Source organism: Flavobacterium sp. KACC 22763 (assembly GCF_028736155.1).
Taxonomy (GTDB): Bacteria; Bacteroidota; Bacteroidia; order Flavobacteriales; family Flavobacteriaceae; genus Flavobacterium.
The window spans coordinates 1,960,833-2,018,503 of sequence record NZ_CP117879.1 but is presented as its reverse complement, the minus strand read 5'-3'; the positions used below and the strand labels follow the sequence as shown (position 1 = coordinate 2,018,503).

The 57,671-nt window shown below is 36.8% G+C and carries 32 protein-coding genes (1 of these 32 only partly in view); 16 read left to right on the top strand and 16 right to left on the bottom strand.

Annotated elements, in window-relative coordinates:
- Window positions 1-111 precede the first annotated feature (111 nt).
- Together PQ463_RS08405 and PQ463_RS08400 are read left to right on the top strand one after the other, a co-directional pair.
- On the top strand, window positions 112-564 hold the full coding sequence (locus PQ463_RS08405) for an Hsp20/alpha crystallin family protein (RefSeq protein ID WP_111375738.1): 453 nt from the start codon (window positions 112-114) through the stop codon (window positions 562-564).
- A gap of 81 nt (window positions 565-645) precedes the next feature.
- Window positions 646-1,812 carry a cation:proton antiporter domain-containing protein gene (locus PQ463_RS08400; protein ID WP_274257224.1) on the top strand — a complete coding sequence of 389 codons (1,167 nt, stop codon included), beginning with the start codon at window positions 646-648 and terminating at the stop codon, window positions 1,810-1,812.
- A 703-nt stretch (window positions 1,813-2,515) separates the two neighbouring features.
- Here the strand turns inward: PQ463_RS08400 and PQ463_RS08395 are convergent.
- From PQ463_RS08395 to PQ463_RS08370, 6 genes are all read right to left on the bottom strand, one after another.
- On the bottom strand, window positions 2,516-2,815 hold the full coding sequence (locus tag PQ463_RS08395) for a hypothetical protein (RefSeq protein ID WP_274257223.1): 300 nt from the start codon (window positions 2,813-2,815) through the stop codon (window positions 2,516-2,518).
- Window positions 2,816-3,888: 1,073 nt separating this feature from the next.
- Window positions 3,889-5,115: a chloride channel protein gene (locus tag PQ463_RS08390; RefSeq protein WP_337992884.1), complete on the bottom strand. Its 1,227-nt coding sequence runs from the start codon at window positions 5,113-5,115 to the stop codon at window positions 3,889-3,891.
- A gap of 752 nt (window positions 5,116-5,867) precedes the next feature.
- Window positions 5,868-7,304, bottom strand: coding sequence for a TolC family protein (locus tag PQ463_RS08385; RefSeq protein ID WP_026729725.1), 1,437 nt, complete (start codon window positions 7,302-7,304; stop codon window positions 5,868-5,870).
- Window positions 7,294-10,500: an efflux RND transporter permease subunit gene (locus PQ463_RS08380; RefSeq protein ID WP_026729726.1), complete on the bottom strand. Its 3,207-nt coding sequence runs from the start codon at window positions 10,498-10,500 to the stop codon at window positions 7,294-7,296. The genes PQ463_RS08385 and PQ463_RS08380 overlap by 11 nt, the downstream gene beginning before the upstream one ends.
- Before the next feature lie 21 nt (window positions 10,501-10,521).
- Window positions 10,522-11,604, bottom strand: a complete 1,083-nt coding sequence (locus tag PQ463_RS08375) for an efflux RND transporter periplasmic adaptor subunit (RefSeq protein ID WP_026729727.1) — start codon at window positions 11,602-11,604, stop codon at window positions 10,522-10,524.
- 604 nt (window positions 11,605-12,208) lie between these two features.
- A complete protein-coding gene (locus PQ463_RS08370; RefSeq protein ID WP_274257220.1) occupies window positions 12,209-12,739 on the bottom strand; it encodes a TraB/GumN family protein in 531 nt (176 codons plus the stop codon).
- 373 nt (window positions 12,740-13,112) lie between these two features.
- Here PQ463_RS08370 and PQ463_RS08365 point away from each other — a divergent pair, with 373 nt between their 5' ends.
- Window positions 13,113-13,364: a hypothetical protein gene (locus tag PQ463_RS08365; RefSeq protein ID WP_129746996.1), complete on the top strand. Its 252-nt coding sequence runs from the start codon at window positions 13,113-13,115 to the stop codon at window positions 13,362-13,364.
- A 1,006-nt stretch (window positions 13,365-14,370) separates the two neighbouring features.
- Entirely contained in the window at window positions 14,371-15,588 is a 1,218-nt protein-coding gene (locus PQ463_RS08360; protein ID WP_274257218.1) for a BCCT family transporter, read from the top strand.
- A 61-nt stretch (window positions 15,589-15,649) separates the two neighbouring features.
- Here PQ463_RS08360 and PQ463_RS08355 read toward each other — a convergent pair whose 3' ends face one another.
- Window positions 15,650-16,375, bottom strand: a complete 726-nt coding sequence (locus PQ463_RS08355) for a LytR/AlgR family response regulator transcription factor (protein ID WP_111376076.1) — start codon at window positions 16,373-16,375, stop codon at window positions 15,650-15,652.
- Window positions 16,362-17,426, bottom strand: a complete 1,065-nt coding sequence (locus tag PQ463_RS08350) for a sensor histidine kinase (RefSeq protein ID WP_274257215.1) — start codon at window positions 17,424-17,426, stop codon at window positions 16,362-16,364. The genes PQ463_RS08355 and PQ463_RS08350 overlap by 14 nt, the downstream gene beginning before the upstream one ends.
- A gap of 154 nt (window positions 17,427-17,580) precedes the next feature.
- Here PQ463_RS08350 and PQ463_RS08345 point away from each other — a divergent pair, with 154 nt between their 5' ends.
- From PQ463_RS08345 to PQ463_RS08330, 4 genes are all read left to right on the top strand, one after another.
- Complete coding sequence (locus PQ463_RS08345; RefSeq protein WP_239457777.1) at window positions 17,581-19,047, top strand: outer membrane protein assembly factor BamB; 1,467 nt, start codon at window positions 17,581-17,583, stop codon at window positions 19,045-19,047.
- Window positions 19,048-19,624: 577 nt separating this feature from the next.
- Complete coding sequence (locus PQ463_RS08340; RefSeq protein ID WP_111376078.1) at window positions 19,625-20,032, top strand: hypothetical protein; 408 nt, start codon at window positions 19,625-19,627, stop codon at window positions 20,030-20,032.
- A 125-nt stretch (window positions 20,033-20,157) separates the two neighbouring features.
- Window positions 20,158-21,792, top strand: coding sequence for a SusR family glycan utilization regulator (susR, locus tag PQ463_RS08335; RefSeq protein WP_274257211.1), 1,635 nt, complete (start codon window positions 20,158-20,160; stop codon window positions 21,790-21,792).
- A 246-nt stretch (window positions 21,793-22,038) separates the two neighbouring features.
- Entirely contained in the window at window positions 22,039-24,150 is a 2,112-nt protein-coding gene (locus PQ463_RS08330) for a glycoside hydrolase family 97 protein (RefSeq protein WP_026729735.1), read from the top strand.
- Between the two features lie 287 nt (window positions 24,151-24,437).
- On the opposite strand, the gene PQ463_RS08325 is transcribed toward PQ463_RS08330, so the two are convergent.
- Window positions 24,438-24,635 (bottom strand): hypothetical protein, encoded by a 198-nt coding sequence (locus tag PQ463_RS08325; RefSeq protein WP_111376080.1) that lies wholly within the window; start codon window positions 24,633-24,635, stop codon window positions 24,438-24,440.
- A gap of 528 nt (window positions 24,636-25,163) precedes the next feature.
- Between PQ463_RS08325 and PQ463_RS08320 the strand changes: the two genes are divergently transcribed.
- Genes PQ463_RS08320 through PQ463_RS08310 form a run of 3 tightly spaced genes read left to right on the top strand, consistent with a single transcriptional unit; the run spans window position 25,164 to window position 30,571 of the window.
- Window positions 25,164-28,142: a SusC/RagA family TonB-linked outer membrane protein gene (locus tag PQ463_RS08320; RefSeq protein ID WP_274257207.1), complete on the top strand. Its 2,979-nt coding sequence runs from the start codon at window positions 25,164-25,166 to the stop codon at window positions 28,140-28,142.
- Window positions 28,143-28,177: 35 nt separating this feature from the next.
- The gene (locus tag PQ463_RS08315) at window positions 28,178-29,785 is read left to right on the top strand and encodes a RagB/SusD family nutrient uptake outer membrane protein (protein WP_026729737.1); all 1,608 of its coding nucleotides are present in this window, start codon (window positions 28,178-28,180) and stop codon (window positions 29,783-29,785) included.
- 18 nt (window positions 29,786-29,803) lie between these two features.
- The gene (locus tag PQ463_RS08310) at window positions 29,804-30,571 is read left to right on the top strand and encodes a SusE domain-containing protein (RefSeq protein WP_274257206.1); all 768 of its coding nucleotides are present in this window, start codon (window positions 29,804-29,806) and stop codon (window positions 30,569-30,571) included.
- A gap of 751 nt (window positions 30,572-31,322) precedes the next feature.
- On the opposite strand, the gene PQ463_RS08305 is transcribed toward PQ463_RS08310, so the two are convergent.
- The 7 genes from PQ463_RS08305 to PQ463_RS08275 form a co-directional block, all read right to left on the bottom strand.
- Complete coding sequence (locus PQ463_RS08305; protein WP_204251866.1) at window positions 31,323-31,481, bottom strand: hypothetical protein; 159 nt, start codon at window positions 31,479-31,481, stop codon at window positions 31,323-31,325.
- An 805-nt stretch (window positions 31,482-32,286) separates the two neighbouring features.
- On the bottom strand, window positions 32,287-33,432 hold the full coding sequence (locus PQ463_RS08300) for a ChaN family lipoprotein (RefSeq protein WP_051234440.1): 1,146 nt from the start codon (window positions 33,430-33,432) through the stop codon (window positions 32,287-32,289).
- A 29-nt stretch (window positions 33,433-33,461) separates the two neighbouring features.
- Window positions 33,462-36,095 (bottom strand): DUF5916 domain-containing protein, encoded by a 2,634-nt coding sequence (locus tag PQ463_RS08295; RefSeq protein ID WP_274257203.1) that lies wholly within the window; start codon window positions 36,093-36,095, stop codon window positions 33,462-33,464.
- 23 nt (window positions 36,096-36,118) lie between these two features.
- Complete coding sequence (locus PQ463_RS08290; protein WP_026729741.1) at window positions 36,119-37,972, bottom strand: alpha-amylase family glycosyl hydrolase; 1,854 nt, start codon at window positions 37,970-37,972, stop codon at window positions 36,119-36,121.
- Window positions 37,973-39,201: 1,229 nt separating this feature from the next.
- Window positions 39,202-39,630: a hypothetical protein gene (locus PQ463_RS08285; protein WP_204251867.1), complete on the bottom strand. Its 429-nt coding sequence runs from the start codon at window positions 39,628-39,630 to the stop codon at window positions 39,202-39,204.
- Between the two features lie 393 nt (window positions 39,631-40,023).
- Window positions 40,024-40,311 carry a DUF6965 family protein gene (locus PQ463_RS08280; protein WP_111376081.1) on the bottom strand — a complete coding sequence of 96 codons (288 nt, stop codon included), beginning with the start codon at window positions 40,309-40,311 and terminating at the stop codon, window positions 40,024-40,026.
- Between the two features lie 803 nt (window positions 40,312-41,114).
- A complete protein-coding gene (locus PQ463_RS08275; protein ID WP_274257198.1) occupies window positions 41,115-42,005 on the bottom strand; it encodes a Fic family protein in 891 nt (296 codons plus the stop codon).
- A 216-nt stretch (window positions 42,006-42,221) separates the two neighbouring features.
- Here PQ463_RS08275 and PQ463_RS08270 point away from each other — a divergent pair, with 216 nt between their 5' ends.
- The 5 genes from PQ463_RS08270 to PQ463_RS08250 all read left to right on the top strand — a co-directional run.
- Window positions 42,222-43,223 (top strand): phosphotransferase, encoded by a 1,002-nt coding sequence (locus PQ463_RS08270; RefSeq protein ID WP_274257197.1) that lies wholly within the window; start codon window positions 42,222-42,224, stop codon window positions 43,221-43,223.
- A 1,644-nt stretch (window positions 43,224-44,867) separates the two neighbouring features.
- Window positions 44,868-45,779, top strand: a complete 912-nt coding sequence (locus PQ463_RS08265) for a PorP/SprF family type IX secretion system membrane protein (RefSeq protein WP_274257195.1) — start codon at window positions 44,868-44,870, stop codon at window positions 45,777-45,779.
- Between the two features lie 11 nt (window positions 45,780-45,790).
- The gene (locus PQ463_RS08260) at window positions 45,791-47,725 is read left to right on the top strand and encodes an OmpA family protein (RefSeq protein WP_274257194.1); all 1,935 of its coding nucleotides are present in this window, start codon (window positions 45,791-45,793) and stop codon (window positions 47,723-47,725) included.
- A gap of 54 nt (window positions 47,726-47,779) precedes the next feature.
- Complete coding sequence (locus tag PQ463_RS08255; RefSeq protein WP_274257193.1) at window positions 47,780-55,918, top strand: Ig-like domain-containing protein; 8,139 nt, start codon at window positions 47,780-47,782, stop codon at window positions 55,916-55,918.
- Between the two features lie 608 nt (window positions 55,919-56,526).
- On the top strand, window positions 56,527-57,671 hold the 5' portion of the coding sequence (locus PQ463_RS08250) for a DUF1214 domain-containing protein (protein WP_274257192.1). 310 nt of this gene lie beyond the right edge of the window; only the first 1,145 of its 1,455 coding nucleotides appear in the window; it begins with the start codon at window positions 56,527-56,529; its stop codon lies off the right edge, out of view.

Genomic DNA, 57,671 nt, shown 5'->3' with positions numbered 1-57,671 from the left:
CTGAAAAAATGTCATTTTTTTTCTCTGGCATAATTTTGGTTTTTTTGTGACTGGCACTGCAAAGGCAGTGTATGTTCAAAAATATTGTATAACAATTAAAAGTAAAATGTTATGAATCTTATCAAAAGAAATGCAAACCAGCATCGTGGCTTGCCGCATACGTTTTTTGATGACGTTTTTGGCCGCGAGCTTTTCAATTGGGAAAACAAAAATTTTTCTACAACAAGCACCACCCTGCCATCGGTAAACATCAGAGAGACTGCAGAACATTTTGAAGTCGAAGTGGCCGCTCCCGGCCTGGAGAAAGCCGATTTCAAAGTTACCCTTGACGGAAACCTGCTGACTATTTCTTCGGAAAAGGAAAATAAGCAGACCATCGGGCAGGAGAATTTTACCCGCAGGGAATTCAGCTACCAGTCGTTCCAGAGAAGTTTTGAGCTGCCTAAAAATGTGGTCGACGAAGAAAAGATAAGCGCCCGCTATGTGAATGGCCTGCTTCATCTGTCCATACCCAAAAAAGAGCAAGCGAAGCAGAAGCCGCCTAGAATGATTGAAATCGCCTAATTTCTAATCGATTATTTTACCTTTTTTTTATTTTAAAGCTGCCCTACGGGGCAGCTTTAATCATTGCAAAAAGCTATAATCATGTTTTCGGACTTATTTTCTGCCCTGGCTGTGCTCTGCTTTGCTGTGCTGTTCCTGATACTGGTGCTGCGCCGCTTCAGACAGCCGTATTTTATTGCCTATATAGCTGCGGGCGTGCTTTTGGGGCCAAAACTGCTGAATACAATTCCTGATACGGCAGTGGTCGCGGAATTGGGCGAAATCGGCATTGTTCTTCTGATGTTTTCCATTGGTACCGAGATAGACCTGCACCATTTAAGCCAGCATTTCTGCAGGCCCTTTGCAATAGCGCTGGTCCAGATCCTCTTAAGCGCCTTATGCATGTATGCCTTGGGAATGCAGTTGGGATGGCCAGCCAGTAGGATTATGTTATTATCTTTTATCATAAGCCTCAGCAGTTCGGCTATTGTATTTCAGTATTTGCAGAGAACCGGTGAGATTAAAAGCCAATTGGGGATTATAACATGCGGTGTGCTGCTGATGCAGGACATACTGGTTGTGCCAATGGTTTTATCGCTAAATTTTATTTCAGGCAGCAATACATCTTTTTTTGAGCTTGTCAAGGTCTGCATAGGCGGCATGCTCATACTGCTTTTTTTGCGGTCAGCCATCAAGAGAAGGATTTTTAATATTCCCATGAGAAGAGAGCTTATTGCCGACCATGATCTGCAGGTATTCATCGGCTTCTGCATATGTTTTGGGATGGCTTGGGTTAGTTTCTGGTTTGGGCTCTCGCCAGCCTTTGGAGCCTTTGCGGCAGGAATTGTGATCGGGCAAGATAAGGCAACGCGCTGGCTTGGAAAATCGCTGATTCCATTTAGGGTCTTTTTTATGGCATTTTTTTTTCTGGCCATAGGACTGCAGCTTGACGTTGTTTTTTTTTCAGCCAATGCCGGCACAATTGTCTTGGTGACTGTAAGCGTTTTGATTATCAATAGCTTGGCCAATAGCCTGCTTTTTAAGCTAAGCGGAAACAGCTGGAGGGACAGCATATATGCCGGTGCGCTATTGTCGCAGATTGGCGAATTCAGCTTTGTGCTGCTTACGCTTGCCGCTTCTCTTGGGCTGGTTGGAGATTATATGCATCAGATTACTCATGCAGTGATTACCTCCACCATGCTTTTGTCAAGCGTCTGGCTAGCCATCATACAGAAGCTGATCTATAAGCTGCCGGCCCAAGAGGACTGAACTGGTCCGCTGATTAATGGCTCAAACCTCTTTAGGATTTCAGGACAGCATTGCGATAAAGCCTGAAAGCTCTCAGAAATGAGGGCTTTTTTTATTTTTAGTTAGTTATCTTTTTTTTTGATTTGGTTTAATTGTTTTCAAATTTGTTTGTTTGCTTTTGGCTGGCGAAAGAGAATTGGTTTGGAGCGGCTTGTAACTTTAATAAAATCTAATAGAATTAATGGCATTATCTTGAGACGGGAATTTTGAAAGACTTTCTAAGCTTTCGGCCAGAGTCTTATTGGCTTGCGATCGTAGGTTCGAAAGAGATTAATGATTTTTATAACAATTTTGATGTAGTAATGTTTCGAACTTAAGGCTTCAAGTGGTTGTTTAACAGTTTTTTAAATTTGTTCGTAAAAATGATGCACCGATTCTGCACCCAGATTCAAATATATCTTTTTTCAATATTTTATCTGCTTAAAAATATGTAATTCACATTTGAAAATGAGCTTATTAAATATTGGTTTTTTTAAGGTTTTTCTTTTTCTAAATAAGTTGTACTAAGATTTTACCACAAAATTTGTATGGCTTACTATCTTTAAAAAACGCTTTTTCTTTTTGGCGAAATTGTAGGCAACCCGAAATAAAACTTGTGCTATAAATTGCTCTATTTAACTAATCTGGCATTTTAATTTACCAATACTGAAAGTTAAATCTTTGCTTAAAAATTATTATTTAGAAAATTACAAGTGCTGCAATAAATTACTCCTTCAGGAGAGACATTTTTTTTCTGCTTAATTTTAGTTGGAGTGTCATTTTTTTTATCTAATATACTATCTTCTTCATTTTCATCATTTTCTGAGTCTTTTAGAAATTTCTTCACTGTACCTTCTGCCAAAAATCTTAAAAAAGTCAATATTTCAGCAGCTTCGTCTAGAGTGACTTTCATGCCTTCGTCGGTTAGCATTTTATGTGCCTTCTCAGGAGTTATTTTCCATTTGTCATTTTTGTTATTCATCATCTGTTGGGTTTTGTAACTCAAAGATAATCATTTGTTTATAGAGTTTAATAATGGTTTGTTTTGTATCGTACAGTGACGGGGACGGGACAAATTACAACATCATTTTTGGATGATTTGAAGAAATTGGCTTACTATATTTAGTGTCTGTCTTTCATTGGCTTTGTAAATTTGGTTTAGATGTCCTGTTGGGGATTGATGTAAAAAAATATAAAAACTCAATTGGTTTATGGCATACAATTCTACAAATATTTATGGAGGATTTGAAAATATTGTTATCGTTAAGGTAGGATTGTCTTTCTTTAGCTTTATGAATTACTTTATGCGATTTAAGTTTTGTGGTACAAAAGTAATCCCTTTCATAGTATCAAGTCCAAAAAAAGTTTGGCACCAATGATACTCTTGAAATTCGTGGTTTTATAAACCTATGTACGTGTAAAAAAAATAGAGCATAGTTGAAATACTTCTAGTAAATACTAAAACCTAACTTTGGTTGATTAAAAGCCTTTAATTCGATTAAAGGCTTTTTTATATAGCCAATCCAAATTTTTTACTGAGAGCTGTAATTGAATCGAAAAATGAAACAGCATGTTTTCAATAAAATACTTCGAAGGTTATTTTAGTAGTTCCTCAATTCTATTTTTATTTGATAGCCAACAGGTGTAAAATAATGCAGACAGATTATTTCTCCTTCTTAAGTGTGCCAACAAAAAGAATGCATGGCAAAACAGTATTTAGTTTTTATTTATTTGGAGCTTAAAGTGCAATGTTTTTTAAATTTATTGTTTTTTCCGATAGATTTGAACTTTCAATTACCCATCATGTATAATATGATGTTCCCGGACAGCACTATTTACAGTATAGCTACAAGTTTTGCCAATGTATTCGAATATTATTAAAGCGAAGCGACAAACCATAATTAGAAGGAGGGATTAATACCTAATGTGCCAGCCATAAAAATCCCTCCGATTCTGATTGCTTCGCGGCAAAAAACTGATGTTTTTTTGAGCTGGCATAAAAAAACTAATTTTAAATAAAGCGGTTCAGGCTAAATTTCATTCCCTGTACTTAATCGGCTATTGCTTTGCTGTTAGATAAAAGTCATATGAATATACATTATAAGGAAGCAGTTTTTTTGAAAAAAAATACGAAATTACAGTTCCAAGCGCAATAGGGACAAACAATAAATATCCGTTTGGAAGCAGATTACAGATCAGAACCAAAGAAGTTAAGGGAGCGGAAAGAGAAGCCGATAAAGCAGCCGCCGCCCCTACCAAGGCAAAGTTTAAAGGGATTAAATCTGCTGAAAAATAAGCATTGCCAATAGAGGCGACAAGCAGCCCTAGAAATGCTCCTGAAACAATGCTGGGCGCAAATACGCCTCCGTCTCCGCCTGCTCCAAGTGTAAGGGATGCCGCCAGGGGTTTTAGCATTGTAATGATTAATAAGAAAAAAAATGAAACGCCTGGTGCCTTTATGGATTCATGCAGCACCTCATGAAGGGCATCATAACTATCGCCGTATAAGCCTGGGTACAAGTAAATTAATGCACCAACAGTTAAAGCCCCTAAATTAACGCGTATGAAATTGTTCGAAATAGTCCCGAAAAGGCCTTTAATCCGGGTAACTAAAAGTGTGAAATAAACTGCCAATAACCCTGAAAGAAGGCTTAAAATAATAAAAAACGGAAAAGCTGTCCAATTCCAATCTGCAATGGTATATAAGAGCAAAGGCTTATTATCAAACAAAGAAATAAACAGCCAACTTGCCAATGCTGAACAGGTACAGGCGATAACCAGTGTTCTGTTTATTTTCCTTGCAATAACCTCCATTGCGAATAGCCAGCCGGCTAGAGGGCTGCAAAATAAAACAGCAACTCCCGCGGTCACTCCCGCGCAGATTAATTCCGTTTTATATATTTTTGCAGACAGATCCTTTTTGTAGGCAAAGTTCCCAATAGTGGCCGCAGCCACTACAGTGGATACTTCTATACCTGTTGACCCTCCAAATATTATTGTTAGAAATCCATTGATGTAATGCGAGGGGATTTTAAATAGCGGCAAATGGTCTTTGCGCTGATCAAGTGTTTTATATATTTCGGTTATTCCTTTGTTTTTCCTATTCTTGAATGCATATTTTCTCAAAAAATAAATCGCGGTAATTCCAATGGTAGGAAATAAAATTATTCCTATTGAATAATTGCTGGCAATATTAAACAGGAAGCGTTCAAAAAATTCTGTCAGCTTTTTTAGTGAAAATGCGAGCAATGCCCCACAGAGCCCAACAAAAATAGATATAAGCATAAGTTTAAAGTAATTTCGATGAATTATCTTGTGTCTTTCCATTGAGCGGGTAAATATTTTTTGTTTAAAAAAAACAAGGTTATGTATTAAAATATGTTATTTATAATTTCTATTTTTTACGTAGAAATTTAGTAGTAGATTGTTAAAAGATTTTTTTAAAGCCAAAAGAGGTCTTCACATTCTTTATTATTTTATTTGTAAAAAAAACTTTCGTGTTTACTGTAATTTGATTAGATGCCATATTGTTTCTGATTAAAACAAATATATTTTTCTCTTCGAAACGTATCAATATTTCAAGATCTTCCTCAATGCGGCTTAATGATTTTTCAATTTCAAGATTTTTTTTAAAATGTTTTTTTATTCTTCTGGCAGAGATAATGCTTTTTTTATGAGTTCATTTTCCATTCCTAATATAGGAAAAATAAATTCTTTCTCTATCTCAAAATGCTGGGCCAATTCATTGCTGTAATGCCAGTCGGCGTAATTTTTAATTCTTTAAGGGGCAATTTTCTGCCACGGATTGCCCAGCATAATTCTAACGACTGCTGGTGGTCTATATGCAAAGAACTAAGCAGATGCCGTAAATCTCTTGGGGCACCTGCATTAATTATAACTTCTTTAAAACTCATTTTTTTATCAATTTAATTAAAGGGTTTAATATCTCTAATATAATGCAGCAATTTCCATTCCGAATTAAAATAGACCTTCACAAAAGAAGGCCTATTTTCTGATGGAAATATTTATGAAAACTACTAATTCCAGCCACCTCCTAATGCTCTGTAAACATTAACAAAGGCGTTCATCTGCTGTTTTTTGGTTTCGATAAGTTCAAATTTAGATTCTAAAGCATCTTTTTGAGTCAATAAAACTTCCATATAATCTGCTCTGGCAGAACTAAACAAATTGTTAGATATCTGAACAGATTCGTTTAAAGCATCAACTTGCTGTGACTTCAAGTCATAGCTTTTTGCCGTATTTTGAATTTTAGACAATTGGTTGGCAACTTCAACATAAGCATTTACCAATGTTCTTTCATAATTGTATACAGCCTGAATTTGCTTAGCTCCAGCGGTAAGATATTCTGCTTTTATTGCATTTCTATTAATTAGAGGAGCAACCAAATCGCCTGCTATAGAATACAACAAAGATTCTGGAGAAGTCAGTAAATATTTGGTATTAAAAGCTTCATATCCAATCCCTGCTGAAATGCCTAGCGAAGGGTAAAATTTCGCTTTAGCAGCTTTAATATCCAGTTTTGCGGCAATTAGTTCCATTTCTGCTTTTTTAATATCTGGACGATTTTCTAAAAGCTGGGAAGGTACTCCTGCGTGAATATCTGCCGGAGTAATAGTGCTGAAAGTATTGCTGCTTCTAGCAATTTTTTGAGGAAAACGCCCTAATAAGAAATTGATTTTATTCTCCGTTTCGGTAATTTGCTGCTGAATATCAAACTGAAGACTTTGCGTACTCAAAATCTGCGCTTCAAATCTACGTACAGCCAGTTCGTTCACTCTTGCAGCTTCTTTCTGTATTTTAACCACTTTTAAAGCATTGGTTTGAATGTCAATGTTTTGTTTGGTGATTTCTAGTTGATTATCTAATGCTAAAAGTTCATAATACGAATCGGCTATTTCTGCAATCAAATTGGTAATCACAAAATTCTTTCCTTCAATAGAACCTAAATAACGGTTTAAAGCGGCTTTTTTTGCATTATGAAGTTTGTTCCAAATATCTATTTCCCAACTTGAAGTCAGTGCAAAACGATAATTAGGAAGCGGATCAGGTGTTTCTTTGCCAGGCATAATATCTGTTGTTGCTTCGCCAGAACCTGTGCTGGTGTATCTTCCAGATTTGGTTAAATCGGCACCAGCGCTAAAACCAACAAAAGGCAAATATTCTCCTTTTCGTGCTTTTACTTCGCTTTTAGCAATTTCAATTTCTTGAAGCGTAATATTCAATTCCTGATTGTTTTTCAATGCAATATCAATCAGATTCTCCAAATTTTCATCTGTAAAATAGCTTCTCCATTTAACTTTTCCGGTATTTAGAGTGTCTAAACCATTATCAGCATAGTTTTCGGGTACCGTTTTATTTTCTGTTTTTTCTACAATAGAAGTTGTTTTACAACCCGCTATAGAGAGTAATACGCAGATAAGACCTGCGTATTTTATATTTCTGTTATTCTTCATTTTCCTCCGTTTGATTGTTTTTTGAAAAATCATCTACATGATGTATGAAATCATCAGATAAAGAGCTTTCTTCTTCTCCTTTAATTAGTTTTCGGCCTTGTGCCAATGAACCAAAAATGTAATATAGTCCAGGAACTATGATTACTCCGAAAATGGTTCCGAAAAGCATTCCGCCAAGCGCAGATCCTCCAATAGTTCTGTTTCCAATTGCGCCCGCTCCAGAAGCAAAAATTAACGGTATCAAACCAGCAATAAAGGCAAATGATGTCATTAAGATGGGTCTAAAACGAACTTTGGCGCCTTCAATTGCAGCTTCGAGAATTGTCGCGCCTTGCGAATGTTTTAATACAGCAAATTCGACGATCAGTACGGCATTTTTACCAAGCAATCCGACCAGCATAATCAATCCGATTTGAGCGTAAATATCGTTTTGCAAGCCCATTATTTGTAGAATGACAAACGAACCTAAAATTCCAACAGGAATAGATAAAATTACAGACAACGGAATAATAAAACTCTCATATTGTGCAGCCAATACGAAGTAAACGAAAGCCAATACCACTAAAAAGATATAAAGCGATTCGTTGCCTCTTCCAGCTTCATCATAAGAAAGACCTTCCCATGCAATATCATACCCTTTAGGAAGTGTTTTAAGAGCGGTTTCCTGTACCGCTTTAATGGCATCTGCAGTAGTGTATCCTTTTGCAGGCTGACCCTGAATAGCAGCAGAATTATACATGTTGTAACGCGTGATCTCATTAGGTCCCTGTGTTTTTTTAAGAGTCATAAAAGCAGAATAAGGCACCATTTCTCCATGATCATTTTTTACAAAGAGATTCAATACATCTGATGGGAGTCTTCTAAATTTCGGGTCAGATTGCACATATAATTTAAAGAAACGTCCAAATTTGATAAAACCTTGTTCGTAGGTACTTCCAATTAAAATATTTAAGTTTTCCATTGCCTTACCAATAGAAACGCCTTTTTGCATTGCTAAATCATTATTGATCTCCAATTCATACTGCGGATAATTGGCGGCAAAGAAAGTAAACAAACCAGAAAGCTCTTTACGTTTGCCTAGTTCTGCCATAAACTGCTTGTTGATTTTATCAAATTCCTGATAATTGGTGCTGGTAGTTTTGTCTAGTAAACGCATAGAAAAACCGCCAGAAGAACCAAATCCTGGAATTGCAGGCGGTTCAAAAAACTCTACGACAGCACCTAGATCTTTAGATTTCTTTTCTAATTCTTCCATGATTTCTGTTACAGAATGTTTTCTGTCAGACCATGATTTTAAGTTAATCAAACAGGTTCCAGCATTAGAACCACGACCTTCTGTCATGATTTCATAACCTGCCAAAGAAGAAACAGATTCAACGCCTTCGACTTTTTCACAGATTTTCTGCAATTTTTGAGCAACCTGATTGGTTCTTTCTAAAGTAGCGCCAGGAGGCGTTTGAATGATTCCGTAAATGGTTCCCTGATCTTCACTCGGAATAAATCCAGAAGGAAGTACTTTATTTTCTATAAAAATAAAAGCACAGAAGGCAATTAGAATTCCGAAAGTTAAAACTCTTCTGCTTACAATTGTTTTTAAAACCACAACATAGCGGCCTGTAAGTCTTTCAAACCATCTGTTAAAAGCATCTAGAGATTTTGTCAGGATATTTCCTTTTTTCTGTTTTCCATGATTGTTTTTCAAAAGAATGGCACAGAGAACAGGAGTAAGGGTCAAAGCTACAATGGCAGAAATAATAATTGAGCTCGACATCGTAACCGAAAATTGTCTGTAGAAAGTTCCCACGGGACCAGACATAAACGAAACAGGAATAAATACAGAAACCATAACGGCTGTAATAGCAATAATGGCACCTCCAATTTCGCCCAATACTAATTTAACGGCATGATAAGGTGTAATATGCGGAAATTCTTCAAATTTGGCATGGACGGCCTCGACGACGACAATAGCGTTATCGACTACAATTCCGATTGCTAATACCAATGAAAAGAGAGTAACCAAGTTGATTGACATTCCAAACAGCTGAATCACAAAGAAAGCGCCAATTAAAGATACTGGAACGGCAATAATTGGAATTAAAGTAGAACGCCAATCTCCTAAAAATATAAATACAACCAAAGCAACCAAAATGAAAGCATCTCTCAAAGTATGAACAACTTGGTCGATAGAAGCATCTAAGAATTGAGAAACGTCATAACTAATTTTATAATCCATTCCTGGAGGAAAACTCGCTTTCATTTCTTCGAGCTTTGCTTTAACATCATTAATTACGTCACTCGCGTTACTTCCGTAGTTTTGTTTTAATACAATTGCTGCAGAAGGATGACCGTCTAGATTCGAATAAATATCAAAGAATTCGCTTCCTAATTCAACTTTTGCAATGTCTTTTAATCGAATGCTTTCACCTTCAGAATTGGCACGTACAATTACATTTTCATATTGTTTAGGTTCATCATATCTTCCTTTATACGTCAGCACATATTCTAAAGATTGTGCAGCAATACCAGAACTTTGTCCTAATCGCCCAGGACGACCAATAATGCTTTGTTCTTGAAGTGCTTGCATAACTTCTTCAACAGAAATTTTATAAGCTCTCATTCTATCAGGATTCAACCAAACGCGCATGGCGTATTTACGGCTTCCAAGAATCTGAGTTCTCGCAACACCTTTAACACGGCTAATTTCTGGAATCATTTTTACATCGGCATAGTTGTAGAGAAACTTCTCATCCATGCTTCTGCTCTTCGAGTAAAGGTTGATATACATTAACATACTCGGTTGAATAGGAGTAATAACGACTCCTTCACGCTGAACCAGTTCAGGTAATAATGGCATTACCTGATCTACCCTTGTTTTAACTCTAATTACAGCTTCATTAGGATCGGTTCCTGGTTCAAAAATTATTCTAAGTGTTGCTTCTCCGGCACTCGTTGCATCTGTAGCCATGTAACGAACACCTTGTGTACCATTAAGCGAATTCTCTAAGGTAATTAAGGTAGATTTTACCAGTACATCGGCACTTGCACCTGGATAAGCGATAAAGATATTTACGGTTGTGGGCGCAATTTGTGGAAATTGCGATATAGGAAGCTGTTTGATGGACAGCGTACCTATAAAGACAATTATAATCGAAATTATAATTGCAAAAACGGGTCTATGTATAAATTTATTAAACATGTGTTCTTTTTTTAGATTCGGTTATTCTGCATACAATTCTAAATTGGACATAACCGATTGCGGTTTTACCACTTCGTAGTCTATTTTTTGATTTTCTTTTACAAGACGAAGCCCTTCTAAAAGTATTTTATCATGAAGAGACAAACCTTCCTTTATTACAAATAGGTGAGGCATTTCGGCAGCAATAACAACCTCTCTAGATTTTACAGCATTATTTTTATCAATTACATACACATATTTTTTGTCTAAAACTTCAAATGTCGCTTTTTGAGGTATTAGCATAGCATTTTTAAGTTCGATAGGCATTTGAATGCTTCCTGTTTCTCCGTGTCTTAATAATCTTTTTGGATTAGGAAAAGTGGCTCTAAAAGGAATATTTCCGGTTTCATTATCAAAGTCGGCTTCAATGGTTTCTACAACTCCAGGATATTGGAATTTTTTGTTGTTAGCCATCAAAAGATTAACTTTCATTTTACCGCTTTTTCCGGTCTTTTCCTGATAATCTAAATATTCAGATTCTGGAACGTTATAATATACCCACATTGAGCTGTTATCTGCCAATTCTGTAAGCAATTCTCCTTCATCAACTAAACTTCCCTGACGTACGTGAAACTTGTCAATGATTCCATCAAAAGGCGCTCTGATTTCTGTAAACTGAAGATGAACTTTGCTTAAAGCCATTTCAGCATTTGCTTTTTCTAATTTAGCTTTTGCCATTGCCAGTTCATTTAGAGAAACCACCTTTTCATCAGCTAACTTTTTAGCGTTTTGATATTCAATTGAACTGAAACTTACTTCAGCTTTTGATTTTTTTAATTCGGCTTCATAAAGAGCAGGCATGATTTTAAATAAGAGCTGACCTTTTTTTACCATTTGTCCTTCGTCTACATATATTTTTTCAAGATAACCGCGCTCTTGAGCTCTTATCTCAATATGTTGAATAGAATGTATTTGTGATACGTAATCTTTTGTAATGGTAGTATCTTTTTCGATTGGATTTGTAACCAGAAATTTGGTTTTTTCTTCTTTTTCTTCTTCTTTTTTAGAATTGCAGCCCGCAAAAACTAAGGCGCATAAAGTCATGATCATGAAAATTCTCTTCATAATTATTTCAGCATTAAAACGTAATTTATTTTTGATTTTAGATAAAAAGGTCTTTGGGAATAGACTATAGAAGTTCATATCCGTCTATTATCTAACTAAAGAACACAGAGGATAAAACTATAAAGTGATTGGCTATTGGCAAGCAATAGCGTTAAAAATCAAATTCTAAAAACCTGAAATAACAGATATACTTTATTGTCAAGTAAACTGAAAATTTTGCAGTTATTTACTTTTTGGGTAAAAGCAGTCGCAGAAACGACAAAATGATTACTTGTATGAAAAATTAAAAAGTAGTTGTTTTTTACAAGCTGTTTTTGGGTAGCCGAAAAATTATCCTCGTTTTCTTCATTATCGAAAAGGCATATTTTTCTTTTAAAAGATTCAAATGAACGTCCTCGATTTAATTTGGATTCACTTTGAGTATGATCTGCAAGAGTACAGAACGAAAACTTTTTATATAAAACAATGTTATTGTGTGCATAAACATTCCCATATCCATTTAAGAGAATGACTATTGAAAGTAAAAATTTAGTGCACCAATTTTTCATAAGAGTCACAAATTTAAACAAACGATGCCATAAAAGCAATGGTTTGACTTTATTTATTAGAAAATTTTATTTGATATCTCCCGATTATCATGATTGAGAAGGATGGACAAAACAATTTTTGACTGCAGCTGGGCTGCAATAAATGTGTGGAAATAGGTGGCGGTAAATGAGGTTATAAAGCTTAAATCTTTTTTGTTGCGATCAAAATAATTGATGAAATTTTGAAATTCTTTTCGTTTAGCCCAAATTGTAAACAATGACTTTTTTAGGGCTTCTTTAGTAATAACTCCTTTATTAATGTTTTTTTGCGCTTTCCAAACATCATAAATACCAGACTCAAATGAGATGGTATTAAAACCCATTTCTTGATGCAAGGACTCAACAATCTTGGTTTTCATTTCAAAAACATTTCCGTCAAAATGTATTTTTTCGCCAAGCATTACCACTTGAGCTTCTTTTATTTCTTCCTTTAAAAAAGAGAAATCTTCTACCGAAGTGTTTTCAGGTAAAACAATAACTTTCTGATTTAAACTCTGCGCTTTACCAATCTGGCAAATTAAAATAACCAGTAGTAGAGTATTTTTCATTTAAATAAATTGAAATTATGTTGAATGTAGACAAAGAGAGTTATAAAGATCGTTAAAAACAAAAAAAAGCTTCAGGTTTCTTTTAAGCTTTTTGCCTTAGCGGGAAAAGGACTCGAACTCGTTCGTAAAAAAATATTTCGGATTTATTGGATGGACCGTTTCGAACCTAAATCTGTCACTACCGTATTTTTCTGAGCTTCTACTTTTTGATAACATGACGCGGCCAGATCATCCGGAAATGAATGCGGAGTAATCAAGAGCTGTTTTTATTGGGAAAACTACAATTTTTAACATACTTCACTATCTCGGAAAAAGATTAAATTTTATATTTGGGATGAGAATACAAAAAGTTTCAAACAACAGATCTTTTGCTATGGAAAAAGCTATACGATTAAAAGTGAGAAAAGATTTGGACCCCCGCCAGCAGCTCACCTTTATCAGATTAAAGGGCAGCCTTATATCAAAGGGCTATACAGAAATTATCCACATTATGGACCAGGACGATGAGTTTCATATTAACAGCTTTGAAACGCTACCCGAGCATCGCAGGGAAGTGGAGGAATATATTTCGGGATTCATCAGCTCGGAGAATCTTGCCGATACTATTTCCATAAACAGCTATTAAATTTAAAGCTGAGAAGAGTTAAACTGCCAGACAGGGAGAGATGAGCCTGCTGTCTGATGATGTGGTATGTTTTTTTATTGCAACGGAATTTTTTAAACCAAAATTTTAAGCACTAGGCGAGATTTGGCCTGCAAGCAGGGGTTGTCTTTTATTGGCATTATGAGTTTGGTGTGGGTGTACTGTTTGGGATTGATTTAAAAATCAATATGATTTCTTAAATTATTCCCGAGAAAATAATATGGGATAATTTGTTAAGTAAAATAGGTATTGTGAATTCTGTATTCTGAATAATAGAGTTTAAGGTAATTTAATGAATTCTATATTCCGGGCTCTGGACAGGCTCACTTTCATTGAGCTAATTTTATTTTTTTGTCTTTTAAAAAATAAAGACTTCCACCATAATCCATAATATTATAAGCATTTTGGCAAGTTGAAACTAATTGATATTCGTTCTATGGCTTTAATTGAAAAAAATAGTTTCCCTTCTTTTTGAAAGATCATTAGAGAAGCAAACCAAATTTTAGCTTCAGTAGAACAGTAGATTAATAAGTAGTTCAGTAAAAAAAAAGCAATCTGCCTATTCATTGAATGGTTTACATGATTTCTGATTTTTTAAAAAAGACGCTCTGCCATTCAAATCTCAGCGGTGAAGAGCTTGATTTTAAGGAACTAGGTGCAAGGTAAAGGCTTAAGGGCAGGATTCTGCCATAAAATTTGAAATGGAAAATTCTTTGCAAATCCGCCTAAACTTTTTGTGGTACTTTTGAAGGCAACTCCATATTTGATTTAATTCCTGTTTTTTATTTATTTTCTTTATATTTGTTAGGTAGGTCTGTTATCTTCTCTGTCAAAACTTCATTTGTAACAGCTTGTATTTAGTTTTATATTTCTTTGGAATTTAAAGTTAATATCGGATTTTTTCTGATTATTTTTCATTTAACCTAATTATTAGAAATTATATGCAGCAATTTCACAAAAAAAAACAACACTTAGTATAGGTGTTACGGTGCCCAGTTTGGTTTTTATTATAGGAATTTGTGTGCTGTCGGCTATTTCTCCAGGCTTTACTGAAGATCTTCTGAATGTCATGAAAAATTTCATTTTTGTTAATCTGAACTGGGTATACGTTTGGTCAGTTACCATTTTTGTTTTGTTCTTGATTTATCTAATGATAAGCAAATACGGAAATATCCGGCTTGGAAGGAATAATAGCAAACCAGATTATTCTTTTTTCTCGTGGATTTCAATGCTTTTTGCTGCAGGAATGGGAATTGGTTTGATGTATTTTAGCGTTGCGGAACCGATGCAGCATTATTCCAATGAAATTTTTGCTGGAAAAACTCTTGTTCAAAGAACTCAGAATGCCCAGCTTTATACCTTTTTTCATTGGGGAATCCATGCTTGGGCAATTTATGGAGTGGTCGGGCTTTCCTTAGCTTATTTTACATACCGATACAGATTGCCGCTCTCGCTTAGGAGTTGCTTTTATCCTTTATTGAAAGATAAAATTAAAGGCAGGTGGGGAAATATAATTGATGTTTTTGCGCTTTGCAGTACATTTTTTGGAATTACTACAACGCTGGGCTTTGGTGTGGTGCAGATCAATTCAGGGTTACAGATGTTGAATGTTGTGCCTGAAAACAGTTTTGTTTATCAGGTTATGATTGTTGCCGTATTGGTTTCTTTGTCCATTTTTTCAGCGATGAGTGGCTTGGATAAAGGAGTTAAAATTCTCAGCGGAATCAATATTGCAAGTGTAATACTTTTGCTTCTTTTTGTATTGATTCTGGGTCCGACGGTCTATCTTATTGGTAGTTTTACAGAAGGAATCGGGACTTATATCAATAGTTTTTTCAGCCTTACTTTTAATACGCACATTTATGAAGAAAATACCCAGCCTTGGTTTTATAACTGGACCATTCTTTACTGGGCTTGGTGGATTTCGTGGTCGCCTTATGTTGGACTTTTTATTGCTAGAATTTCTAAGGGCAGAACTATTAGAGAGTTTGTTGGCGCTGTTTTGATATTGCCGACCTTGTTTAATTTTATCTGGATGTCTGTTTTTGGCGGAAGCGCCATTTGGTTTGATTTGCATACAGCCAACGGCGCACTGAGTTCATTAGCGGGTAATCCTGATGCTTTGATGTTTAGTTTTTTGGAATATCTTCCTCTGACAAGAGCGTTGAGTTTCATTGTAATTTCGATCAATATAGCACTTTTATAACATACCCCTGTAATAGTAATGGATATTACATCCATAAGAAGTGGAGTGGAATCGACAGAAATCAGTGGTAATTATGTAAAGAATTTAAGATACGAGATACGTATGCATGATAAAATCTTCCGATAGGCAATTGCTTATTTTTGATATTGACAATACTAGTGCTGAAGCCTGTTATTTTATTTGTTGCTACTAAAAATGAACGATGAATTCTACAGAACAAACCTTCAGGCAGTTTCTCTTGCATTTCAGTAATGGATTGGTAGGTCTTATAACATTCTGTAGTGGTAAAAATCAACAAATAATTGCCTTGAGATTCAAAATAGCTTATTTCTTCCAGAAAAAGTTTCACCATCTTTCTTTCACATTTCACAAAAATAAACGGATTTTCTTTCTCTTGTTTTTTAGAATGTAATATCGTTTCATTGAACTCTCTGGCTTTACTGTATTTATTTATAGCTTTCGTAAAACGTTCTAGAGAAATTGGTTTTAAAATATAATCGAGAGCATCAATCTCAAATCCTTGGACAGCATATTCTGTATAAGCAGTTGTGAAAATTACAGCGGTTTCTGCATGCAGACTTTTGGCAAATTCTATTCCTGATTTTCCCGGTAAATTTATATCTAAAAAAATAAGATCAATTTTGTGCGATTTTAAAATATTCTGCGCATTGGAAACACTGGTAAATTTTCCTTTCAAATCCAGAAAATCAAACTTCGCAATATGAAGTTCCAGTAAAATAGAGGCCGGTAATTCATCTTCAATTATAATACAATTAATTGCTGACATCTTTTATCTTTATTTTTAAGGAAACAAAAAAACTTAACATCTCATTTTTTATGGTCAAAGTATGTTTTGCAGGATATAGCAGCTCTAATCTCCTTTTTACATTTGCAATTCCAATTCCGCTGCGCACATTATCTCCTGTAGTATTATAATGCTCAGGCAGGCTATTTTCAATTTTAACCACAAGCCATTCATCGCTTGCATTAATAGCAATTGTAATCCAGCCCTGATTGTTCTCATCTAAACAATGCTTATAGCTGTTTTCGATAAATGGAAGTATCAAAAAAGGCTCAATAAAATGATTCTCAACATTTCCATAAAGGCTAAAACTCAATTGAAGCTGATTTTCAAAACGCAGCTGTTGTAACGAAATATAATTTTTGAGATAATCTATTTCGTTTTGCAGAGAGATACTTTTATTGTTCAAATCGTAAATCGAAAACCGAAGCAGATCCGATATTTTAATCACAATTTCAGCAGAATCATCTGATTTGTTCAAAATTTTAGAGTATAAGCTATTCAGGACATTGAATAGAAAATGTGGATGGAACTGGTTTCGGAGCGAGGATAATTCTGCTTGAAGCTTTTCGGATAAAATCGTCTGGACCTTATTTTTTTCTTCTGCTAAATAATATAAAAGTTTAAATGCAATTGGCGTTGTAACTACAAATTGTAATTTACTCACATTGTACAAAAAGACTGGTGCCGACAAAAGAGGTTCTCTCTTCCAGAAAGTCATATAATAACGTAATATTATATAATTGTCAATTAGCCGCTGCAAGAATGCAAAAACTAGAATCAGAAGAACATAGCAACCGATAAAAATGGCAGTTTTTTTCTTAAATAACAAATTAGGCATTAAAAACTCAACAATAATAGTCACGAACAGTATCTTAGGCAAAACGCTGTACCATTCGTTTCGCCAAGCCATAATGAAATCGTCTTCGGGAAGTCCCTGGATCATACTAAACAGTAAAATATAACCCAACCAGTACAAGGTATAGAGTTTTATCTTTTGAGATTTGTTTTCGGGATTGTAGCTGATTTGCCCCAATTGGTCAAGTTTTATATTAATGCAAAAATAAGGCTTTATTTCAAATCAAAATTGTTGTCTGCAATGCAAATCATGTTGTTTAAATAAATTCTTTTTTTGGAATGAAAAAGAAAAATAACTTTCGTTCAAAAACTAACTTAAAAAATAACCAAAGATGAAAAAAAAAATCTTTTTTTTCTTGATTTTAATGTCTTTAGCATTTATTGCAAATGCTAGAAATTCTACAAGTCATAAAAAAAAACTAACCAAACCGAGCATGAAGCCAATGTATTTAATTGCAGTAATAGGAATTCTTTTTGGAATAAGCAGTTTACCAGTTTTTGGACAGCAGAAAAAAAACACAACTGTAAGTGTATTTCAAAATCGCGTTTTTAACGGAGATAAACACATGCTATTAGGCGATTTAAAATGGGCTTTTAAAACAAGTGGAAAAATATTTTCTTCACCTATTGTTTATAATGGTATTGTTTATATAGGTAGTGAGGATGGCAATCTTTATGCTATCAATCAGAAAACGGGCAAAACACATTGGAAATTTAAAACGGGAGGTGCGGTACACAGCTCTCCGGCAGTTTTCAAAAACACTGTCTATATTGGAAGTTTTGATGGCTACTATTATGCTCTTGATATCCACACAGGTCATATGAAATGGAAATTCAAAACAGGTGGAGAAAAGTGGTTTGACGAAATAGGTTTTCTGAGTTTTAAGCCTGTGGACAAATGCATGGATGATTTGTGGGATTTCTTTTTGTCCTCTCCTGTTATAAAACCCGACGATAAAAATCCAAGAATTTTCTTTGGCAGCAGTGATGGGAATGTATATGCACTCAATGCAAATACAGGAGAGTTGGAATGGAAATTTGCGGCAAAAGGATCGATTCACTGCAGTCCTGTCCTGTATAAGAACACACTCTATATTGGTAGTTGGGATGCTAATCTGTATGCCGTAGATACAGAGACTGGAAAAATGCAATGGAAATTTGCAACAGGAATGCAATTGGGCTTTAAAGGAATTGAATCTAGCGTAGCAGTTGCTAATGATATGGTTTATTTTGGCGCTCGTGATCCTTTTTTATTTGCGCTCAATGCCAAAACCGGAAAATTGGTTTGGAAGTATGACGCGGCTTATTCCTGGATTATCAGTTCGCCAGTTGTAGCGAATGACGTTCTGTATGTCGGCACATCCGACACTTTTGCACTGTTGGCCCTGGATGCAAAAAGTGGAAAAGAATTATATAAGTTTAAAGCAAACGGTTATGTATATTCTTCTCCGGCGATTGCTGGTGATACGGCTTACTTTGGAGATTTTACCGGTAATTTCTTTGCAGTAAACGTTCAATCTTCGGGCAAGCAATGGAACTGTTTCAGCACAGATAGCAGAATGTTATATGCCTCTGAAATATTAAATAATGGCTTCCTTGACTTTTCTTATGCTGCCAAAGGGGCTGATTTTTCTTTTTACGATGTCAATAAAACCGTGATGGATCAATTTTATAAATTGGGCTCCATTGTTTCTTCTCCTTTTATTTCCAATAACACTGTTTATTTTGGAAGCGCTGACGGGAATTGTTACGCAATTGGGCTAAAATCAAGAAATAATTCATACCCAAAATTCAAATAATTTAAACCCAAATAAAATTGTACGGCTATACAATGAAATGCGGTTTTTTTTCTGGCATTCCTATTCTCTTTTTATTTGTTTAGGATAGGATATTTCCAAAATCGAAAAGAAAGTTAATGCCATAAAATCATTAGGAACACGATGCCTGTTTGGATATTGAGGGGGCAAACAGATTTTATAGGAAATCTTTATGATGAGAATACACCGCCAACAGAGCAGACGAAATCTAAAATACTCTGTGATTCCAAATTCCTGTACTTTGCTTTTAGATAATATGGTAATGAACCGGATAATCATAAAACGTTTGTCGAGAAGTGATGGCTTTGATGGCGGTCGGTTGACGTTAATACTGACAGCTACCATGATAAAAGACCGGGGTTCTCATTTGCCATAAATATCGAGAGTAAAGAGTGATTAATTTAAAGAACGGTTGGTCTCTCGGTATTCTGGAAAGTGTAATGACAGACTAATATGTCAAAATCGATAGTGGTCAAGAACGACAAGAAGTGCATATAGAACCGCTTACCAATAATCTTGTTGGTTATGTTAAAAGGATTTTAACGGCCGAAATAGTTTTTTGGGAGCAATTGTAACGGCAACCAGCAGAAATACGGATGAACCGCAATTTCTGCTTTTGCGAAAAGCAGCGTATTCCGGCGGATTGGATTTCAAGCACAATTGGAAAAACAGGAAATATTTTATTGGTGGAAATGCAATCTCCAGCCATGTCTTAGGTTCAAGAGAATCGATTACGAACACGCAGAGAGAAATTTCACATTTGTTTCAAAGAGTAGATGCTGATTATATTTCTGTTGATAAAAGCAGAACGTCACTTACGGGGACGGGAGGAAAGATTGAAGCAGGAAAGGCCGCTGAAGGACACTGGCGATATAATGCGACACTAACCTCGCCTTCGCCGGAATTGGAGCTCAACGATATTGGCTTCTGTGTCAGGGGGATGAAATCAAGCAGATTTTTTATGTAGTGATCAATCCTTAAAATCTTTTCATGATGATGCGTTTTGAGCCACGACTTTTGATTTTGGTGGATTTCATAATGCAAGATAATAATATTAAACTATAAACTTAATCTAAACAAAATAAACACAGAATGAATAAATTTTGGACTTTATTCCTTATTATCTGCCTTCCTGTACAACTATATTCTCAAGATGAAATTAATTCATTGTTAGATGAATTAGATGCTGCTATTGATAAAAGAGAAATCTATCATAATAAAAAGGAAACTGAAATAAGTAAACTTGTCAGTTTGAAGAAATTAACTTCTACGAACGTTCAGAAATATGAGATATTTGAAAAGTTATATAATGAATACAGGGCTTATCAGTCAGATTCAGCTTTAAATTATGCCCGTAGAAGTTTAATAGCGGCTAACATCTTAAAGGATTTAACCAAAATTAATACTGCAAAATTGAATTTAGCATCTATTATGGGAACTTTGGGGATGTATAAAGAAGCAACCGATATTTTGCAAGGGATCGATATACATTCTACGCCTGAAATTAAGAGCTTCTACTACGGCGTACAGAGTTCCCTGTATCTGTATATGTCCATATATGCCGCCTCCAAACAGGAAAAAAAAAGCTACGAACAATTGAGCGAACAGTTTCGGGATTCCGTTTTTAAGTACGAGTCAAAATCGAATGTTATTACTCAAGCGAATATTTTGTTTGAAAAAAGGCAATATGACAAGACCCTTCAAATGTTACACGATTATTTTTATAAAATGGATAAAAATGATCCTGATAGAGCAATCGTAGCCTATATTATATCTAGAACCTACCAAAAGAAGAAAAATTTCCATCAGGAGAAAAAGTGGTTAATCAAATCGGCAATTTCAGATTTGAAATTAGATAAAAGGGAATACATTTCACTTCGATCTTTGGCTTTTATCATGTATAAAGAAGATGATGTAGACCGGGCCTATAAATATATCCAACGCTCTTTGGAAGATGCGCTTTTTTGCAATGCCCGTTTGAGGACCTACGAAATTTCTAGAATGCTGTCTATCATCGATCTAGCTTATCAAGAACAGAATGAAACCAACCGTTGGCAATTGATAATGTTTTTAATAAGTGTGAGTATTTTATCTCTATTGTTAATGGTTGCTTTGGTTTTGCTATTTAAAGAGATGAAAAAAAAATCCGTAGCCAAAAGGGAAATTAGTTTGGCCAACAGTAAGCTCGTTGAATTAAATAAAGAGTTGAACAGTTTTAATGAAAGATTAAATTATGCCAACTCAACGCTTATAGAGGCTAATTTGGTTAAGGAAATTTACATTGGGCGTTATATGGATCAGTGCTCGCTATATATTAGCAAGTTAGAGGAATATCAGCGTAGATTGAATGTTATTCTTTCCAGTGGAAAAACAGCCGAATTAGTCAAAGCCGTGAAATCTAAAGAATTCATTGAAGTGGAATTAAAAGAATTTTACAAAAATTTTGACAAGACTTTTTTGTCTCTTTTTCCAAATTTCATTGAAGAATTTAATGAATTGCTTATTGATAATGAGTGTATTAAATTAAAACCCGGAGAGTTGATGAATACTGAATTGCGAATATATGCCTTAATCCGACTAGGAATTTCAGATAGTGTAAAAATTGCGGATTTTTTGCGCTATTCTTTATCTACGATTTATAATTACAGAACCAAACTAAGAAATAAAGCTTTAGGTCCTCGGGATAAATTTGAAGCAAATGTGATGCGAATAGAGACTAATATATAGTTTTTTTTAAAATTTGCCGCCTTTTTACTCTTCTTATAGTAAAAAGGCTTTTATTATTCTACCAAATTACTACTTTTTCGTAGGATTAAGTATCGTTAAGTTATTTAAAATAAATTCATTATGCTTTTTAGGGCTGACTTTTTGCTACCAAACCATCATAGCAAGAATTGTGGCCGAAAAAACGCTTTAAATTTGATGGAACTAAAAAAGCTAAAACAAACCATTAATTTTATTAACTCAATTCAAATGAAACATTTCTTACTATTGACCTTGCTGTGCCTGGCATCTAATAGCTTGTTGGCGCAGCAATTAAAATCTCCCAATCAAAAATTTCAAATGAAGTTTTCTTTACAAAGTGATGGCACACCCATTTATAGCTTGAATTATAAGGACAAGGTAGTTATTAAGCCGAGCAAACTGGGATTGGAGCTGAAAAATGATTCAAAATCATTACTGAATGATTTCACAGTTATTGATTCTGCCAAGAGTACTTTTGACGAAAACTGGAAGCCAGTTTGGGGAGAAGTAGCCAGCATTCGTAACCATTATAATGAATTGGCGGTAACCCTAAACCAAAAAGGAACCGATAGACAGCTGGTTATCCGTTTCCGATTGTTTGACGAAGGTTTAGGCTTTCGCTATGAATTTCCTTTGCAAAAAAATCTAACTTATTTTATTATTAAAGAAGAAAAAAGCCAGTTTGCAATGAATGGAGACCATACCGCTTTCTGGATTCCAGGAGATTATGATACTCAGGAATACGATTATACGACTTCTAAATTGTCTGAAATAAGAGGTTTGACTAAAAAAGCCACTACCGAAAATGTTTCGCAGCAATCTTTTTCGCCGACAGGAGTCCAGACGGCCCTGATGATGAAAACAGCAGATGGGCTTTTTATCAATCTGCATGAAGCCGCCTTAATTAATTATTCATGTATGCATTTGAATTTGGATGACAAGAATATGGTTTTTGAATCGTGGTTAACGCCAGACGCCAAAGGTGATAAAGGCTATATGCAGGCACCTTGCCAATCGCCTTGGAGAACTATTATGGCAAGTGATGATGCCACGGAAATTTTGGCTTCAAAAATGATTTTGAACTTAAATGATCCTTGTAAAATCGAGGATACTTCTTGGATTAAACCAATGAAATACGTTGGGGTTTGGTGGGAAATGATTACAGGGAAAAGCACTTGGGCCTATACCGATGAATATCCAACAGTGCAATTAGGGCTTACCGATTATGCAAAAGCTAAACCCAACGGAAAACATGGCGCCAATACGGCTAATGTAAAAAAATACATTGATTTCGCAGCTGCAAATGGGTTTAGTGCGGTATTGGTAGAGGGTTGGAACGAAGGCTGGGAAGATTGGTTTGGCCAGTCTAAAGATTATGTTTTTGATTTTGTAACCCCTTATCCTGATTTTGATGTAAAAGGAATTCAGGAGTATGCCAAATCGAAAGGGATTAAAATAATCATGCATCACGAAACTTCCGGCTCTACACGCAATTATGAACGTCATATGGACAAAGCTTATCGTTTTATGAAAGACAATGGTTATGATGCTGTAAAGAGCGGCTATGTGGGGCCAATCCTTCCGCGCGGTGAAAATCATTATAATCAATGGCTTGTCAATCATTATCAGTTTGCAATTGAAAAAGCGGCAGACTATAAAATCATGGTCAACGCACATGAAGCGATTCGTCCAACAGGGATTTGCAGAACTTATCCAAATTTAATTGGAAATGAATCGGCTAGAGGAACAGAATACCAGGCTTTTGGGGGATCCAAGCCTAATCACGTTACAATTTTGCCATTTACCAGATTAATTGGCGGCCCAATGGATTATACTCCTGGAATTTTTGAAATGAATATCAGCAAAATTAATCCAGAAAACAATTCGCATTTAAACAGCACCTTGGCAAATCAATTAGGATTGTACGTAACAATGTACAGCCCATTGCAAATGGCTGCTGACTTGCCGGAAAATTACGAGCGTTTTCCAGATGCTTTCCAATTTATTAAAGATGTTGCTGTAGACTGGAGTGAGAGTAAATATTTAGAAGCTGACCCTGGAGAATTCATCACAGTTGCAAGAAAAGCGAAAGGAACGGAGGATTGGTTTATAGGTAACGTAAATGGTGAAAAATCAAGAACTTCATCTATTACTTTGGATTTCCTAAAAAAAGGTAAAAATTACCAAGCAACCATTTATGCAGATGCAAAAGAAGCGCATTACAAAACCAATCCGCAGGCTTATATTATTCGAAAGATAAAAGTTGATAGTAAATCTAAATTAGCGCAATATACTGCTCCGGGAGGCGGTTATGCTATAAGTATTATTGAATTGAAATAGAGACTAATGACTTTGGAAATTAATTTTACCTATTTAATTGTTTAAATAAAATAAAAGCTGTTTTATTATCCCTAAACCCCTCAAAGCAATTTGAGGGGTTTTTATCTTCATTGTGCAAACAGTCCTATTCATATTCTTTTTACTTCAACTCGGAAAATTTCAATTCCAAGATGCATCCCCATAAGTACTTCCTAGAGTGCTTTCTTTCAGTTGAGCGTCCAACGATTATGGTGCTGAATATTCCTATAAGTTTAGTCTCCTTCAAGTTTTTAATGATAGATGGCTTTTTAGCCATCAGCATTCAAAAGCGGATCATATTCACAATTAAAAGATATATTCGGTATATCAGCCTCAAAAGATCCCGCCATTTCGGCAAGGATGCTACTCTGAAAATTCAATTTCTGATCTGTAATTGCGTATTTAGGCTGATAACTTAAAGTTTCTCCTTCCTGTTTTGTGACTTTTTTTTTGGAGATTCCTAGCAAGAAAAAACTATTGAAACAAACCTTTGGCGGTGGGCAGAATTAAAAATCTTCCTGCATATTCTGCATTATCAACACTTAAGGATCAAATCAGAAAATCTTCTACAAAATATATTAGATTTTGTGCCTTCAGGATTATTGAGAGAGATCAAACCAATTAGTTTTTTTAAGGCATTTTAATTTAAAATATTTCGATTGAAGCGCAGAGCATTAAAGAATTAACAATTTTTACTAGCGTAATAAATCTAATGTTAAACTAACTTTTTTGCAAATGCGATTTGCCTAGCTCAAATCTGATTTTTTACTACATAGGCACTACTTTTTACAGGTGTTAAATGGTGTTAATTGTTTGTTTTTAAGGTGTTTGCGCGTATGTAACAACTCGTTTAGCTACATTTTTTTTATTGTCAAAATTAAGACTTTAAACGCTTCATAATTTTGTGTCAGCGAAATCGAAATAATCTCTCCTTAGATCATAGCGATTTTGCAAAAACAGTATTACTAACAACCAAACTTATTTAAACCAAACTTATGAAAACAATTTACAGAAAGTTGTTATTTTTATTCCTATTGGTGCCTTTTACAGTATTAGCCCAGAACACGTTAAGCGGTACTGTTGCTGACAAAAGGACGGGTCAGCCAATACCGGGAGTAAATTTAAATGTACAAGGTGCTCCAAACGGTGCATCTACGGGATTTGACGGTAATTTCCAACTGTCAAATGTTAGAAGCGGAAACAAAATTGTTGTTTCTTTCATTGGATACAAAACCCAGACCATTGATTACACAGGACAAAAAACATTAAATGTTTTTTTAGAAGAAGATGCAAACCAGCTCAAAGAAGTTCTAGTTCAGGTAGGTTACGGAACTGTTAAGAAAAAAGATGCAACAGGTTCTGTTTCACAAATTGCAGCAAAAGACTTTAATAAAGGGATTAACGTTACTTCTGAGAGTTTAATTAAGGGCCGTATTTCAGGCGTGAATATAACAGGCGGAGGAGCGCCTGGAGCAAAAGCGGACATTAGAATTAGAGGAGGCTCATCGTTAAATGCTTCAAACGAACCTTTAATTGTAATAGACGGACTTCCCACTAGTAATGCGGTACCGAACGGGGCTACAAGTATTTTGGCTACAATAGATCCTAATGATATTGAGTCGTTTACAGTTTTAAAAGATGCATCTGCGGCTGCAATTTATGGATCTAGGGCTGCAAATGGTGTAATTGTAATTACAACAAAGAAAGGCTCTAAGGCTGGAATGAAGGTTTCATTCAATTCTCAAACCGGCGTGGATACTGTTGCTGATACAGTCGATGTATTGAGTGCTGATCAATTTCGGAATTTAGTAAATGAAAAAGGTTCAGCAGCTCAGAAGGCATTGTTAGGCACTGCCAATACAAATTGGCAAGATGAAATTTTTCATACTGTACTGACAACCAACAATAATGTATCCGCAAGCGGTGCGCTATTTGGCAAGCTTCCTGTTAGGCTTTCTTTAGGCAACATTAACAACCCTGGAATATTAAAAAATACAAGCTTTGAGAGGACTACTGCTTCATTGACTATGAATCCTGTTTTATTTGATAACCATTTAAAAGTTGATATTAGCGGTAATTTGTCTTTTGGTAAAAATAGATTTCAAAATCAAGGCGCTGTAATTGGCAATGCAATAGGATTTGATCCTACGCAGCCAGTATACCAGACGGGATCTCGTTATGGCGGATATTTCGAATGGTTAGAAGCAAATGGCAATTTACCCTTATTGCCAGGAAGGAACCCTGTGGCTTTATTAGATCAGACGAACAACAGTTCAACCTCTACTAGAAAATGGGGAAATGTAAGGTTAGATTATAATTTGCATTTCTTTGAAGATTTAAGGGCTGTGCTTGAATTGGGCATTGATAAATTTGATAGCAACGGATTTATAGATATAAGCACTGAAAGTGCCACTGGATATCAGCCTAATGTTTTTAGCTCAGGAAATTGGGTGAATAAAGGAGGAAATACGCATTATACGGACTCGCGCCAAAATAAAAACTTAAATGCCTATTTTAATTATAGCAAAGATTTAGGAAAGTTTAAAACTGATGTTACGGCAGGCTATAACTATCAAATGTTTCAAAGAGAAGGATTTACAACTAATAATGTAAGAGTTCCCGGTACTGAGCCTGATGTTCAAACGGATCCAGATATTAATTTGCAGTCTTACTTTGGTCGTGTAAATCTAGGATATGATGGCAGGTATTTATTAACATTGAATTATAGAAGAGACGGTACTTCGCGTTTTTCTGAAAAAAACAGATGGGGTAATTTTTCAGGCGCTGCTTTCGCATGGAACATTTCAAGTGAGTCGTTTTTGAAAGATAATAGTGCTTTATCAAATCTTAAATTACGATTAGGGTATGGTGAGACTGGACAGCAGGATATTAGTGCTTCGTACGATTATCTAAAAAGAGTGACTTTGGGCACGGTGAACTCTCAGTATATTTTTGGAAACACTATCTACAGGGTAGCAAGAACTGAAGGTTATAATCCAGACATTAAATGGGAAGAATTAGCTGAAGCCAATATAGGTTTAGATTATGGATTATTCAATAATAGAATAACAGGATCCATCAACTATTTTAATAAAAAGTCAAATGATCTTTTAGCTTTTATTGCTTATCCTGATGGCGCGAATATGAGAAATCAGGGTTTTTCTAACGTAGGCAGCGTAAAGACAGATGGTGTTGAATTTAGCATCGAATCAGACATTATAAAAAATGATAATTTAAACTGGAATTTAGCTTTTAATGCAACTTATATTAAACAGGAAATAACCAATTTAGGCTTTACTGTTCCGGGTTTTCAAGGATATACCACTGGAGGTATTGCAGGTGGTAATGGTAATCAGATACAAATTAACTCTGTAGGATTTGCTCCCAATACCTTTTATGTTTATGAGCAGCTATATGATGCAAATAAAAGACCGATCCAAGGAGCTTACGCAGATAGAAATAAAGACGGGCAAATTAACACCGAGGACCGTTACAGGCTTCACAAAGCGGCACCGGATTATACGTTTGGCTTTGTCAGCACATTGAATTACAAAAATTTTGATTTTACAATGAATTGGAGAGCTAGTTTAGGAAATTATGTTTTTGACAATATAAGCTCTGATAAAGGATACCTGCAGGCAGGCTTAAGAAGAGAAACTGATTTGGCCAATGTTACTATAGATTATTATAACACGGGTTTTGATGCTGAAACTAATTCAAATGGAACCCAACGCAACTATTCTGATTATTTCATAAAAGATGCATCTTTCATAAAATTAGATAACCTGACAATAGGCTATGCATTAGGGAAAAAGATATTAAAGTCTGCCGCATTGAGATTTTCTGCAGGAGTTCAAAATGTTTTGACTTTCACAAAATACGACGGTTTGGATCCTGAACAGTTTAATGGCATTGATGGTAATGTTTATCCAAGAGCCAGAACTTACTTCTTTGGAGTTAATGCCAATTTGTAATAGTACATTCATGAACAAATTTTAAAAAAATAAAAATGAAAATATCATTTAAATATATAGCTTATTTTCTTCTATTCATTTTTGGATTAAATATGGTGCTTACTTCGTGTACAAGCGACCTAGAAGTGACCCCAAAAGACGATGATGAATTTTTATCAGATTCCTTTTTTAAAGACCCCTCATCCTATAAACAAGGATTGGCTAAGCTGTATGCAGGTTTATATGTCGGAGGAAATGATGGTGATGGAATTGCTGATATTGCTGGAATTGGAGGAGATTTTAGCAGCTATTTGAGGTTATTGTTTGCAATGCAAGAGTTTACAACGGACGAAGCTATTGTATCGTGGGGAGATGATGGTCTGCCAGCATTAAATTTTCAGACGTGGAGCACCAATAATCAATTCTTATATGGATTGTATTCCAGAGCTTTTTACCATATTAGTATTGCTAATGAATTTTTAAGGCAAACCACAGATGAAAAATTAGCAGAAAGAGGTGTTGATGCCAGCCTGAAAAGTGAAATTACCACCTTTAGGGCAGAGGCCCGCTTCTTAAGAGCATTTTCATACTATAATTTGATGGATCTCTTTGGTAATGTGCCTATTATCACGGAGAAGGACCCAGTTGGTTTTTTCTATCCCGAACAAAAAGCAAGAGCAGAAGTTTTTGCATTCATTGAATCCGAATTGAAAGATTTAGACAAAAGCCTTGCCGCTTCAAGAGCAAATGAATACGGAAGAATAGATAAAACAGCTGCTAAATTTTTATTGGCGCAAATTTATCTTAATGCAAAAGTATATAGCGGAACGGCAAAGAATGATGAGGCAATAGCGGCCTGCAATGATGTTATTAATTCAGCTTACAGTTTTGCAGATGTGCCATACCGATATTTATTTGCAGCTGACAATAATGTCAATGGAGCGCAAAATGAATTTATTTTCCCGGTGATCAATGACGGTAATGCTATTAGAGCTACAGGCGGAGGTATGAGCTTCATTTTGCACGCTTCTATAGGAGGAACAATGGATGCCGCGACCCAAGGGATGGATGGGGGCTGGTCAGGCATCAGAACAAGAAAAGAATTTGTTCAATTGTTTCCCGATGAAAATGCTACTGGAGATGTCAGAGGCACTTTCTATACCAATGGACAAACCTTAGATATTGCTAACGTAGGCGCTTTTTCAAACGGTTACGCAGTTACCAAGTACACTAATGTAAATTCTGATGGAAGCGCAGCGCAAAGAAATGATATTCCAGATACAGATTTTCCGATGTTTAGATTATCAGATGCATATTTAATGTATGCTGAAGCAACTTTAAGAGGTGCATCAAACGGCAATATCGAAACAGCTTTAGGTTACGTGAATAAAATCAGAAAAAGAGCTAATGCAACTAGTATTTCAACTTCCGATTTAACATTAGATTTTATTCTTGCAGAAAGGGCAAGAGAATTGTTTTGGGAATGCCACAGGCGAACTGATTTAATTCGATTTGACAAATTTACCGGTTCAAGTAAACTATGGCAATGGAAGGGAGGCATTCAAAATGGGACTTCTACACAATCCTACAGAGATATTATGCCAATTCCCAGCACAACCATTCAAGCTAACCCGACTTTAAAACAAAACCCTGGATATAACTAACATATAAAAGATAATAAAATGAAAAATATATATAAAATTCTGGCTGCATTAATTGCCATATTAATAGTGTCATGTAATGCTGATGATGTTGAAAACAGACCGGTAATCACTGAGGGGATTGCGCCAGTACTGCTCACTCCGCAATCTAATTTTAATATTGTGCTCGAAAATGCCAATGCTACAAGCTTAGCGACTACTTTTGTTTGGAATGAAGCACATTATGAGGGAACTGAAACAGTTATTAATTATACAATTGAAGTGGCAAAAGCTGGTACCGATTTTAAAAATCCTACTATAGCGAGTGTAACCACCGCTACATTTAAAAGCTTTACAGTTGAAGAATTAAATGCCGTCGCTTTAAATGCTGGGCTTACATCTTTTGTCGAAGGAAAGCTGGATGTACGAATTAGATCTACAGTCGGTGCAGTTAACGCACTGCCGCAAACATCTAATTTTTACACTATCACCGTAACGCCATACCCTGCATGGCCAAACTGGGGCATAATTGGCAGCGCGACGGCAGCAACAACAGGTGGTGACGGTTGGACAGCCGATGCTGACTTAAATTATAATTCAGCTTCTAAAAAATATTCCATCACGATGGATTTAGCCGCGGGGGAAATCAAATTTAGATTAGATGATGACTGGGCAACAAATTACGGCGATAATGGAAGTGATGGAACTTTAGATGCAGGCGGCACGAATATTCCAATTGTAACAGCAGGAAACTATACTATTGTAGTTGACTTCACTGCAAAAACTTACACTGTTACAAAAAATTATTAATTTTCCATTGTGATAAAAGGCCATCTTAGGATGGCCTTTTTTTAATAATGCTATCGGGACAAATCGAAATTACTGCCAATCAATAGTTTGTTCGTAGTTAGGTTATATTCTTTTTTTTTTTGATAGCCCTCACTGCTGTAGCTACAATATTTTGAATCATAATGCTCACTTCTCGATCGGCTTCGCTGATTCTTTTTGTCATGTTATTTTCAGAATCAGGCAAGAAATTATTTTAACAATTTTTCTATTTCTTGATAGTAAATTTTATCAAGGGATAAGTGTAATTATTCTTTAATTGCATATCCTTTCTTATAAAAATCTTTGCCTTTTAAAAAAATCTTTGAACAAACTTATATTGCTCTCTTTTTTGTATGCTAATGCTAAATAGTAATATGTTTCCGCTAAATAGTCATCTATTATAAGTTATTTTTTTTCTGCTTTCAATCCGCAGAATTTTATCGAAATCTTCGAGGTCAAAATTTGGCTGTATGTCCTGTAAGTTTGAATTAAGAACAGATTTAATTTTATTGATCGGTGTCTTTTTTTGACTAATGTTCTAAAAGCGTGTATCATGGTTCTGTAATTTTCTTCTGTAAGGATAAACCGCAAAATTAGCAAATCACTAGACAGACTATCGATAACAATTGTTTTAAAAAAAAGTTTTTATTGCCTGTTGAGAACCCTGATGAGCGATATAGATGTGATGCCTAAAATAGGAAGCAATGTAATGTTGTGGGATGACTTGTATGATTTAGGTACAGGTCCTAAGACATCCTTTTTCAATGAAAAACATTGTTTTTGAAACACTGCCTTCTTCCAGCAGTATGGTTCTGGCAGGAATCTCTATTGGAGCAAAAATCGGTATTAGAATACACCATCTGTCGGTATTGGTTTGTGTTTTTTCTGGCATGGCTGCATCTTTACTTGACCGAAAAGGTTATATTATATAACTGATGTTGATTTTTACTAAATTTATTGAAAACAGAATGATTATCTGCAGGGTTAAATGTACTTGTAATCTTCTGAGGTGCTATACCCGTGAGCTGCAATAGTTATATGGATGAGCTACTGACGTATTTGGACTATTGGTTTTCCGTACCCAAGGGTGGGCTTTCAAAAACTATGGCAAGGTTTATGTGCTTATGCATGGATGGTCAATAACTCGATTTATTATATATACAAAAAAATCAAGATGGATTTGTAAGAACCTCTTGTTTTTATTTTTAAAATTCTTGCCATCATGGCCGACGTTTTCCGGTAGATCTGTGTTGTCATTTTATTTTTTTAATTATTTCTACTATTGTTTTTTGGAGGAAGGTTTGGACCAGTTATGCGGGTAACGCTTAAAATAGCTATCAGATAATCTGGCCGGTAAATTAATTAGTATCAGCAATGGTCAGCGGAATCTAATTTGGGTGATCAGTATCGTCATTGTATTTAATGTTTTTTTAGGTTTAATATTGTTTTTCATGAGCTTTTCCAACTGTGCGTTCACAAAGGGATTTCCACTGCACATTAGCAAAACGAACTGGCGAAGCAATCGAGGAATAGCTGGTGGCATAGATGGTTTTGCGTCAATTAGCGGTGCATTCTCATGTACCGCTATTTGTAAAGGCCGCATTTATGCAGTATGACTTCGGTTAGATAATGTATGGTTTCTTGCAAAGCGGTGGCCTGCTATGAAATAGGGATTTTTAATTTGAATGCGTTTAACCTCAATACTTGTCTACCTCACCATATTTCTTTGCAATATCTCCATATTCCCGAATCTGTTTCCAATATTCCTCCATGTTTTTTGGCCTTGGCCTCCAATCAGGATCTGCTACATTTTCCTGGGCTTCATTCCAATTGCTCGCAGTTAAAAATTTCGGATCAATATCGCAACCAGAAAGTTTATTTATTGGTGCCAGAAATATATAGCCATCATAAAAATTTTCCAAAGTAAAGTCCTGATATCCCATTGAATAATAACTATTATCCTTAAGCTTTCCAAGTGGAGTATCAGCCAAATCGAAACCAACTGGTGTATTATTGATTTTCTCCATTATAATTTCGATTTTTCCATCTGCCGGAGAAATCAAATTCGGTTTTGTATCAGGACGATTACTGAAAGGTTTATGCAATAAAACAGAATAAACTAATCGTGGATATTTAGCATAAAGCTGATTCCCAAAATAGCCATCTTCAAATCTTATAAAATCAGTACCCAAAAAATCATAAACTGGAAATTTATACTTTGTAAATGCATGGACATCTCCGGTGAGAATCAAAATTTTCTCTCTCTTAGTAACAATTTCTTTCTCTACAATAGAGAATCGATATGTTTCAGTGTTTCCTTTGTAAAAAACTTTCTTCATTTTTTCAGAAGTTCGTTGTCCAGAAAAGGAAGACCAATCGTAACGATAGCTTAAATTTAAAATACGAAATTTTTTCGAAGATTTAGGAAGGGATCTATTAAATGACCATGCAGCCTCATACAAATCGGTATACCCCTTAAAAGCCCACCCTGAATTGTAGTTAAACATTAATTTTCGAGCTAAATCCTTGTTATATTCAGGAGCAGAAATTAAAGAATCTAATTGCGCTTGATTTTCACTTGCGCCAAATTCCATTCCTAAATTATATACTTTATTTTGATATAAAACAGGAATCAAACTCTTTACAAATTGAAGATTTTCCTTAACCCGATGCTCTTCTGACAGAAGGATTATATCCTTTTGAGCAAATTTTGAAGCAATATATTCCTCTGGCGTATTTTTGTTATTGGATAAATATTGGACTGATTTTTCAATCTCATCCGATTGCGAAAAGATACAAAGAGGAAAAAGAATCAGAAGTAAGAGTATATTTTTTTTAAACATTTTTTATTTTTTAGAGATTAGTTTTTTCTTCATAGCAAAAAGCGATAGGTCATTTTGAAAATAAATGTATTCTGCGGTTGTTTGCCTAAAATTTGTGTGTCCAGATTAACAAATAAATCGTCCATAGGATTTCCCGAACCATTTGTTCCTTGCGACCAAACCAAATAAATTTCTGAGCCTGGTATATATTCCCATCTTAAAACCAAATTGGAGCGGAACTGAACAAATGAAAAGTCAGGATTACGAAAGGAATAGTCTTTGGTCCCATTTTGATTTTCGTCAACATTATAAATATTTGTTGCACTATCAAATGAAATCTGCTTTTGATTGTATGTTACAACTCTATCTGCAAAATAGGCTGCACGGGGGTTGGTAACGTAATTAAAATCTGAATATTTTCCAGTTGACACAAATGGCTGTCCATAATACTGAATAGTAAAATTGGGATTTATGCTATAATTGAGCCGCAATGAAGCGCTTAATGTCTGCTGTTCCAAATGCGAAGTTATATATCGAATTCCGTTTTCATAATTTGATTGCGTTACATATTGTGTTTTACTCTGATTAACATTGAAATTTGGATTCAAACTAATCGACAACGCATTTGTTGGCTGATACGTCACACTAGGATCTATTGCCTTATACGAGAAAGAATTGTTTTTTCCTTGGGCGAAAAACACTCCAGCTTGAAAACGAAGCTTTTTTCGCGGATCCGAACCAAAAGTATTATAGCTTACAAATTCTTCTGAAAATCTAAATTTTGGCCCGCCCTGCAAATAGGCATTATTATAGATTCTAGGTTTATAAGAAAAACCGATATTCGCCCACCAATAGTTCTTAAATTCTGATTTCCCCAAAAGATCATAATAAGTCCGATTGTGAAAACCTCCAAAATCGTAGGTTACAAAAGGTTCTAAACGCACCATTCCGCTTCTGAAAATCCCAAAAGGTTTTAAAGATTGATAGCTTACATAGAAAGTCTGCTTGATTTCATCCGCCTGACGCAGAAAGCCAATGTCATTGAGCTCCAATTCCGGCGAACGCCAGGTTAGTGTCGCATTATATCGCCAGTGTCCCTCAGCTGCTTTTCCTGCTTCAATCTTTCCTCCCGTCCCCGTAAGTGACGTTCTGCTTTCATCAACAGAAACATAATCAGCATCTGCTCTTTGAAACAAATGTGAAATTTCTTTCTGCGTGTTCGTAATCGATTCTCTTGAACCTAAGACATGACTTAAAATTACATTTCCACCTATAAAATATTTCCGATTTTTCCAATTGTGCTTGAAATCCAATCCGCCGGTATATGCTGCTTTTCGCAAAAGTAGAAATTGCGGTTCATCTGTATTTCTGTTGGTTGCCGTTAAGATTGCTCCCAGAAAACTATTTCGGTCATTAAAATCTTTTTGAACACGGCCTACAAAATAATTGGTAAGCGGTTCTACATGAACTTCTTGTCGTTCTTGACCGTTATCGATTTTGACATATTCGTCTGCCGTAACGCTTTCCATAATTCCTAATGACCAACCATTTTTTGTTTTCCCGCTAAATTTTGCGGCACCCAAAATGGTTGTATTTTGAGGACGTTTGATAAAATCTTCTTTTTGAGTTGTAATTATCCCTTGCGGACTTCGACCGATACGTCTGGAATAAAAAAGATTGTCTTCATTGTTTCCAAAATTGCAATCGAAAATGTTTTTGTTTTCGATAAAAAAAGGACGTCTCTCTTGAAGAAATATCTGAAATCCATCCAAAGCAATTACAGCAGGATCGGCCTCAACCTGACCAAAATCAGGGTTTATAGTCAAATCCAGCGTCAAATCATTTGTAACTCCAATTTTAGCATCAAGTCCCGCATTTAATGTGAGATCTTCCCCGTCTCTAAATGGATTTCCGTTTTCTTGTTCATATGTATCAAGCTGCGTTAAAAAGTAAGGCTGAATTTCCAATTGTTTTTGGGGTTTAAGATTGGCTAAACCCTCTAAATTTCCAAATTCACTTACCCAGCCCGGCGCATCAGCCGGGATACGTTGCCAAACCGATCGCTCCTGTTTTCGAAAATACCTGCGCGTAGCTTGAAAACCCCAAATTTGATCTTTGCCCGCACTGAATTTTAACTGACTGAGCGGAATTTTCATTTCAGCAGTCCAGCCTTCTGAGTCAATATTTGTTTTTACATACCAAATCGGATTCCAGCTTGCATCCCAGTTATTCCCATTATCTGCAATAAATTCATCGCTTTTAACTCCCGATGCCGAAATAGTAAACGAAAATCCAGTACGCTTGTCGTGATAACTATCAATATTCACTTCGACAAAATCGCCGTCAAAACCATCTCGTCTTGACAAACGTTTTACAATTTTTTCGGGCTCTTTATCATAACACTTGAAAGCAACATATAAAAATTTAGCATCGTAAAGAATTTTAAACTTAGTCTGCTCTGTTGGAGCTGTATTTTCATCGGGAAGATTCTCTATAAAATCGGTTTGCCAATCTACGATATCCCAGCTTGAATCGGTTAAAATTCCATCAATTATTGGAGCTTTATTATTTTCTAATGATTTTGTGGTATAACTTCTTTTTTCAATTTTAGACTGTTCCTGTGCTAAACAATATTGAATTGAAAAGAAGACTGTCAGCAAAATCTTTATTCGCTGTAAAGCCATATTGGTTATTTTTGCCGATTTTTTTATTTACTTAATTCCAGAACCCACATTTTTGTTGCTGGAATAACTGTTTTTTGAGAAGTCGAAATTTTTTCTTCTGTAATAACATTTTTAGCAGAAGCAAAACCGGCTGTCCTTTCATTATATTTTTGAAAATCAATTTCTTTTTCAGAATTGCTTGTATTCATCACACACATTATTGTTTGGCTGTCATCATATCTAAAATAAACATATAAGCCATCTACAGGCGTATAGTGCATCATTTTTCCCGTTTTGATTGCTGATGCATTTTTTCTAAAATTAGCCAGCTTGCGAACCAATTCCTGTGTCGATTTTTCGTCATCAGTCATTCCTTTTCCTGTAAAAGCATTTTTCTCATCTTCTTTCCATCCTCCTGGAAAATCAGCTCTTAGTAAGCCATCTGGATTTTTAAATCCCTTCATCAAAACTTCAGAACCATAATATAGCTGTGGAATTCCTCTGCAGGTCAGCAGCCACTGAAACCCAATTTTTTGCTTTTCTGCATTTTCTCCCATTAATGAAAAAAATCGAGCCTCGTCATGATTGTCCAAAAGCAATACTTTCTGCATTGGATTTTTACTCAAAAAATCACTGCTCAAAGTATAATACAATTGATTGACTCCGCCTTTCCACCCAAAAGGTTCTGTCAAAGCTGGAATGATTCCGTAATACAGACTCTGAAAATCTACAACTGAAGGCAAATTGCTTTTGAACGGTGTATCTATATTATTCTGCTCAAAATAAGCCTGATTTGCTACCCCGTGCACCATGATTTCGCCAAAAATGGAAATCTTAGGAAACTCATCCATTATAGCTTTGTTGCAGCGGTTGGCAAAATTCAGGTCATTATAGGTATAAGTATCAAGGCGAACTCCATCAATACCAAACTTTTCAATATGCCAAATGCAATTTTGGATAATGAAATTGGCCATAAACGGATTATCTTGATTAATGTCTGGCATTATTTTATCAAACCAGCCATCGCTCATTTTCTTTTTGTCAGATTTTGTTCCGTAAGGATCAAAAAGCGGGATTTCTCTATAATTGGTTTGAGTATATTCTGGCCAGCGGTGAACCCAGTCATTTGCAGGAGGATCTAATTCTAGAAAATGAAACGATCCGATGTGATTATAAACTGCATCAAAAATAAGCTTCATTCCTCTTGAGTGAAGCTGATTGCTCAATTTTTCATACATCGCATCTCCTCCATATCTTCGATCAATTTTGTAATGATTTGTAATTGCGTAACCATGCTCAGTTCTTTTCTCCATATCATTTTCCATAACCGGAGTAAACCACAATGCTGTAACTCCAAGCCCCTGAATATAGTCCAGATTATTAATCACACCTTGCAAATCTCCTCCATGACGATCATACATTTCTTTTCGATTAAGGGACTGGTCACGCATTCCTTTGATTTTATCATTGGCAGTATCTCCATTACTAAAGCGATCAACCATAATCAATTCGATAAAGTCGCTGGAAGTCACTCCCTGAGCATATTGTATTCCGTTACCAGCTCTTCGGTTGTATATAGGCCATTTTATTTTCTGTTTCCCAGATTTTTGATTCAATTCAATAATTACATCACCAGCAGCAGTTTCGGGTGAAATAGTAATATCTACCGCAATGTATTTTGAATTTGGAAAGGAATAAGTTTTGTTTATCGCTATTCCCGGATAATTGATGTTGATTTTATCTGTAGTAAAAGAGTCATCAGTACTTCGAATTAATAATTGAATGGAATTGGTCTTCATTCCTACCCACCAATTTGTTGGATAAACTTCTGTATTTTTAGCATTAATTGCTAAAGAAAAGCAGCATAGCAACATTAAAATAAAAGAGGTATTCTTCATAATATTTTTTTTAAAGTTAGAATAGTCGGCGAAGATATTATGCTTTTTAGCAATCAAAAAGGCAATTATTTAAACAGCATGATTTGTGTTGCAGACAGCAATCCAGAATCAATTATGCCATTTACAGAAGAAAACTGTTTTCTGGCTCAGTCCAGTTTTTATTTTAAAACAAAAACATTAACTTTAAAATAAATGACAAGTTAAAACCAGCTTACTTATATCAAGAGGATGTTCGAGAATATTTTATATAAGCCGAATTCATAGAGAATCTTTGCACATTTAGAGTATAATTATACAGTGCGCAATTTGAAAATATTTTTTTTTTCAATAAACATGTAAAGCTGCATGTCCCAAAGAAATAAACAACAAAAATTTTTGTCTTTGCCCTATATTATATTTCTATAAACTGCAGCATTGATGCTGCATTCAAATATGGTCAAAGCCATTACGGCTTCATGACGGAGTGATGTTTCTATTGCTTCAAATCAGGTTTTTCGCATCGAAAGGATTGATATTGTTATTTCTAAATAACTGATATGCAAAATGCTGCAATACACAATTCATTTTGGATCTTGTAGCAAAACAGACGATTGCTTTAACTGATTAAATGCGAATTATCTCAAAAGACAAATGCATATATTAGACCTTATCACTTTTAACTACATTGTTAGTTTTGGCTACAATAAAACTATTTTTGGATACATTTAGCGGTATAAGAATCCACTTTTGTCCCTTGACATTTAAGGCTGCGGCACCTGAGATAATGTAGGGTGCCCAATGGAATGCTATTTGCGAGTGTTTATGTTTACTTTTTTAGCCATCAGATGCCTGAGGTTCATAAATATGATAGGCTGCCGGCTTCTGCAATAGAGTTTTTATTTTAGATGCAGTAATTTATGGACTTCTTTTAGAATAATAAGACCGGCGTCTCATTTCCCATTGTCAGCCGTTTATTTTCTCCTTATGATGCTGGTTGAGCCATTTTTCCATCCCGAGCAGCAGCGAACCGGTGAAGCAATCCGGGCTAAATTCATTTTTTATGTTTCGGCTTTTAGTTTTTAAATACTAATTTCTTAGCCGTTGAGAAAACTTTTATCTTTAATCCTTGTTCCTACAGGGTACAGGCGAGGCGACCAGGTAGATCATCCCAGATACTGCGCTGATTTTCTATTAAACCAATTGCAAAAACCCGCTGCAGCGGCTGCAAGAAGTGCTTTCCTGCGAGCAGTTTAGTTGTCAGCTGCTTTTTTTTTATTTCTTTTTGCCGCATTGAGTTCGATATAACTAAGTCCGCAGATAATTACTATTTCAATCAAAAAATAGGCCGTCCCAATTATTGTCAGCAAATGGCAGTATTTAATCAGCAGTCCGATTGCCAGCACGCAATAAAGCAGGTTTGCAAAGCCGATAAGGCTTATGAAAAGTGCCCAGCGTCTTTTTAAAAACAAAAAACAGGCACTCGAATAAAAACAGAAACAAACTGCTATTACCGCAAGGTAAGCCAATGCAGTTTTTGGAATTCCAAAATATTCATTAAAGTGCCGCATTATTGTAAACAGGAAAAATGCTGTCAAAACTGCCCCTAAAGAGTCAATAAGGAAAAGTTTCCTTGGGTTCTCTGCCAAATGGCTTATTAGATTGTTTAGTATTTTATTCACTTGAAATGTTGTTGTTGTTGTTGTTGTTGTTGTTGTTGTTGTTGTTGTTGTTGTTGTTGTTGTTGTTGTTGTTGTTGTTGTCTGGCTCTTTAGATTGTGTATTATATTGTTTTTCGGAAGCTTTTTCCCGCTATGCGTTTTACCCGATCGAAAGCGAACTGGCGAAGCAATCGGGGCTAGTAGGGCAGGACATCAATGTTTTTGCGCTTTAATCCAAGTATACGCTGTCGGTCTAATTTTTAATTCAAACAATGTTCCAATACGGCATCCGCTGTAAGCGCTCTTTCATGGATATCTGCAATTCTGCCCGGATGGATTGCTCCATATTGCCGGATTCTGTCCCGATTGGCCGCAAAGCAGCCTTTTGACCGGCCGGACTTTAGATGATGACGGCTATTGGTCTGTCTGCGGGCTGCTGTTCTGCTGGGTGATATTTTCTTCCCCTATCGGATTCTCTTCTGTTGCAGCCGGCTGCTGCTGCGCTTTTTTCATTAGAAGATAGAAATCCCTCAGGTGCCAGAAGGCGGGGCATCTCTCCACAGGGCCGCTGAAGTTTCTGATGGTGGAATAGCAGCTCCTTAGAAACACCTGGGTATCTGTGATATTGGCCCAAGGAGTCAATCTTACTTCCTTGGGCGGGGGATTATGCTCAAAATAGCGTTTTATCTCTTCATGGTTCATAGGGCAAAATTAGGCAAAAATCCCTGTCCTGTCAAGGGATGCGGGGGAACGTCTCGGGATTTTTTGGGGTATTACTGCGCATTTTTTCAAGGGGTCTGACACTCACTGGACTGGCTGGCTGTCTGTTTCTTTCTTTCTTTCTTTCTTTCTTTCTTTCTTTCTTTCTTTCTTTCTTTCTTTCTTTCTTTCTAAAGATTTTTTAAATGCGATTTTGGCCGGCGATGCTAAAATTGATTCGGTTAGCGAATTTGTTTAAATGGATAGACTTTTTTAAAGTTAGTTAGTTAGTTAGTTAGTTAGTTAGTTAGTTAGTTAGTTAGTTAGTTAGTTAGTTAGTTAGTTAGTTATGCGTTTTCTTTTCTTTTCTTTTCTTTTAGTTTTTTTTATTGTTGTTTTTGTTTTTGTTTTTGTTGTTTTTGTTTTTGTTTTTGTTTTGGCCGGCGAAGGGGATCGTGGTTTGGAACGGCTTGTAACTTTAATGAATATCTAATAGAATTAGGGGCATTATCTTGAGACGGGAATTTTGAAAGTCTTTCTAAGCTTTCGGCGATAGTCTTATTGGCTTGTGATCGTAGGTTCGAAAGGGAGCAGGATTCGAACTTGAAGCTTGAAACCCGTATGTATCCTACGTTTATAATTTTTGCCAATTTGAATGCCACGATTTTGCCATGAAGATAAAATCATTAAAATTTAATGTTTAACTTATTGTTTTTTCAAGTGTTTGGCTTGCTTTTTTGCTGTTTTTCTTTATGATGTAGCTATAAGTGTTTTATTTGTTAAATTGATTGATTTGCCCTGTTCTTTTACTTGTATGGTATTTCAAAATAGTCGAGAACCGATTTGTAATTATCTTGCGCAGTAAGGCAGGTATCCATCAGATATTCTTTTACATTAGTCCATTCCTGGAGCCCTCTGTAATAGAAAAGCTTAAGCTGTTCATCTATTATGAATGGCACTATACTGTTGGCTAGGCACTCCTTGAAAATAATTAGCCTTCCCACACGGCCATTCCCATCCTGAAAAGGATGTATGATTTCGAATTTATAATGGAAATCAATGATGTCCTCGATATTTTTATCTTTAATCGCATGGTAATCCGTCAGCAGTTCTTTCATCTTTTGAGAAACTTCTTTAGGGGGACAGGTTTCATTGCCTCCAACTTCATTGGGCATTCTTTTATATTCCCCAACATTAAACCAATCTTTTCCGCTATCGGAAGTTCCGGACTTTAATAAAAAATGGAGTTCTTTTATAATGGATTCGGTAAGCTTATTATTTGCTTTTTCAATAATAAAATCGATGCATCGAAAGTGATTGGAAGTTTCAATAATGTCATCTACATTGACGCTTTCTTTAGATGCTCCAATTGTATTGGTTTCAAAAATATATCTTGTCTGGTCATGAGTTAGCCGACTTCCTTCAATTTTATTTGAATTATAGGTTAAATCAATTTGTGTCCGGTGATAGATGCCGCCTTTCAGCTTCATATTCTTTTGTTCTTTTAGAATGTCCAATAAAATATTTGCACCTGCTTTTCTATTTTCTTTTTTAGGGATTACTGCATCTTCAGGAATATTCCAAGTTTTACCGGTTAGGAACGCCCCTTTTAATTTCCCTGTAGAGCAATAATTGCGAACTGTCCTTTCAGACAGATTCAGTTTTTTTGCAAATTCTACTACTGAAAGATATTTCATGTTTTTGTATGATTCCGTTATCGGCAAATATAAGACGAAAAACCAATGTAAAAATGTTTTTTTTTGCCGATAAAAGAAATGTATTCCTATTCATCAATCGAAATTTACGCTTTTATATAATTTATGAGCTTATTAATATATATTTGAATACTCTATGAAGTTTAACTAGCTAACCTTCATTATAAAGCGACCCAAATCAAAGAAACGAAGAATTAGATGACAGATAAATTTCCAACAATAAATAGCACACTATCACCGAATGAACTTGGAAAACTTATTCAGCAAAAATATGAGCTAAGCGACAACACTGAATGCAGCATATTTCGACTTGCAATGAACCATTTATACATTATTCATGACAACGAAATGAAATACGTTTTTAGAGTTTACACATGTAATTGGCGTACAAAATTAGAAATTGAAGAAGAATTGAAACTTTTGCTTCACTTAAAGGAAACCAACCGACAAGTTGCTTATCCGATTGCAGATAAATTCAGCGAATACATTCAAGAAATTGAAGCACCTGAAGGAAAAAGATTTGGTGTTTTATTTTCATATGCCAAAGGAGCAAAGACAGCAAAATTTTCACATCAAACAAGTTTTCTAATTGGACAAGCATTAGCAAAAGTTCATCTATCTACAGAAAAGTTCGAACTAAATAGAATATCTTATAATAATGATAACTTGCTTGCGATACCTGTTCTTAGAATAAAAAAATTCTTTAATAAAAACATTAGTGAAATTCAATTTTTAGAAAAACTATCTGCATTTTTAATGCTAAAAATTGGCAGTATTGATAAACAAAAAACGAGATATGGAAGTGTTCATCTTGACGTTTGGTTTGACAATTTACACATTGATGACGAAAAAGAAATAACATTTTTTGACTTTGACTTTTGTGGCAACGGTTATCTATGTTTTGACATTTCTTATTTCCTTTTTCAGCTACTTTCAACTAATTTGAACGAAGAAGAGTATCAGATAAAAGCAGAAAGCTTTTTAAAAGGTTACGAAACTGTAACAGAAATTTGTGCCGAAGAAAAAAAGCTTCTGCCTTTTGCTTGTTTAGCAATTATGGCCTACTACATTAGTATTCAATGTGACAGATTTGAATATTGGACAAATATATTCTTGAATGAAGACCATTTGAAAAGAATGGTTGGAAATATGAAACGATGGATTGCTTACAACAAAATTGAAATAGATAGTGATTGTTAAAACAATGATCAGCTAACAGCCACCACAACAGATTTGAGCAATTAGCTTAATGGTAAAAGGGATGGCTGATGGTTTGGCAAATCCGAAAAATGAGCTTAATTTAGTCAAAATCCGCTGTAGCGCCAGAAGCTTAAAAAAGCCTGCAAAAATATGTACTTTACAGGCTTTCATTTTTTATAGTGACCTTGGCGGATTTTGAACCAGTACTTTTCGCTGGAGATTTGAACCTCCTGCTATAAAAATTTCTTTCTTTTTAAAGATGTTTCCTAATTATGATTTTGGCCGATTACGGCAAAACTGATTAAGTTAGGGAATTTGTTTAAATGGATAGACTGTTTAAAGTTAGTTAGTTAGTTAGTTAGTTAGTTAGTTAGTTAGTTAGTTAGTTAGTTAGTTAGTTTCTTTTCTTTTAGATTGATTTCTTTTTTTATTTTGATTTTGATTTTGGCCGGCGAAAGGGAGTTGGGAAAAGAGTGCGGTTGATTTTACCGGCAGATGTATTTGATAGTTATTCGATTGCTGATGGTTTAGTAAGATTGGTAAGGTAATGGTTCGGGTCCTGTTTTCGTATCAGGAAAAATATAAAGCCTGAGAAGTGCCAATTTCTCAAGTTTCTCATTTTTTTATAGTGACGGGGACAGGACAAATTACAGCATCATTTTTGGATGATTTGAAGAAATTGGCGTACTATATGTAATGTCTGTCTTCCATTGGCTTTGTAAATTTGGTTTAGATGTCCTGTTGGGGATTGATGTAAAAAAACATAAAAACTAAAAAAGTTTATGGCAATAAACTAATATACAATTTTACAAATAATATGGAGAATTTGAAAAGATTTTTATGCTTAAGGTAGAGTTGTCTTTCTTTGGCTTTATGAATTACGTGAATGTTGTTCTAACGGAGTTAAACATTGGTTTATTTCTTTAGAGCTATCTCCAGGAAAAGTAAAAGTTAAAAAGCTATATTGAGAGTTATTTATGTTAAAGTGTAAAATTAAATAATATAAAATACTGATTATCAATATATTTTTTTTTAGATTTGTAAGAGGTTTAATACTATTATTGAGTTTTTAAACTTTAGTAAACAGAAATTTTATATAATAGTATGATTGAGCGAGTAGATTAACTACTCAAATTTTGAATCTTTAGAGATCTTAAAATTATTTTGTTTGATTTTTTTTAATGCAGGCTGTTAACCAGTTCTCATTGTAAAAGAAATGATATGAGAACTAGATTTCCTTATTTTATCTGATCAATAAAATGAGTGTATTATTAATTGAATTTCTGCCCTCAAATTTTTTGCCTACCCCATCATAAATCAATTCATGATAAACTCATTCGGTTTGTCATCAATTTTTGGCCCCACCTTTTTTTTGTCATTAAGTATTTATTAGAATTTAAAATTCATTATCAGCCAAACCAATTGAAGCCTTTTGATAAAGTGTTGATTCACTTTATATTTTCCAAACCGGATATTGCACTCCTAAAATTTTATCATTTCACTTTGGTCTAGTCTGTAAGATTCCAATAAAGCTATTGGAACTGATTTGACTAATCAGACATGTATTCTATTGATTTTGTTGAAGAGCGCTAGTTCTTATGACTAATCCGTCATGCCTTAATGTTAAATTTAAAAATTTGAAAGATGAGGAAAAAATTACTTTTTTACATATTTCTATTTGGATATTGCGGCAGTTATGCACAGCAGGATGCGCAGTTTACGCAATATATGTATAACACAATAAACATAAATCCTGCCTATGCTGGTTCTCGCGGCGTGCTGAGCATTTTTGCTTTGCATCGTGACCAATGGGTAGGATTGGATGGTGCACCAAAAACAAATACAATTTCTGTAAACACTCCGATAAACAATAGCAATATTGGGCTTGGCGTATCTTTAGTCAACGACAAAATCGGGCCTACAAATGAGAATGAGTTTTCTGTAGATTTATCTTATACTATTCCCACCTCAGAAATATGGAAACTCTCTTTCGGGATAAAAGGTTCAGTAGACGTCTTTAATCTTGATGCAAGCAAACTAAACCCAGAAAATCAAGGCGATCCTCAATTTCAAAACTTAGACAGCGATGTATCTCCCAATGTAGGAGCCGGAATTTATTGGCATTCAGATCGAGCTTATATTGGTTTGTCTGTCCCCAACTTTATTCAAACCAACAGATATGACGACAATGATGTAGCAATTTATAAAGACAAAATAAATTACTACTTGATAGGCGGTTACGTTTTCAATTTTTCTCAGGAAATAAAATTTAAACCGGCATTGTTGACAAAAATGGTGGAAGGAGCACCGCTTCAAGTCGATGTATCCGCTAATTTTTTATTCTTTGAAAAATTGACTTTAGGAGTTGCCTATCGTTGGGACGCCGCCGTGAGTGCTATGGCAGGTTTTCAGATTACAGATGGGTTATATATTGGTTATGGTTATGATCAGGAAACAACTAAATTAAAAAATTATAATTCGGGATCGCATGAAATATTTCTGCGCTATGAATTCTTCATAAATAATGGAAAAATCACAACTCCTCGTTTCTTCTAAAAAAAAGTATCATGAAAAATTATACATTACTTTTCCTTACCATAGTAAGTACTTTTTCCTTTGCACAGCAAGCTAAGGTAAATTCAGGAGATAAAAAATACGATAATTACGCTTACATCGATGCGATAAAAACGTATGAAAAAGTGGCTGAGAAGGGATACAAGTCTGAGGATATGTTCAAAAAGCTAGGAAACTCTTATTATTTTAATTCCGATTTCGCAGGTGCTGCAAAATGGTATGGCGAGTTATTTGCAATGAATACAACTGTTGAACCCGAATATTATTACAGGTATGCACAATCATTAAAATCGACCGGCGAAACTGCCAAAGCAAACAAGTTGTTGGATGATTTTAATGTTAAATCAAAAAATGATAACAGGGGCAAACTTTACAAACAAGACGTAAATTATTTAGATGTCATAAAAGAGAATTCCGGAAGATATAAAATTGTAGATGCGGGGGTTAACAGCAAGTACTCTGATTATGGGGCATTTGTTTACAACAACAAGCTTTATTTTGCTTCTGCCAGAGATACAGGAAATTTTACACAGCGAAAGCATAAATGGACCGGCGAATATTTTACTAATATCTATAATGCCGATATTAATCCTGAATCTGGAATCGCGACAAAAGTAAATAAGTTTAAATCCGCAATAAATACCAAATTCCACGAAGCTTCTCCTGTTTTTACGCGTGATGGAAAAACAGTTTATTTCACTAGAAATAATTACCTCAACGGAAAAAAGGGTAAAGATGAGAACAAAACTACCTTTATAAAAATCTATAAAGCCACATTAGATAAAGATAATAAATGGTCAACTATCACCGAACTTCCTTTTAACAGCAATACATACAGCGTGGCGCATCCTGCATTGAGTCCAGATGAAAAAACACTTTATTTTGCGTCTGACATGCCCGGGACAATCGGACAATCTGATTTATTCAAAGTGGCTATCAATTCAGATGGAGGATTTGGCACACCGGAAAATCTTGGAAATGTAATTAATACTGAAGGAAAAGAAACGTTTCCATTTGTAACCAGCGAAAATGAAATTTATTTTTCTTCTGACGGACATCCTGGTTTGGGAGGATTGGATGTTTTTGTAGGGAATATTGGCAAAGATGGCAAAATAAGCAATATTCAAAATATAGGTTCCGATGTTAATTCTCCAAAGGATGATTTTGCTTATTCAATTGATCCGATATCACGTAAGGGGTATTTTAGTTCAAATAAAGATGGAGGACATGGTTCTGATGACATCTACAGTTTCTTAGAAACTAGAAGACTTAATTGCATCCAGGAACTTTATGGCGTTATAACCGATGTTCAAACGGGAGCAGTTCTGCCTGAAACCAAGGTCACTTTGTTTGACGATCAAATGATAGTCAAGAATAGTATAGTTTCAGACAATTCAGGAAATTATTCATTCCCTGTCGAATGTGGCAAAAAATATAGTGTAAGAGCAGAGCAAGCGGATTATAATACGAAAGAAGTTGGCGTTACGATTGAAAAAACAAGTGGCAAAACCAATCTTCCCATAGCTTTAGAAAAGTCAACTTGCAGAGTCACTGTGGGAGATGACTTAGGTAAATGCTTTGGAATCAAAATGATCTATTTTGATTTGGATAAATCTGATATCAGGTATGAAGCGGCTTTAGATTTAGAAAAAATACTGGCCGTTTTGCAAGAATATCCAAAAATGAAATTGGATATACGTTCGCATACAGACAGCAGGGCAACACATAAATACAATGAAGCTTTGTCAAATCGAAGAGCAAAATCTACAATTAGCTGGCTGGTTAAAAACGGTATTTCTTCTGATCGATTAACGGGAAGAGGTTATGGGGAGACACAACTTGTCAATACATGCTCAGATGGTGTTCCGTGCACCGAAGAAGAACATCAAGCCAATAGACGAAGCGAATTTATTATTACTGCTTTGTAAATCTGGTCGCCTTATCTGAAAGAGAAAAATATAGCACATTAAAATTTATCGATAATGAAAAATACAGTTAAAATCTTATTAGTATTTATTACAGTGTTTTTAGTAACAAGTGTATCTGCTCAAACGAATTACAGTTTTTCAATTGCTGATATTTTAAGTTCAATGCCAAATGGGAAAAGAATGCCTGATGGAACTATTGTAAAAGCACAGCTTATAACTACAGGCAGCGCAACACATTCTACAGGAGCTGCGGGTTCAGGAACCGCGGGGCCGGATATTGGAGGAATATTCACTGGAATTACGCTTCCAGCTTATGTTGGAGACAAAACACCTACAAATTTCACTAAAATTCAAATGGCCAATACCCAAAATGCCGATAATGGAGTGGGAAACAACTGCACGAACAGTATTGGTTTCAGGATTTATTTCAGCAGGCCAATTTCCAGCATCAATTTTCTTGCTCTAGATATCGATGGAGTACATGGAACTCCAAATGGAAATGCAGAGTGGGTGGCTTTTTTTGGATATAATGGCAATACATATGTCCCTTATTCCATCAGCGGCCCGACGACACAACTTACAAATCAAAATATAAATACTTCTGCAGCAGGGCATAGCTGGAGAACTTTAATTACTAATTCTATTGGCGCTACTGCTTCGGCCGCTTTACCAAACGCAATGACCATAAGACGCCAGACAACAAATGGAGGCTCGGGAACGCCAGATGATTTAAATCATCAGGTGTTATTTACGCCACCTTCGTCTGCAACCAAAGTGACAGATTTTTTTCTAATGACAGGTATTTGGAGCGTTACAGGTCAGGCCAACGTTCAAGCTTCCGGTTTGAGTCCAATCGTAATAACAATCAGTTCTGATTTTGGGGATGCGCCAGACAGTTATAAAACCTTGTTGGCGTCAGGCGGTCCTTCGCATGGTATTGTAGGCACTCTTTCGTTAGGAGATTCTAATCTTGCTGAAGTGGATGGTCAGCCTTCTGCGCTGGCTGATAATTCTATTGATGATGATGGCGTTCCCACAATTCCGCCATTGACCAATAATGGACAATTAATCAACACTTATACAGTTTCTGCCAATTTTCACAATAATACGGGACTTGCAGCAAATTATGCGGCATGGATTGACTGGAACAATGATGGTGTTTTTCAGCCTTCAGAAGGAACTGCCGCAACAACTTCTGCGGGAACATTGTCAGGAAGCGTAGACCTTACATGGAATAATGTTACCTTGACCAATACATCCGGACATGCAAAAACATATCTTAGGGTTCGAGTAACCACAGAAGCTATTACGACCGCTGATTCCGGCGGTGCTTTTATGGATGGGGAAGTAGAAGATTATGCCATTGGGCTTCCAGCTGCAACGCCTGATTTTGCCTGTTTTAATGCTGGTTCATCTTCTGGTCCGATTAATGTACTCTCCAATGATACTACAGGAGAAGTTATTGTCCCCCTTACAACAGGATTAGTGAATCCCGGCACTGCGACTAATATTATTGTAGATGGTTTTGGAGATATAATACAAATGACTATTCCAGGCGATGGAATATGGAAGATCAATACATCTGGACAAGTAGCTTTTGAACCAGAATCAAGCAGCGTAATAAGTCCAACACCAATTGCTTATAATGGAAGAGATGCAGATGGGAACATATCCAACAATGCTTTAATTACATTAACGGCGGCAAGTATTCCAGTAGATACTACTGTATCATCTCAGGGGTGTTTTCCAACTACACTGACAGCGAGCGCCAGTGTTCCCGCTGGTCAGTCTATTGTTTGGTATGATGCCGCTACGGGAGGTAATATCGTAGCTTCTCCAACTCTTAGTGCTGTTGGTACTATTACTTATTATGCGCAAGGAAATAATGGTACGTGTGTCACAGCAGTGCGGACTCCTGTAGCTTTGACCATAACTGTACCACCAAATGCCGGAAATTTATCAGGTACGCAAAATATCTGCCAAGGAACAACGACTACTTTTAGTTCAGATGGTGATGCAGAGGGGACATGGTCCAGTCTTGACCCTACAATTGCTTCTGTAGACAGCAGTGGAATAATTACGGGATTATTAGCTGGCACTACAACAATAAGTTATACAATAACCGGAACGGGCGGATGCGCAAATGTCTTTGCAACAAGAACCGTTACTGTTGAAGATGCTACAGAATCGGGTACTATATCAGGAAACCAAGATATTTGCGTTGGCGGTACTTCTGTATTGATTTCGAGCGGTACCCCTGGAGGGCTATGGGAAAGTGAGGATATTACTATTGCAACGGTAGATGCAAGCGGACTGGTGACAGGAGTTGCGAGAGGTACAGTAAATATAAAATATACCATTATACAGACTGGCACCTGTGCCGTTATACCTTCAGCTTATGCGGTTAATATTATTCAAGTAAATCCCGGTACTTTATCAGGAAATCAAAATGTTTGTATAGGAGAAACAACAACGTTCACTACAAATGGAGATTCTGGAGGAGACTGGACTGTTGACAATGCAGCAATAGCTTCTGTAGATGCAAATGGTGTAATTACGGGTAACGCAACTGGAACTGCTACAATTACTTATACTGTAAGTAGTGTCAGCGGCTGTCCTTCTGCTTTTACAACAAGGACAGTAACAGTAAATGTAAATCCGCCCGCCTCAGCTGCAGATATTACAGGAAACAATACTGAAATATGCCCAGGAGGTACAGCTTTATTGACAGTAAGTTCTTCAGTAACCAATCCTGTATTTACGTGGTATGCTGATCAAACCACTACAACTGCACTTAGCACCGGGCCTACATATAATGTGCAACCCGCATCAACAGCAACTTATTATGTGAGCGTGAAAGGTGATGCAATTTGTGAAAATGATCCGAATACGAGAAAAGCGATAACTGTAACGGTAGATGCTTTAGGATTAGCTTCAGATATAACGGCTGGTGATGTTGCAATTTGCGCTGGCTCTACGGCTTTTTTGACAGCTTCATCTTCCAGTGTCACCACTCCTGTATTTAGATGGTATGCCGATCAGATGACCACCACAGTGTTGAACACTGGAGATACCTACAGTCCTTCACCGGCTTCCACGACGACTTATTATGTCAGTATAAGTGGAGACGGCGTCTGCGAAAATAGCATTAATACCAGAAAAGCAGTTGTAGTAACGGTAAATCCATTGGCTACATCATCTGATATAGCTGCCAATAATCAAGAAATTTGTGGAGGCGCTGCTGCTTCTTTGACCGCTTCTTCACGTATTGCTTCACCGGTCTTCAGATGGTATGCCGATCAAACCACATCAATAGTATTGAGTACTGGAGCCACATTTAATCCTTCACCCGTGTCTACTACTACTTATTATGTAAGTGTTGCTGGTACGGAAGTTTGCGAGAATGCTATCAATACAAGAAAAGCTGTGACAGTTGCAGTCAACGGCTTAGCAACAGCTACAGATATAGCAGCTACAGATATCACAGCTTGTCCAAATGATGCAGTTGTTTTGACAGCTTCATCAACTACAGTGACTACTCCGGTATTCAGATGGTATGCTGACCAGACGACGACAACCATACTTCATAATGGAGCAACTTTCAGTCCTTCGCCAAGTTCAACTACGACTTATTATGTGAGTGTGAGTGGGGATGGAGTATGTGAGAATGCTCAAAATTCCAGAAAAGCGGTGACAGTCACAATCAATCCATTAGCGACGGACGCAGATATAATTGTAGCTGATCAGACTATTTGTTCGGGTGAGATTGCAGTTTTAAGCGCATCATCATCTCTTATTAATCCTGAGTTCATTTGGTATGCGGATCAGACATCTGTTACGCCACTTTCAATAGGAGAAATCTATGGTCCTACGCCGGCAACAACCACTACATATTATGTGAGCGTAAGCGGTGACGGGGTGTGCGAGAATGCCATCAATACCAGAAAAGCGGTAGTGGTGACGGTTAATCCTTTGGGGCTTGATTCCGATATTACAGCCTCCGACGCTGTGATCTGTTCGGGATCATCCGCCACGCTGACGGCTTCCTCATCAACAGTTACCACTCCTGTCTTCAGATGGTACGCCGACCAGACCAGCATAACGGTTTTAAGCACGGGAGCCACCTATAACGTTAGTCCGGCAACAACCGCTACGTATTATGTGAGCGTGAGCGGTGACGGGGTGTGCGAGAATGCCATCAATACCAGAAAGGCGGTAGTGGTGACTGTAAATCCTTTGGGGCTTGATTCCGATATAACAGCTTCGGACGCTGTGATCTGTGCTGGAGCATCCGCCACGCTGACAGCTTCATCCACTACAGTTGCCACTCCGGTCTTCAGATGGTACGCCGACCAGACCAGCACAACGGTTTTAAGCACGGGAGCCACCTATAACGTTAGTCCGGCAACAACCGCTACGTACTATGTGAGCGTGAGCGGTGACGGGGTGTGCGAGAATGCCATCAATACCAGAAAAGCGGTGGTGGTGACGGTTAATCCTTTGGGGCTTGATTCCGATATAACAGCCTCCGACGCTGTGATCTGTGCGGGAGCATCCGCCACGCTGACGGCTTCATCCACTACAGTTGCCGCTCCGGTCTTCAGATGGTACGCCGACCAGACCAGCACAACGGTTTTAAGCACTGGAGCTGCCTACAGTCCGACGCCGGCAGTAACCGCTACGTACTATGTGAGCGTGAGCGGTGACGGGGTGTGCGAGAATGCCATCAATACCAGAAAAGCGGTAGTGGTGACGGTTAATCCTTTGGGGCTTGATTCCGATATAACAGCTTCGGACGCTGTGATCTGTTCGGGATCATCCGCCACGCTGACGGCTTCCTCATCAACAGTTACCACTCCTGTCTTCAGATGGTACGCCGACCAGACCAGCACAACGGTTTTAAGCACTGGAGCGGCCTACAGTCCGACGCCGGCAGCAACCGCTACGTACTATGTGAGCGTGAGCGGTGACGGGGTGTGCGAGAATGCCATCAATACCAGAAAAGCGGTAGTGGTGACGGTTAATCCTTTGGGGCTTGATTCCGATATAACAGCTTCGGACGCTGTGATCTGTGCGGGAGCATCCGCCACGCTGACGGCTTCATCCACTACAGTTGCCGCTCCGGTCTTCAGATGGTACGCCGACCAGACCAGCACAACGGTTTTAAGCACTGGAGCTGCCTACAGTCCGACGCCGGCAGCAACCGCTACGTACTATGTGAGCGTGAGCGGTGACGGGGTGTGCGAGAATGCCATCAATACCAGAAAAGCGGTAGTGGTGACGGTTAATCCTTTGGGGCTTGATTCCGATATTACAGCCTCCGACGCTGTGATCTGTTCGGGATCATCCGCCACGCTGACGGCTTCCTCATCAACAGTTACCACTCCTGTCTTCAGATGGTACGCCGACCAGACCAGCATAACGGTTTTAAGCACGGGAGCCACCTATAACGTTAGTCCGGCAACAACCGCTACGTATTATGTGAGCGTGAGTGGTGACGGGGTGTGCGAGAATGCCATCAATACCAGAAAGGCGGTAGTGGTGACTGTAAATCCTTTGGGGCTTGATTCCGATATAACAGCTTCGGACGCTGTGATCTGTGCTGGAGCATCCGCCACGCTGACAGCTTCATCCACTACAGTTGCCACTCCGGTCTTCAGATGGTACGCCGACCAGACCAGCACAACGGTTTTAAGCACGGGAGCCACCTATAACGTTAGTCCGGCAACAACCGCTACGTACTATGTGAGCGTAAGCGGTGACGGGGTGTGCGAGAATGCCATCAATACCAGAAAAGCGGTGGTGGTGACGGTTAATCCTTTGGGGCTTGATTCCGATATAACAGCCTCCGACGCTGTGATCTGTGCGGGAGCATCCGCCACGCTGACGGCTTCATCCACTACAGTTGCCGCTCCGGTCTTCAGATGGTACGCTGACCAGACCAGCACAACGGTTTTAAGCACTGGAGCGGCCTACAGTCCGACGCCGGCAGCAACCGCTACGTACTATGTGAGCGTGAGCGGTGACGGGGTGTGCGAGAATGCCATCAATACCAGAAAAGCGGTAGTGGTGACGGTTAATCCTTTGGGGCTTGATTCCGATATAACAGCTTCGGACGCTGTGATCTGTGCGGGAGCCTCCGCTGCGCTGATAGCTTCATCCACTACAGTTGCCACTCCGGTCTTCAGATGGTACGCCGACCAGACCAGCACAACGGTTTTAAGCACGGGAGCCACCTATAACGTTAGTCCGGCAGCAACCGCTACGTATTATGTGAGCATGAGCGGTGATGCCGTTTGCGAGAACGCCATCAATACCAGAAAGGCGGTGGTGGTGACTGTAAATCCTTTGGGGTTGGCTTCTGATATTTCGGTAAGCACAGCAAATGCTTCGCTATGTACAGGAGGCAGTGCTTCAATTACAGCTACTAGTGCTATCAGTAATCCTATTTTCAAATGGTATCAAGATGCTAATTTGTCTGTTTTGCTTTATACAGGAACTACTTTTGCAACGCCTCCTATAACGGTAAATACATCTTATTATGTTACAGTCCAAAATAATGCTATTTGTGAGAATAGTATTGGAAATGCATTAAAAGTTGATCTAACAGTTATTCTGTGTTCAGATATTGCTTTGAATAAATCTGCCAGCAATATGTCTCCTTTCGTCGGCGATCAGGTTGATTTTACCATAACGGTAAGTAATCTTGGGCCAAATGACGCAACAGGTGTACGTGCAAATGATGTATTGCCGTCAGGCTATACTTTTATCAGTGCAGACAACGGTGGAGTGTTATCTGGTAATACGATTACATGGCCAACATTTAACATTTCAGTCAATAATCTCGTTTCATTGGTTTATAGAGCCAGAGTCAATACTCCGGCTGGAACTGCGGATGAATACAAAAATGTAGCTCAAATAGCTGCTTCGGATAATTTTGATCCAAATTCAACCCCAAACAACAATGATCCAGCGGAAAATGATCAAGACAGTGTGATTTTGACCCCAATTATGCCACAGCCTTCAATTTTATTATATAAGGACGCTTCTTTCTCTGCTTCTAATGACAGCAACGGAAATGGCCTTCCTGATGTCAACGAAACAATTACATACACTTTTGCAGCGCAGAATACAGGTAACATAAGATTGGAAAATGTAAAGATTGATGATCAGTTTTTAGGGATAAGCAATTTATCCGTTACACCTAATTCTTTGGATCCTGGACAAACGGGCAGGTCTCAGCTGATTTATACAATCAAGGAATCGGATTTTGAGAAGGGAGTGATCTACAATAGTGCAATTGCTCAGGGAAATACACCACCGACACCAGATAATCCGGGAGGTACAGTTGTTACAGATGCATCTGAAGATCCAACAGATCCTGTTAAGCCTGGTGATCAGTATTATGATCCAAATTGTCCGGCATGTACAGTAGTTCCGTTGCCAAATATCCCAAAAATTGCAATTGTTAAAGAAATTTCTTCATTCAGCGGAAATTTCGATAATGCAAAAGTTGGCGATGTCATTAGTTATCTTTTTACTGTGAGCAATATCGGAAATACCCGTTTAAGCAATGTAAAAGTGACTGATCCGCTTCCTGGAATGTCAACTCCTGCACTTGATCCTGTAGATTCGAGCAATAAAACTGGTGATCTCAATTCAAACGGATATTTGGATACAAACGAGAAGTGGCTTTATCGAGCAGGCTATGTTCTCACTTCAGGTGATTTGGCAAAAGGACAGGTTGTCAATCAGGCTTTGGCAGAAGCTACCGGACCGCCTACACCTGTAAACCCTAATGGGGAAGATGTTAATGACTTGTCTGATAAATCGTCGCCTACCAACGAGGACAATGATCCGACAGTTCTTGATATAGTGGGTTGCCAAGTAGTCGTTCACAATGCAATTTCTCCAAATGGAGACAGCATAAATGATAGGTTTAAAATTGACGGTATTGAATGTTACCCAAAAAATACGGTTGAAATTTATAACCGCTGGGGAGTAATTGTTTTTCACACTGATGGATACAATAATGAAAGCAATGCATTTGAGGGCTACTCTAATGGAAGGACGGTGATCAATCAAAGCAAAGGACTTCCAACAGGCACATATTATTATATTGTCAGATATCAAAATTCCGAGGAGAGAGAAATAACAACAGCAGGTTATCTTTATCTAAGCATGAACCAATAATCAAACAGCACTCCAAACATGTCTGTAGCTAAATGCTGTTTGGAGTGTTTTTAGATTTATAGCATTCTGCGATAAAATTAAGTTTTTTTCAAATGGTGATATATGTTCTTTAACAAATGCGGCATTGCCAAACCAGTATTTTGTCATTCTTAATCAGATTGAGATTCCAAATAGTGTTTGGAAATGAAATACCTATTGTCCTTCAAGTATGAAAAAATATGAGATAATATTCTTCAATAAGCTAAAGGGTTTTGTTCTTGCCTTTTTATTATTTCCTAATTTATATTTTTCATGTTGATTTCAACAAGCGGAAACCCATTGATGCCAGAGCAGCAACTTTAGTTTTTTGTGAAAAATAAGAAGAACCCCTAATGGTGGGGGGCCGTAATTTGCATTTCTATTAAATTTCATAATTGTTTAAAAAAAAACGGAAAAAAATAAAGCTGTAAGATTTTTTGGTTATTTTTATGTGATTATTTGATATTGAATGTGATAGCTTAAAGGCTGGAAGAGTGCTGTAGTTTTAATGGCATTATTATAGGCATTGTTTCTTTTGATGGCTACATAACTAGAGAAGAAGATATATAACTGCTAAAATTTGATATATTATGAAAAAAAGTCTCTTTGTTTTTTCATTTGTGCTGCTATTGGCGGCCTGCAACCAAACACCATCAGCAAATTCCGGTGGGAAAGCCGATATTGAGGGTGCTGTTACGGCAGAATTCAAACCTGCCAGCATCAGGGAACAGATTGTTTACCAACGCGCAATTGAAGCATTTATATGGGGGATACCTGCCGTTAATTATGACCTTATGCTTCAGGCAATGCTGGGCAGCACCAAAGGGAAACAAAATGAGATCATATTTTGGTCAAAACCCGTAGACTGGCATAATCAGACATTAACGCCAAATCCCGACGCGATTTACTTTATGTTTTTTTTCAACACAAAAGACGCTGGGCCAATAGTGATAGATGTTCCTGCAGCAAAAAATGGATCATTTGCCGCCAATATTGACAATATCTGGCAGATGCCCCTTGAAGATGCAGGACCTTACGGAGCCGATAAAGGCGCAGGCGGCAAATATCTGATACTGCCGCCTGACTATAAGGAAAATATTCCTAAGGGATACATTGTACTGAAAGCCGATACCTATGAGGGTTATGGATTATTCCGCTCCAACCTGCCCAGCCATAGTGATGCCGATGTACAGAAAGCCGTCAGCTACGGCAGACAGCTGAAGCTCTATCCTCTTTCCAAAGCTGAAAACCCCGGTGAAACAAAATATACAGATGTGAAAGATGTGCTTTATAATTCGGTCATACCCTATAACAGCCGGTTTTTTATTTCCCTTGACCGCATTGTGCAAAGCCAGCCTATGCTGGTGCGCGATAAGGCGATGATTGATAAACTAAAAAGCATAGGCATTGAAAAAGGGAAACCCTTTAACCCTGATGCACGAACCACCGAGATTCTGAATGCTGCGGCAAAAAGTGCGCATGACTATTTGGAAGCAATGCTTGAAAAAGGTTTTCCGCCGATAAATCCTGATGCAAAATGGGCTGTTCCCGCAATGCCGGAACTCGTTAAGGCGGGATCTTCTGGATATGCGGAATCTGATATTTATCCTACAGATGCGCGTGCATTAACCTATTCAATCGGTTATGTAGGCATAAAACGCCTGGGTACAGCGCAAATATATCTTATTGCGGGAAAAGACAAGGAAGGCCGGGCGCTTGATGGCGGTAAAACCTA

Coding starts and splice junctions, on each gene's coding strand:
- PQ463_RS08405 (WP_111375738.1), top strand. CDS start 112: ATGAATCTTATCAAAAGAAATGCAAACCAGCATCGTGGCTTGCCGCAT.
- PQ463_RS08400 (WP_274257224.1), top strand. CDS start 646: ATGTTTTCGGACTTATTTTCTGCCCTGGCTGTGCTCTGCTTTGCTGTG.
- PQ463_RS08395 (WP_274257223.1), bottom strand. CDS start 2,815: ATGATGAATAACAAAAATGACAAATGGAAAATAACTCCTGAGAAGGCA.
- PQ463_RS08390 (WP_337992884.1), bottom strand. CDS start 5,115: ATGCTTATATCTATTTTTGTTGGGCTCTGTGGGGCATTGCTCGCATTT.
- PQ463_RS08385 (WP_026729725.1), bottom strand. CDS start 7,304: ATGAAGAATAACAGAAATATAAAATACGCAGGTCTTATCTGCGTATTA.
- PQ463_RS08380 (WP_026729726.1), bottom strand. CDS start 10,500: ATGTTTAATAAATTTATACATAGACCCGTTTTTGCAATTATAATTTCG.
- PQ463_RS08375 (WP_026729727.1), bottom strand. CDS start 11,604: ATGAAGAGAATTTTCATGATCATGACTTTATGCGCCTTAGTTTTTGCG.
- PQ463_RS08370 (WP_274257220.1), bottom strand. CDS start 12,739: ATGAAAAATACTCTACTACTGGTTATTTTAATTTGCCAGATTGGTAAA.
- PQ463_RS08365 (WP_129746996.1), top strand. CDS start 13,113: ATGGAAAAAGCTATACGATTAAAAGTGAGAAAAGATTTGGACCCCCGC.
- PQ463_RS08355 (WP_111376076.1), bottom strand. CDS start 16,375: ATGTCAGCAATTAATTGTATTATAATTGAAGATGAATTACCGGCCTCT.
- PQ463_RS08345 (WP_239457777.1), top strand. CDS start 17,581: ATGAAAAAAAAAATCTTTTTTTTCTTGATTTTAATGTCTTTAGCATTT.
- susR (WP_274257211.1), top strand. CDS start 20,158: ATGAATAAATTTTGGACTTTATTCCTTATTATCTGCCTTCCTGTACAA.
- PQ463_RS08330 (WP_026729735.1), top strand. CDS start 22,039: ATGAAACATTTCTTACTATTGACCTTGCTGTGCCTGGCATCTAATAGC.
- PQ463_RS08320 (WP_274257207.1), top strand. CDS start 25,164: ATGAAAACAATTTACAGAAAGTTGTTATTTTTATTCCTATTGGTGCCT.
- PQ463_RS08315 (WP_026729737.1), top strand. CDS start 28,178: ATGAAAATATCATTTAAATATATAGCTTATTTTCTTCTATTCATTTTT.
- PQ463_RS08310 (WP_274257206.1), top strand. CDS start 29,804: ATGAAAAATATATATAAAATTCTGGCTGCATTAATTGCCATATTAATA.
- PQ463_RS08305 (WP_204251866.1), bottom strand. CDS start 31,481: ATGCCAGAAAAAACACAAACCAATACCGACAGATGGTGTATTCTAATA.
- PQ463_RS08300 (WP_051234440.1), bottom strand. CDS start 33,432: ATGTTTAAAAAAAATATACTCTTACTTCTGATTCTTTTTCCTCTTTGT.
- PQ463_RS08295 (WP_274257203.1), bottom strand. CDS start 36,095: ATGGCTTTACAGCGAATAAAGATTTTGCTGACAGTCTTCTTTTCAATT.
- PQ463_RS08290 (WP_026729741.1), bottom strand. CDS start 37,972: ATGAAGAATACCTCTTTTATTTTAATGTTGCTATGCTGCTTTTCTTTA.
- PQ463_RS08280 (WP_111376081.1), bottom strand. CDS start 40,311: ATGAACCATGAAGAGATAAAACGCTATTTTGAGCATAATCCCCCGCCC.
- PQ463_RS08275 (WP_274257198.1), bottom strand. CDS start 42,005: ATGAAATATCTTTCAGTAGTAGAATTTGCAAAAAAACTGAATCTGTCT.
- PQ463_RS08270 (WP_274257197.1), top strand. CDS start 42,222: ATGACAGATAAATTTCCAACAATAAATAGCACACTATCACCGAATGAA.
- PQ463_RS08265 (WP_274257195.1), top strand. CDS start 44,868: ATGAGGAAAAAATTACTTTTTTACATATTTCTATTTGGATATTGCGGC.
- PQ463_RS08260 (WP_274257194.1), top strand. CDS start 45,791: ATGAAAAATTATACATTACTTTTCCTTACCATAGTAAGTACTTTTTCC.
- PQ463_RS08255 (WP_274257193.1), top strand. CDS start 47,780: ATGAAAAATACAGTTAAAATCTTATTAGTATTTATTACAGTGTTTTTA.